The organism is Streptomyces sp. 15-116A (genome assembly GCF_025290915.1).
Classification (GTDB): domain Bacteria; phylum Actinomycetota; class Actinomycetes; order Streptomycetales; family Streptomycetaceae; genus Streptomyces.
This window is the reverse complement of sequence record NZ_JAOCQE010000021.1, coordinates 1-45,873: the sequence shown is the minus strand read 5'-3', so window position 1 is coordinate 45,873 and position 45,873 is coordinate 1. Positions and strand designations below refer to the sequence as shown.

34 protein-coding genes, 1 other RNA gene and 1 pseudogene are annotated in these 45,873 nt (G+C 69.4%); 18 read left to right on the top strand and 18 right to left on the bottom strand.

The genetic code is table 11. The features are described 5' to 3' along the window. Positions 1-410: pseudogene (locus tag N4P33_RS06750) on the bottom strand (hypothetical protein); the annotation flags it as partial. 198 nt (positions 411-608) lie between these two features. Here N4P33_RS06750 and N4P33_RS06745 point away from each other — a divergent pair. The 3 genes from N4P33_RS06745 to N4P33_RS06735 are packed head-to-tail and all read left to right on the top strand — an operon-like array spanning position 609 to position 3,588. Then, the gene (locus tag N4P33_RS06745) at positions 609-1,466 is read left to right on the top strand and encodes a Nif3-like dinuclear metal center hexameric protein (protein ID WP_260825355.1); all 858 of its coding nucleotides are present in this window, start codon (positions 609-611) and stop codon (positions 1,464-1,466) included. After that, the gene (locus N4P33_RS06740) at positions 1,463-2,206 is read left to right on the top strand and encodes a C4-type zinc ribbon domain-containing protein (protein WP_313904463.1); all 744 of its coding nucleotides are present in this window, start codon (positions 1,463-1,465) and stop codon (positions 2,204-2,206) included. Before N4P33_RS06745 ends, N4P33_RS06740 begins: the two co-directional genes overlap by 4 nt. A gap of 23 nt (positions 2,207-2,229) precedes the next feature. Further along, on the top strand, positions 2,230-3,588 hold the full coding sequence (locus N4P33_RS06735; RefSeq protein ID WP_260825353.1) for a bifunctional RNase H/acid phosphatase: 1,359 nt from the start codon (positions 2,230-2,232) through the stop codon (positions 3,586-3,588). Here N4P33_RS06735 and N4P33_RS06730 read toward each other — a convergent pair. From N4P33_RS06730 to N4P33_RS06710, 5 genes are all read right to left on the bottom strand, one after another. Next, positions 3,563-4,213, bottom strand: a complete 651-nt coding sequence (locus N4P33_RS06730; RefSeq protein WP_260825352.1) for a bifunctional 4-hydroxy-2-oxoglutarate aldolase/2-dehydro-3-deoxy-phosphogluconate aldolase — start codon at positions 4,211-4,213, stop codon at positions 3,563-3,565. The two genes, N4P33_RS06735 and N4P33_RS06730, sit on opposite strands and share 26 nt — an antisense overlap. Before the next feature lie 66 nt (positions 4,214-4,279). Continuing rightward, positions 4,280-5,062, bottom strand: coding sequence for a peroxide stress protein YaaA (gene yaaA, locus N4P33_RS06725; protein ID WP_260825351.1), 783 nt, complete (start codon positions 5,060-5,062; stop codon positions 4,280-4,282). Positions 5,063-5,119: 57 nt separating this feature from the next. Continuing rightward, on the bottom strand, positions 5,120-5,719 hold the full coding sequence (locus N4P33_RS06720; protein WP_260825350.1) for a hypothetical protein: 600 nt from the start codon (positions 5,717-5,719) through the stop codon (positions 5,120-5,122). Then, the gene (locus N4P33_RS06715) at positions 5,716-6,495 is read right to left on the bottom strand and encodes a MerR family transcriptional regulator (RefSeq protein ID WP_260825349.1); all 780 of its coding nucleotides are present in this window, start codon (positions 6,493-6,495) and stop codon (positions 5,716-5,718) included. Before N4P33_RS06715 ends, N4P33_RS06720 begins: the two co-directional genes overlap by 4 nt. 145 nt (positions 6,496-6,640) lie before the next feature. After that, on the bottom strand, positions 6,641-8,248 hold the full coding sequence (locus N4P33_RS06710; RefSeq protein WP_260825346.1) for a cation acetate symporter: 1,608 nt from the start codon (positions 8,246-8,248) through the stop codon (positions 6,641-6,643). A 167-nt stretch (positions 8,249-8,415) separates the two neighbouring features. Here N4P33_RS06710 and rnpB point away from each other — a divergent pair. From rnpB to N4P33_RS06675, 7 genes are all read left to right on the top strand, one after another. Continuing rightward, positions 8,416-8,817: RNase P RNA component class A (rnpB, locus tag N4P33_RS06705), an RNA gene on the top strand. A 29-nt stretch (positions 8,818-8,846) separates the two neighbouring features. Continuing rightward, positions 8,847-9,521, top strand: coding sequence for a DUF429 domain-containing protein (locus N4P33_RS06700; RefSeq protein WP_260825344.1), 675 nt, complete (start codon positions 8,847-8,849; stop codon positions 9,519-9,521). A gap of 149 nt (positions 9,522-9,670) precedes the next feature. After that, positions 9,671-11,344, top strand: coding sequence for a DUF262 domain-containing protein (locus N4P33_RS06695; protein ID WP_260825343.1), 1,674 nt, complete (start codon positions 9,671-9,673; stop codon positions 11,342-11,344). A gap of 221 nt (positions 11,345-11,565) precedes the next feature. Beyond that, positions 11,566-13,989 (top strand): AAA family ATPase, encoded by a 2,424-nt coding sequence (locus N4P33_RS06690; RefSeq protein WP_260825342.1) that lies wholly within the window; start codon positions 11,566-11,568, stop codon positions 13,987-13,989. Positions 13,990-14,084: 95 nt separating this feature from the next. Continuing rightward, the gene (locus tag N4P33_RS06685; RefSeq protein ID WP_260825340.1) at positions 14,085-14,429 is read left to right on the top strand and encodes a hypothetical protein; all 345 of its coding nucleotides are present in this window, start codon (positions 14,085-14,087) and stop codon (positions 14,427-14,429) included. Positions 14,430-14,542: 113 nt separating this feature from the next. After that, positions 14,543-14,872 carry a plasmid mobilization protein gene (locus N4P33_RS06680; RefSeq protein ID WP_260825339.1) on the top strand — a complete coding sequence of 110 codons (330 nt, stop codon included), beginning with the start codon at positions 14,543-14,545 and terminating at the stop codon, positions 14,870-14,872. Next, the gene (locus N4P33_RS06675) at positions 14,869-15,354 is read left to right on the top strand and encodes a hypothetical protein (RefSeq protein ID WP_260825338.1); all 486 of its coding nucleotides are present in this window, start codon (positions 14,869-14,871) and stop codon (positions 15,352-15,354) included. The genes N4P33_RS06680 and N4P33_RS06675 overlap by 4 nt, the downstream gene beginning before the upstream one ends. Positions 15,355-16,231: 877 nt before the next feature. Here N4P33_RS06675 and N4P33_RS06670 read toward each other — a convergent pair. The 3 genes from N4P33_RS06670 to N4P33_RS06660 all read right to left on the bottom strand — a co-directional run bounded on the left by N4P33_RS06670 (position 16,232) and on the right by N4P33_RS06660 (position 17,746). Further along, positions 16,232-16,378, bottom strand: coding sequence for a hypothetical protein (locus N4P33_RS06670; RefSeq protein ID WP_260825336.1), 147 nt, complete (start codon positions 16,376-16,378; stop codon positions 16,232-16,234). Then, positions 16,371-17,060 carry a hypothetical protein gene (locus N4P33_RS06665; RefSeq protein ID WP_260825334.1) on the bottom strand — a complete coding sequence of 230 codons (690 nt, stop codon included), beginning with the start codon at positions 17,058-17,060 and terminating at the stop codon, positions 16,371-16,373. Before N4P33_RS06665 ends, N4P33_RS06670 begins: the two co-directional genes overlap by 8 nt. A gap of 251 nt (positions 17,061-17,311) precedes the next feature. After that, positions 17,312-17,746 carry an ATP-binding protein gene (locus N4P33_RS06660; protein WP_260825333.1) on the bottom strand — a complete coding sequence of 145 codons (435 nt, stop codon included), beginning with the start codon at positions 17,744-17,746 and terminating at the stop codon, positions 17,312-17,314. A 167-nt stretch (positions 17,747-17,913) separates the two neighbouring features. Between N4P33_RS06660 and N4P33_RS06655 the strand changes: the two genes are divergently transcribed. Together N4P33_RS06655 and N4P33_RS06650 are read left to right on the top strand one after the other, a co-directional pair. Beyond that, positions 17,914-18,786, top strand: a complete 873-nt coding sequence (locus tag N4P33_RS06655; protein ID WP_260825331.1) for a helix-turn-helix transcriptional regulator — start codon at positions 17,914-17,916, stop codon at positions 18,784-18,786. After that, positions 18,783-18,971: a DUF397 domain-containing protein gene (locus N4P33_RS06650; RefSeq protein ID WP_260825329.1), complete on the top strand. Its 189-nt coding sequence runs from the start codon at positions 18,783-18,785 to the stop codon at positions 18,969-18,971. Before N4P33_RS06655 ends, N4P33_RS06650 begins: the two co-directional genes overlap by 4 nt. Positions 18,972-19,067: 96 nt before the next feature. Here N4P33_RS06650 and N4P33_RS06645 read toward each other — a convergent pair whose 3' ends face one another. The 7 genes from N4P33_RS06645 to N4P33_RS06615 all read right to left on the bottom strand — a co-directional run bounded on the left by N4P33_RS06645 (position 19,068) and on the right by N4P33_RS06615 (position 34,069). Beyond that, positions 19,068-22,481, bottom strand: coding sequence for a Swt1 family HEPN domain-containing protein (locus N4P33_RS06645; protein WP_260825327.1), 3,414 nt, complete (start codon positions 22,479-22,481; stop codon positions 19,068-19,070). Next, complete coding sequence (locus tag N4P33_RS06640; protein ID WP_260825326.1) at positions 22,481-25,381, bottom strand: DUF1156 domain-containing protein; 2,901 nt, start codon at positions 25,379-25,381, stop codon at positions 22,481-22,483. Before N4P33_RS06640 ends, N4P33_RS06645 begins: the two co-directional genes overlap by 1 nt. A gap of 81 nt (positions 25,382-25,462) precedes the next feature. Continuing rightward, positions 25,463-28,933, bottom strand: coding sequence for a helicase-related protein (locus N4P33_RS06635; RefSeq protein ID WP_260825325.1), 3,471 nt, complete (start codon positions 28,931-28,933; stop codon positions 25,463-25,465). Between the two features lie 190 nt (positions 28,934-29,123). Next, positions 29,124-30,488, bottom strand: a complete 1,365-nt coding sequence (locus tag N4P33_RS06630) for an AAA family ATPase (RefSeq protein WP_260825324.1) — start codon at positions 30,486-30,488, stop codon at positions 29,124-29,126. Next, complete coding sequence (locus tag N4P33_RS06625) at positions 30,485-31,996, bottom strand: hypothetical protein (RefSeq protein ID WP_260825322.1); 1,512 nt, start codon at positions 31,994-31,996, stop codon at positions 30,485-30,487. The genes N4P33_RS06630 and N4P33_RS06625 overlap by 4 nt, the downstream gene beginning before the upstream one ends. After that, positions 31,993-33,111: a hypothetical protein gene (locus tag N4P33_RS06620; protein WP_260825321.1), complete on the bottom strand. Its 1,119-nt coding sequence runs from the start codon at positions 33,109-33,111 to the stop codon at positions 31,993-31,995. Before N4P33_RS06620 ends, N4P33_RS06625 begins: the two co-directional genes overlap by 4 nt. Before the next feature lie 82 nt (positions 33,112-33,193). Beyond that, positions 33,194-34,069: a hypothetical protein gene (locus N4P33_RS06615; RefSeq protein ID WP_260825319.1), complete on the bottom strand. Its 876-nt coding sequence runs from the start codon at positions 34,067-34,069 to the stop codon at positions 33,194-33,196. 147 nt (positions 34,070-34,216) lie between these two features. Here N4P33_RS06615 and N4P33_RS06610 point away from each other — a divergent pair, with 147 nt between their 5' ends. The 6 genes from N4P33_RS06610 (at position 34,217) to N4P33_RS06585 (ending at position 44,791) form a co-directional block, all read left to right on the top strand. Beyond that, complete coding sequence (locus tag N4P33_RS06610; protein WP_260825318.1) at positions 34,217-35,842, top strand: PD-(D/E)XK nuclease family protein; 1,626 nt, start codon at positions 34,217-34,219, stop codon at positions 35,840-35,842. Beyond that, a complete protein-coding gene (locus N4P33_RS06605; RefSeq protein ID WP_260825317.1) occupies positions 35,839-37,017 on the top strand; it encodes a hypothetical protein in 1,179 nt (392 codons plus the stop codon). Before N4P33_RS06610 ends, N4P33_RS06605 begins: the two co-directional genes overlap by 4 nt. Continuing rightward, complete coding sequence (locus N4P33_RS06600) at positions 37,010-40,447, top strand: signal recognition particle (protein WP_260825316.1); 3,438 nt, start codon at positions 37,010-37,012, stop codon at positions 40,445-40,447. Before N4P33_RS06605 ends, N4P33_RS06600 begins: the two co-directional genes overlap by 8 nt. 60 nt (positions 40,448-40,507) lie before the next feature. Continuing rightward, positions 40,508-43,375 carry a pPIWI_RE module domain-containing protein gene (locus N4P33_RS06595; protein ID WP_260825315.1) on the top strand — a complete coding sequence of 956 codons (2,868 nt, stop codon included), beginning with the start codon at positions 40,508-40,510 and terminating at the stop codon, positions 43,373-43,375. 191 nt (positions 43,376-43,566) lie between these two features. Next, positions 43,567-43,839 carry a hypothetical protein gene (locus N4P33_RS06590; RefSeq protein WP_260825314.1) on the top strand — a complete coding sequence of 91 codons (273 nt, stop codon included), beginning with the start codon at positions 43,567-43,569 and terminating at the stop codon, positions 43,837-43,839. A 220-nt stretch (positions 43,840-44,059) separates the two neighbouring features. Beyond that, positions 44,060-44,791 carry a hypothetical protein gene (locus N4P33_RS06585; RefSeq protein ID WP_260825313.1) on the top strand — a complete coding sequence of 244 codons (732 nt, stop codon included), beginning with the start codon at positions 44,060-44,062 and terminating at the stop codon, positions 44,789-44,791. Positions 44,792-45,206: 415 nt separating this feature from the next. Here N4P33_RS06585 and N4P33_RS06580 read toward each other — a convergent pair whose 3' ends face one another. Together N4P33_RS06580 and N4P33_RS06575 are read right to left on the bottom strand one after the other, a co-directional pair. Beyond that, positions 45,207-45,542 carry a MazG-like family protein gene (locus N4P33_RS06580; RefSeq protein WP_260825312.1) on the bottom strand — a complete coding sequence of 112 codons (336 nt, stop codon included), beginning with the start codon at positions 45,540-45,542 and terminating at the stop codon, positions 45,207-45,209. A 60-nt stretch (positions 45,543-45,602) separates the two neighbouring features. After that, on the bottom strand, positions 45,603-45,873 hold a 271-nt coding region (locus N4P33_RS06575), incomplete at its 5' end, for a DoxX family protein (protein ID WP_399028805.1).

The following is a 45,873-nucleotide window of genomic DNA, read 5'->3' as shown; positions in this document are numbered from 1 at the left end:
GACCGCGCGCCCACGGCCACCGCGTACGCCCGCTGCCCGCACGGCGCGGGCGGCAGCAGCGACAGCCGGGTGCCGTCCTCGGGGCACTCGACGGCGCCGAGCGGCAGCTCCCCGGTGCCCGGGCCGGTCGGATACAGCAGGGAGAAGGCGTGCCGTCCGTCCACCAGCCGGTGCACCAGGACCCGGCCGTCGCCCATCGGCTGCACCTCGGTGCCGGGCTCCTCGGGCTGGTTGCCGGGCAGCGGCACCGCGTACGGCTCCGGACCGTCCAGGGTCCAGCGCTCGGGGTAGAGGGAGTCACCGGCGAGGGCGAGGCGTGCCGCGTAGGCGCCGTCCGCGGTGATGGCGCAGCCGGGTGGGGCCGCCCCGTCCTCGTGTCCCGTCGAAGGCTCGATCGCACAGGCCGTCATCGTTCGGTCACCTCCGGCGACGACCGTAGTTTTCGCACGCACAGACGGGGGATTCGCCGACCCCCGCTTCACACATAAGGGTGTTCCAGGAACGATTCGCCTGAGGAAAGGGAGGTGGATGTGCTGGCCGCGGACGGGTGCCGTGCGATGGGCCCGCGCCGGTACTCCGGCGGCAAACAGGCAGGTAGCCTTGCTCCCGTGCCCCGTCTGTCAGAAGTCATCGCCGCGCTGGAGAACCTGTGGCCCGCCGAGCGGGCCGAGTCCTGGGACGCGGTCGGCACCGTCGTGGGCGACCCCGACCAGGAGGTCACCCGGGTCCTGTTCGCCGTCGACCCGGTCCAGGAGATCGTCGACGAGGCGGTCAAGCTGGACGCGGACCTGCTGGTGACCCACCACCCGCTCTATCTGCGCGGCACGACCACCGTCGCGGCGTCCCACTTCAAGGGCCGCGTGGTGCACACGCTGATCAAGAACGACATCGCGCTGCACGTCGCCCACACCAACGCCGACACCGCCGACCCCGGCGTCAGCGACGCGCTGGCCGGCGCGCTCGACCTGCGCGTCATGCGCCCCCTGGTGCCCGACCCGAGCGACCCCGACGGCCGCCGGGGCCTGGGCAGGATCTGTGAACTGGACCACCCCCTCACCGTCCGCGAACTCGCCGCCCGCGCCGCCGAGCGACTGCCCGCCACCGCGCAGGGCATCCGCGTCGCCGGTGACCCGGAGGCGGTCGTCCGGACGGTCGCGGTGAGCGGCGGCTCCGGCGACAGCCTCTTCGACGCCGTACGCGCCGCCGGTGTGGACGCCTTCCTCACCGCGGATCTGCGCCACCACCCGGCCTCCGAGGCCGTGGCCCACAGTCCCCTCGCGCTGCTCGACGCGGCGCACTGGGCCACCGAGTGGCCCTGGTGCGAGCTGGCCGCAGCCCAGCTCGACGAGATCTCCGACCGCCGGGGGTGGGACCTGAGGGTCCACGTATCCCGCACGGTCACCGACCCCTGGACCGCCCACGCGGCGTCCGCCACCACCACTGACACATCTGGAGCCCCCAACTGAACGCCGCGCCCGCCGACCAGATCCGACTTCTCGACGTCCAGGACCTCGACGTCCGCCTCCAGCAGCTCGCCCACAAGCGCAGGTCGCTGCCCGAGCACGCCGAGATCGAGTCGCTGAACCGGGACCTCACCCAGCTGCGCGACCTGCTCGTCGCCGCGCAGACCGAGGAGAGCGACTGCGCCCGCGAGCAGACCAAGGCCGAACAGGACGTGGACCAGGTGCGCCAGCGCGCCGCCCGCGACCAGAAGCGCCTCGACTCCGGTGCCGTCTCCTCGCCCAAGGACCTGGAGAACCTCCAGCACGAGATCGCCTCCCTCGCCAAGCGGCAGGGCGACCTGGAGGACATCGTCCTGGAGGTGATGGAGCGCCGCGAGTCCGCGCAGGAGCGGGTCGCGGAACTGACCGAGCGGGTCGCCTCCGTCCAGTCGAAGATCGACGACGCGACCGCACGCCGGGACGCGGCGCTGGAGGAGATCGACGGCGAGGCCGCCTCGGTCGGCAAGGAGCGCGAGGTCGTCGCCGGCTCCGTCCCCGCGGACCTGCTCAAGCTGTACGAGAAGCTGCGCGAGCAGCAGGGCGGCGTCGGTGCCGCCAAGCTGTACGCCCGTACCTGCCAGGGCTGCCGCCAGGAGCTCGCCATCACCGAGCTGAACGAGATCCGCCAGGCGGCGCCGGACACGGTGGTGCGCTGCGAGAACTGCCGCCGCATCCTGGTGCGTACGGCCGAGTCGGGGCTGTAGTCGGCCTGTAGGAGCGTTCACCGGTGCGGGAGTTCATCGTCGAGGCGGACGGCGGGTCGCGGGGCAACCCCGGGCCCGCGGGCTACGGGGCGGTCGTCGTCGACGCGGCGACGGGGGAGACGCTCGTGGAGACCGCCGAGTACCTCGGCGTCGCCACGAACAACGTCGCCGAGTACCGGGGCCTGCTGGCCGGTCTGCGCGCCGCGCGGGCGCTGGACCCCGAGGCGGTCGTCCATGTCCGTATGGACTCCAAGCTGGTCATCGAGCAGATGTCGGGCCGCTGGAAGATCAAGCACCCCGACATGAAGCCGCTGGCGGCTGAGGCGAGGGGTGTCTTCCCGCCGGACCGGGTGAGCTGGGAGTGGATCCCGCGCGAGCAGAACAAGCGGGCGGACCGCTTGGCCAACGAGGCGATGGACGGGGCGGAACTGGGGACGGTGATCCACCGGGAGGTTGGTCCGTCTGCAGGGCCTGCTGCCGCTCCCTCTTCCTCCGCCGAGCCTCTTGCCGCTCGCTTTTCTCCCGCCGAGCGTCCTGCCGCCTCCTCTTCTTCCGCCGAGCCTTCTGCCGCCTCCTCTTCTTCTTCCGCCGAGCCTTCTGCCGCCCCTTCGTCCTCCGCTTCCTCTTCCTCCGGCTCTTCTTCAGTCCGCCGCGGAGCGGCGGAGGGCCTGGGCGGCGGAGCCGGTAAAGCCGACGCCGACGTCCGTGCCGCGCAGGCCGTCGCCTCGCCGACGGTCGGGTGGGGGCCCGCCGACATGGGGCCGCCGGCCACCTTCGTCCTGCTGCGGCACGGGGAGACGCCGCTCACCCCGCAGAAGCGGTTCTCGGGCAGCGGCGGCAGTGATCCCTCCCTCTCCGACATCGGCCGGGAGCAGGCCGAGAAGGTCGCCGCCGCACTCGCCCGCCGCGGCACCGTCCAGGCGATCGTCGCCTCACCCCTCGCCCGTACCCGCGAGACCGCCGCCATCGTCGCCGCCCGCCTCGGCCTGGACGTCACCGTCGACGAGGGCCTGCGCGAGACCGACTTCGGCGCCTGGGAGGGCCTCACCTTCGCCGAGGTCCGCGAGCGCTACCCCGACGACCTGAACGCCTGGCTGTCCTCCCCGGACGCCGAACCCACCGGCGGCGGCGAGAGCTTCGCGGCCACCGCCACCCGGATCGCCGCCACCCGGGACAAGCTGGTCGCGGCGTACGCGGGCCGTACCGTCCTGCTCGTCAGCCACGTCACGCCGATCAAGACCTTCGTCCGCCTCGCCCTGGGCGCCCCGCCCGAGGCCCTGTTCCGGATGGAACTCTCGGCGGCGTCCCTCTCGGCGGTCGCGTACTACGCCGACGGCAACGCCAGCGTGCGGCTGTTCAACGACACCTCGCACCTGCGCTGAGCCCCGCCGCCTCGCGCGCCAGCCGCTCGATCCGCGCCCAGTCCCGGCCGGCCACGGCATCCGCGGGCAGCATCCAACTCCCGCCGACACAACCGACGTTGGGCAGCGCCAGATACTCCGGCGCGGAGTCCGGCCCGATCCCGCCGGTCGGGCAGAAGCGCGCCTGCGGCAGCGGCCCGGCCAGCGACTTCAGATACGCCGTGCCGCCCGCCGCCTGCGCCGGGAAGAACTTCATCTCCCGCACCCCGCGCTCGAGCAGCGCCACGACTTCGGAGGTGGTGGACACCCCGGGCAGGAAGGGAACCCCCGAAGCCCGCATCGCCTCCAGCAGCAACTCCGTCCAGCCCGGGCTCACCAGGAACCGCGCCCCGGCGTCCACCGCCTCGGTCACCTGCCCCGGCGTGATCACCGTCCCTGCCCCGACCACCGCGTCCGGCACCTCACCGGCGATCGCCCCCACCGCGTCGAGCGCGGCCGGCGTCCGCAGCGTCACCTCGATCGCGGGCAGCCCACCGGCCACCAGCGCCCGCGCCAGCGGCACGGCATCGGCGGCGTCCTCGATCACGACGACGGGCACGACGGGGGCGAGATCCAGCACGGAGGCAGGCAGGGGCGTCGAGGTCATGGCGTCATCCTGCCCCCGCCGACGCATTCTGCGCAAAGAGCGTTGCGCTGCATGCAACGCTCGGGCTCAGTGAACCTCGTCCACCAGCACATCCAGCGTCCAGGCCGCCCCGGCCCGCCCCGGAGCCTCCGCCTCCACCACGTACCCGAGGTCCCGCAGCGCCGTCACCAGCTCCGCCGGCCCCTTCGGCGCGGCCCCGGCCGTGAGCAGGCTCCGTACGATCCGCCCCTTGGTCGCCTTGTTGAAATGGCTGACCACCTTCCGGGTCGGCGCGTGCAGCACCCGTACGGTCGCCGTCCTGGCCGCCACCTCGCCCTTCGGCTTCCACGCCGCCGCGTACGCGGACGACCGCAGATCCAGCACCAGACCGTTCCCGGCCGCCTCGGGCAGCACGGAGGCCATCGGCGTACGCCAGTGCGCGCCCAGCGCCCCGAGCCCCGGCAGCTTGACGCCCATCGAGCAGCGGTAGGAGGGAATCCGGTCGGTGACCCGGACGGCACCCCACAACCCGGAGAACACCAGCAGTTGCCGGCCCGCCCGCCGCTTCGCGGCCGCGTCGAGCGTGGCCAGGTCGAGGGCGTCGTACAGCACCCCGGTGTAGATCTCCCCGGCGGGCCGGGCGCCGGCGGTACGCAGCCCGGCGTTCTTCGCGACCTCGGCCCGCAGCCCCTCACTCAGTCCCAGCACGTCCCGCGCCTTGTCCTCGTCACCGGCGCACAGGTCCACCAGCTCGGTGAGGACGGCCTCCCGGGCGTCGTTCAGCCCCGGCAGCGACAGCGACTCGAGCTTCAGCGGGGCACCGCGGCCGGAAGCGGCCTTGCCTTCGGACGGCGGCAGCAGGACAAGCACACGTACTCCTTCGGATAGAGCTCCGGGACAGGGTACGGCGCCGGTACGGGCCCCGGCTCAGGCGGCGGCGCCGCGCTCCTGCTCCCGCGCGAGGGCGCGTACGAGGCCGGTGGCGTCGTCGGCGTGGAAGCGCAGGACGCGCACGGGCTGGCGACGGCCGAGGAAGGTGACGTGGGTGACGGGCTCGGTGAGCTCGACCGTGACGGAGGTCTGGGCGCCGATCGGCAGGTTCAGCTCGCCGTCGGCCTTCTCGTGCGTGGTCCGCAGCTCTCGGCGCACCGACGCGACGAGCTCCAGCGGCACCCGCACATCCACATGACCGGCGTTACGGATCCGCAGCGAGCCGTCGTCGTACAGCACATGCGGCCGGACCACGGACGCGGCATGCATCCCGACGACGATGACGACGCCGTACACATCCAGCACGAGCACCGCCCGCTCCACGACCGGCCAGTCCCGCAGCAGGACGGACATCGCGACCGTCTCGATCACGCACACGAACGCGAAGCCGAACATCATCGGGCCCTGCCCGCGCGCGTACCCGAAGGCCGTCCCGCCCGCGGTGCCGTGGGTCCGCCGCGCGGCCCAGAGCACGAGGCTGTGCAGCAACCGCACCTCGTGCCGCACGAGCAGCCACCCCACCCGCAGGGCCCTCATCCCCGCCCCTCCCGTTCCTGAACGATCCGCATGGTCCGCCGGATCGCCTCCGCCTGGGCGGGCGCGAAGTCGGCGTAGAAGGCCCGCAGAAAACCGCCGTGGTCGCCCTCGTGGACGTCCGTGTCCTCCGGCACCATGTCCGCGGGCACGCACGCGGCCAGCGCCCGCGCCGCCTCCTCGACCCGCGGGTCGTCCGGGTCGGCGTCGGCGAGATCGTCGAGCAGCGCGTACGCGGACGCCGCCCGCTCCAGGGCCCCCGGCGCACCCAGGGCATCGGTCAGCATCCCCAGCAGCCGCTCCCGCTCCTCCTCGGGCGCCGTGGCCTCGATGAACGCGAGCATCTCCCGGTCCTTGACGGCCATGGGCGAGTCGGCGAGGTCACCCATGCGGTCACCCATGCCCCGGAACAGCGCGGCGAGCTCGGCCGAGACGGGCCCCTCCGCACTCACCCCGCCCTCCGACTCCAGCAGCGCCCGCAGCCGCGCCCGCCGCTCCCGGATCGCCGCCTCCTGCCGGGCCAGATCCTCGTCCAGCTCCGTCAGCACCTCGACGAGATCCTTCCCGGCGTCGTCCGCGAGCACGTCCCGCACCTCGGCGAGCCCCAGCCCCAACTCGGTCAGCCGCCGAATCCGCGCGAGCACGACGGCATGCCGCAGGGAGTAATCCCGATACCCGTTCCCCTGCCGCTCCGGCTCGGGCAACAGCCCCAGATGGTGGTAATGCCGCACAGCCCGCGTGGTCACGCCCACAACGGAGGCGATCTCTCCGATCCGCATGCCCCCAGTAGAAACGTTGCCGCTGCGGCAGGGTCAAGCGCACTCGATCGAGCGAACGGCACCTGCACGTCACGGCAAGCAGGACATTGGTGCTCCAGCCTGACGAGCGACGACGAGCGACAGCGAGCGACTGCGAGAAGGACGACTACCGCCAGCTCTGCACGCGTCCGCTCGGCAAGCCGCTCGCGCTCCCGGAGCCGTTCGGGTTCGAGCTGGACACCGCCGGCTTCCTCTGAGCGCGGGAGCCCAGCCGGGCCAGCAGAAAGCCCAGGGGGACGGTGATCAGGGCGGGGGAGTTCATCGGGAACCAGTGGAAGTCCACGTCGGGGAAGAGGGCGATGGGGCTGCCGGAGGTGGCGGGGGAGTACGCGAGGAGCAGGGTGACGACCGGCAGGGTGCCGTACACCGCCCACCGCACCCCGTTCGCGGTGATGCCGCGGCCGTACACGGCGCCCAGCAGGACCGGCGGCAGCACGGACGCCGCCGCCGTGAACGAGAAGATCATCAGGGCCTGCGGATTGCGCCCGTACGCCTGCGTGGCCACGATCACCGCGAGGACCCCGACCGCACCCACCGCCCACCGGGCGAACCGCACCTCCCGCTTGGCGGACCGGCGGCTGCCGTCGCGCCGCCGCTCGGTGAAGTCACGCGCCAGCGACGACGCGGCGGCCAGGGTGATGCCGGCGACCGTCGACAGCGTCGTCACGAACACCGCGATCGCCACCATCGCGAAGAGCATGCTGTGCCGGGGCCCGCCCGGCTGCGGATCCAGCGCCGAGGTGATCACCAGCAGCGACGAGTTCCCCAGCGGATCTGAGGCGCGCAGCGCCGCGCCGCCCACCAGCGCCGCCGCGCCGAGCCCGATCACGACCACACAGCCGCAGACGATCGCCACCGGGCTCACGGCCCACGCCGTGGCCCGCCGCGCGGAGTCAGGACCCATGGGATGCAGCCGCATGGTGATGTGGGGCATGAACGCGGGCCCCAGCACGAGCGTGATCAGAAAGCCCACCAGACTCAGCCGCCCGGCGAGATCGTCGCCGAACTGCAGTCCCGGCACGGCGTACGCACCACCCTGCCCGCTGCCGTCGCGCGCCGCGGAGAACAACGACAAGGGCGAGAAGCCGAACCGGCTGAGCACCACGCCGGCGACCACCACGACCACACCCACCAGGATGACCGTCTTCAGGATCTGGATGTACCCGGTGCCTCGCATCCCGCCCAGCGCCGAGTAGCAGATCATCATGGCCCCGCACCCGATCGTGCAGGCGCTCAGCAGCTCCTCGGGCAGCCCGAACATCGAGACCATGATCTGCCCGGCGGCGGTCAGCTGGACGACGAGGAGCGGAACGAGAACCACCAGCGTGGCGACACCGAGGGCCCGCCGGACGGAGGGATCGGCCAGGCGTACGGTGAGAAAGTCGCCCAGTGTGTACACCCCCTTGTGCCGCAGCGGCCGGGCCAGCACCACCATCACCAGGGCCAGCGAGGCGACACTGGCGCAGGCGAACAGAATGCCGTCGGCACCGTTGAGCGCGACCGCGCCGGTGGTACTGATCAGGGTCGCCGCCGACACGTAGTCCCCGGCGATGGCGAGCCCGCCGCCGACCGGCCCGAGCGCCGCGCCGCCCGCGTAGAAGTGCTCGGGGTCGTCCTCGTCGGCCGCGGCGAGCCCGCACAGCAGCAACGAGACGGCCACGAACGCGAGAAAGACGACGGCGGCCAGCGCCTCCCCGTCGAAGAAGTCGCTCATCGTGCCCCCTTGGCGGGGCGGTCCGGTCCAGGCATAGCCCGTACGCCATCACCCGCCGCCCCCGCCGTACAGCCGCGGACCGCTCTCGTATGCGCACGCACAGTCGCGCACGCCGCGGATTGTGCAGCGGGCACACCGGTCTCACGTACCATGGTCGGCACGGCAGACGAGCCGGGCGGACGGCCGCGTGGAGGTTCTTGTGGATCTCCCCGAGGAACGTCCGGGCTCCACAGGGCAGGGTGGTGGCTAACGGCCACCCGGGGTGACCCGCGGGACAGTGCCACAGAAAACAGACCGCCGGGGACCTCGGTCCTCGGTAAGGGTGAAACGGTGGTGTAAGAGACCACCAGTGCCCAGGGTGACCTGGGCAGCTAGGTAAACCCCACCCGGAGCAAGGTCAAAAGGAAACACCCCGGTGTTTCTGCGCGGACGCTCGAGGGCTGCCCGCCCGAGTCCGCGGGTAGACCGCACGAGACCGACGGCAACGTCGGTCCTAGATGGATGGCCGTCGCCGGCGGGCCCGCGAGGACCCACCGGAACAGAACCCGGCGTACAGCCCGACTCGTCTGCCCTTCGCTTTGAGCGGCGGGGGACCGAGATGGACGTCCTGGGAATCGATGCCTGGAAGCTGGGATGGGCAGGCATCAGACTCGCCGACGGTGAGTACGCGGGCAGCATCGTCGATGCCCGGCTCGACACGTTGATCGAGCGCGCCCCAAGCGTGCAGGCGATCGCGGTGGACATGCCGCTGGGCCTCGTCGAGAAGGGCTGGCGGGCCGCGGATCTCGAAGCGAAGCTGCTTCTGCGGGCGAGGCGCAGCAGTGTCTTCCTCGTGGCACCCCGGCCTGCATGGCTGGAGACGGACTATGTGGCGGCCGGTGACCGTTGCCAGGAGCTCACCGGTCAGCGTCTGAGCTGGCAGGCGTGGGCACTGGCACCGAAGCTCATCGAGGCCCGGGCGTGCTGGCTCGCCGACGAACGGATCCACGAGGTGCACCCGGAAGTGTCGTTCTGGGCACTCGCCGGTGGGGTGCCGCTGGACCACGCCAAGAAGACCTGGCGGGGTCAGCACACCCGCCGTTCCCTGCTCGCCGCGGCCGGGATCGTGCTTCCGGACGAACTCGGCGAGGCGGACCGCGTGCCTGTGGACGACGTTCTCGACGCGTGCGCCGCCGCGTGGTCGGCACACCGGATCGCGCTGGGCGTCGCGGACCGGATTCCCGAGGCTCCCGAGGTGGACGCGGAGGGGCGCGTCATCGAGATCCGGTACTGACGGCTCGGCGCAAGGCGTCCCCGCAGGAGTGTCAGTGACGGTCCGCACGCTCGGCGGTTTGGAGGGGGACGAACTGTAACCACCGCTGAGCGACGGGAACTTGAGCCAGTTGGGCCGTAGAGCTCCAACTTTCCGCCATTATCGGGGACATGCAAAAGCTCGAGGCGCATGAGATGCCCCTGCACAAGGTGTTCAGCAGCGACTACGACTTCCAGATCCCCGACTACCAGCGCCCCTACGCCTGGCAGGAGGAGCAGGCATCCCAGCTGCTGATGGACCTTCAGGAGGCCCTGGATCGCGGAACGGACGAACCGTACTTCCTTGGTTCCATCGTGCTCGTCAAGGACAGCGCAGCCCCGAAGGCGGAGGTCATCGACGGCCAGCAGCGCCTCACCACCCTGACCATCCTCCTCTCGGTCCTGCGCGACCTCACCGAGGACGCGGACCTGCGCGGCGACCTCGACCGGCTGGTGATGGAGCCGGGTGCCAAGATCCGTGGGCTCGCCCCGAGGCCGCGGCTCACCCTGCGGAGCCGCGACGCGGACTTCTTCGAGAAGTACGTGCAGACGAAGGGCGCGGTGGACACCCTGCTCGCGCTCAAGGAGGACACCCTGCGGACGGACGCGCAGAAGGCCGTTCTCCGCAACGCGACAGCGCTGCACGGCAGCCTCACTGCGCTGCCCGAGGAGCGCCGGCTGGAGCTGGCCCAGATGCTCGCCGAGCGGACGTTCTTGGTCGTCGTCAGCACTCCCGACCTCGACAGTGCCCACCGGATCTTCAGCGTCATGAACTCCCGGGGCCTCGACCTGTCGCCCACCGACATCTTCAAGTCCCGGATCATCGGTGATCTCGGCCCAGAGGCCTCCGAGGCGTGCGCCATCACATGGGAGGATGCCGAGGAGATGCTGGGGCGTGACGACTTCGCGGAACTCTTTCTCCACCTGCGGATGATCTTCGCCAAGAAGCGGGCGGAACAGGAACTGCTCAAGGAGTTCCCGGAGCAGGTGCTCAGCCACTACGTCCCCGGCAGGGCCGAGGCCTTCGTCCACGACGTGGTGCGGCCGTATGCCGAGGCCTACGCCCAGATCCGCGAGGCGCGCTACGAATCCGCTTCGGGAGCGGAAGCGGTCAACTCCTGGTTCAGGCGACTCCAGCAGATCGACAACTACGACTGGCGGCCCGCCGCCCTCTGGGCGCTGCGCCACCACGAAAACGATCCGGCGTGGCTCGACTCGTTCATGCGGGCCTTGGAGCGGTTGTCGGCCAGCATGTTCATCCGCCGCGTCTACACGACTCCTCGCGTCACCCGCTATGCCGAGCTGCTGCGGCAACTCGACGAAGGGCAGGGCCTCGACTCCCCGGCTCTCGAGCTGAAGGACGACGAGAAGGCGGAGACCCGGGCCAGGCTCGACGGTGACCTCTACCTCGTCGGCAGGATCCGCAAGTACGTACTTCTCCGGCTCGACGAGCTGCTGGCCCGCGGGCAGGGGGTGACGTACGACCACCCGCTCATCACCGTCGAACACGTCCTGCCGCAGAACCCGAAGGCCGGCTCGCGGTGGGTGGAGCTCTTCGACGAGGACCAGCGTGCCCAGTGGACGCACCGCCTGGGAAACCTGGTGCTGCTGAACCGCGCCAAGAACTCGGCGGCCCAGAACTACGACTTCGCCGCCAAGAAGGCCAAGTACTTCACCGGCCGTGGGGGAGTGGTTCCCTTCGCGCTGACCAGCCAGGTGCTCCAGCACACGGAGTGGACTCCCGAGGTGCTGAAGGCCAGGCAGGAGGAGCTGCTGGGCGTGCTCTTCGAGGAGTGGCGTCTGTGAGGGTCGGGGCCGGGGGCACGCCCCGACCTTGAGCCCAAGGACCTCCATGAAGTTCCAAGAAGTTCCATTATTGGGTCTGTGTGGGCTATGGTCGTCCACAACTTACGGCTCACGGCCCGCGTTACCACGCTTGCTCCCGTGTGCCCCTTGTCGTTCAGTCGCCACCGGCCTGTCCGACCCCTCGCTCGCCTCGCAGTTGTCGCCTCCACGGGAGTCCCGTCATGCCCGTATCCGCCGATCCCGCCCCGGACCCGTCTCTCGCAGGGCCGCCCGCCCAGGAGCCGACCGCCGGCACCCTCGCCCATCTCATCGCCGAGCGACTCGCCGGCTCGGACCTCGACGAGGACACCCGAGCCCTCCTGCTCACCGCACTCCAGGACGACGGCGGCGCGCGCGGCCGGATGCCGGGCGCCTACCTGCAGTCAGTCACGGTCAGCGGCTTCCGCGGCATCGGCCGCACCGCACGCCTCCCCCTCACCCCCGGTCCGGGACTCACTCTGGTCACCGGCCGCAACGGCTCCGGCAAGTCGAGCTTCGCGGAAGCCGTCGAGATCGCGCTGACCGGCGACAACGCCCGGTGGCGCGGCCGCAGCGACATCTGGCGCAAGAGCTGGCGCAACCTCCACCACGGCCAGGAACCGCAGGTCGCCGTGGAGTTGCGCATCGACGGAGATCCAGAGCCCGCCACCGTGCTGCGGACCTGGCACGGGGACGACGTCGCCGACTCCACCGCCGAACTCGACCGGCCCGGCCACGCCCCCGTTCCCCTCCCGGACCTCGGCTGGCAGGAGGACCTGGCGACGTATCGCCCCTTCCTGTCCTACTCCGAACTCGGCCAGGTCATCGGCGGCAAGCCCAGCGAGATGTACGACGCCGTAGCCTCCATCCTCGGCCTGGAGCAACTCGCCGCCGCCGACAAGCGGTTGCGTGAGCTGGCTCGCGAGTACGAGGCACCCGCCAAGGCGGCCAAGGCCGAACTCCCCGCCCTGTTCGCTCTGCTGGACACCACCGACGACCCCCGCGCCCGGGCCGCTCACACCGCACTCAGCGGGCGGCGCCCGGACCTCGCGCGGGCTGCTGAACTGGCCGTCGGCACTGGCACGGCGGACGAGTCACTCCTGTTCGACCTGCGTCGCCGCTCCACCCTGACCGGCCCCGACACCGAGGCGGTGGCCGCGGCCGTGCTCCGGCTGCGCGAAGCCATCGCCTCCGCCGAGGACCTGCGGGGCACGTCCGCCGAGGACGCGCTGAGCCGCGCCGAACTCCTCGCCCGCGCGCTTCGCCACCACCGGGCCCACCCCGCCCTCGACACCTGCCCGGTGTGCGGCGGCACGGCCCGCCTCGACGAGGAGTGGGCACGGGACGCCGCCGAGCAGGAACGCCGACTGCGCGCCGAGGCCGAACAGGCCCTCACCGTCCGCAGGGAACTCGACGCGGCCGCGCAGGCCGTCCGCGACCTGGCCGCCCCGCCCCCCGACTGGCTGCCGCCGACGATCGCCGCCGCATGGGACGACTGGTTGCGGTGCCGCACCTTCTCCGATCCGGCCGTGCTGGCATCCAATGCCGAGAACGCCGCACGCACCGCGGCCGACGCCGCACGTGTCACCCGCCAGGAGGCCGCCAAACGCCTCGCCGACCAGGACGACACCTGGCGCGAGGCCGCGCGGGCGCTCGCCGCCTGGCTCGACAAGGCCCACGCCGCCGAGCGGGCGGCCCCGCGCCTGGCCCGCGTCAAGGCAGCACAGAAGTGGCTCAAGGCCACCCACGACGAAATCCGCGCCGAGCGGATGCGGCCCATCGCCGAGGACGCCCAGCGCATCTGGTCCCACCTGCGCCAGCAGAGCAACGTCGCCCTCGGTCCGGTCCGCCTGAGCGGCTCCGCAACCCAGCGCAAGGTCGCCCTCGACGTGACCGTCGACGACATCGACGCCCCCGCGCTCGGCGTGATGAGCCAGGGAGAACTGCACTCCCTCGCCCTGTCCCTCTTCCTCCCGCGCACCTTCCTGCCGGAGAACCCCTTCCGGTTCCTCGTCATCGACGACCCGGTGCAGTCCATGGACCCCGCCAAGGTGGACGGCCTCGCCCGCGTCCTCGCCCTCCTCGCCGAACACCGCCAGGTCGTCGTCTTCACGCACGACACCCGACTGCCGCAGGCCCTGAAGTACCTGCGGTTGCCCGCGACCGTCCTCACCGTCGACCGCCGTGAGCGCTCCGCCGTACGCGTCCGCTCCGGCGACGACCCCGTCAAGCAGGCCCTGCACGACGCGAAGGCGCTCGCGAAGACCCGCGACCTGCCCGGAGATGTCGTCGCGCGCGTCCTGCCCGGCCTCTGCCGCACGGCACTGGAGGCCGCCCTCCTCGAACCGGCACGACGCAGACTCCTCGGCGCGGGTCTGCCACACGCCGAGATCGAGCAGCGCGTGGCCAAGGCCCACAAGCTCACCGAACTGGCTTCCCTCGCCCTCTACGGCGAAGCGGACCGAGTGGGCGAGGCCATGACCGCCCTCTCTCGGGCCTACGGTTCCCAGGCCACCGACCACATCCGGTGGTGCAACAAGGGCGCCCATGAACCCGTGCCCGTCGACGACGTGGAGGAGATCATCCGCCGTACAGCGGATCTGGCGAAGGCGGTGCGGGCCCTGTGACCACGATCCGTCCGGCGGCACCCGTTCCGTCCCCGCGCCCGCACCGAAACGCCACGGCTCTTCAACCGCCCACCTCGACCCCGGAGGAACTGCTCGTGGGCGCGGACCGGTTGCTCGGCACGGCCACCGCCTCCACCACCGGCGTCTGGCCGCGCGCGGTGGCACTCCTGCTGCCCCACGCCCTCGAAGAGGCCCTGCGCCGCTACTGGCAGGCCCGCAAGCCGCAGCTGGCGCACTGCGCGCCGCACGCCCAGGCCCTGTGCCTGGAGTACTACGCCGACCCCGACACGGCCCGCCGCTGGTCGGTGACTTGGGCCGGTCTCAGCCGGGCCTGCCACTATCACGGATACGAACTGGCCCCGACGCAGGTGGAGTTGCGCGCGTGGCGGGACGACGTGGAGCGGGTGATCGGAGCATTGGTGGTGGCCCGGACGCAGTGACGGATCGCCGTCACACCTCAGGACTGCTGTGCGGGGCGGACGGCCGGCACTGATGGACGGGGGCGGAACGCCCTGCACTCGCTCTGCCGTCATACGCGTATTACGATGCCCTTGTGGCAAAGGCACGCATCACCATCAGCTTGGAGCAGGACCAGGCCGAACGCATCAGGCAGCATGCGGAACGGGCGGGCATGGACGTCTCGGCGTACCTGGTGCACGCCGCCACGCGCCAGATGGCCGAGAGCGATGCCATAGAGGACCAGTTCGCCGAGGTGGACGCGCTCATCGCCCGGGCGGAGCAGGCGGCGGACGCGCTGCCCGCCGAACCCGCCCCGGAACCTGCCGAGGCACTGACGGAGCAGGAACGCCGCGAGGTCGAGGAGGCTCTGGGTCTCGTCCACGGCCGGGACCGGCAAGGCCGACGTCCGGGACACGCCGCGTGAGCGCACGGGTGCCGGTCTACGACACGGGCATGCTCATCGCACTCGCCGACCGCAAGGCGAAGGCGGTGGCTCTCCACGAGGGACTGCGCACGGTCCCCCATCGCGCACTGGTCCTCGGCCCGGTTCTCGCCCAGGTGTGGCGCCCTCAACCGTCACTGGTGCATGCCCTGTCCGGTGTGCTGAGGGACTGCACGGTCCCACAGGCCCGTACGTCCGAGCCGCCCATGCGGGAGACGAGGGCGGGCCGTCCAGAGTGCCTGGCCTGCACGACGGGCCCGGACCTCGCCGACTGGCGGCGCATCGGCACCGCTCTGGGCCGGGCGGCCCTGCCGGCGAAGAAGAGGCCGGACGCGGTGGACGCCTGGGTGGCCCTGGCAGCGGCCCGGCACGGCAGCGCGGTGATCTTCACCTCCGACCCTGGGGACATCCATGCCTACCTGGCGGTCCTCGCGCCGACGGACGTGCACGTGGTCGCTGTCTGACGACCTGGAGTCACGTTCCGCCGCGTCCAGATGGCCGCGCAGGCGGTGACGAGCTGTCGGCAGGAGCGGGGCGCGGGCTCGGCCCTTCGCAGGCTTTTCCGCGAGAGAGCGCCGGGGCGATCAGCCGGCGACGGTCACGGCCATCCAGTGCCACGGCCTCCCTGCGCGTCGACCGCTGAACTGGCCGAGAGTCCTCCACCCGCTTCGCCATTTGCCACGGCCGTGGTTCTTGGCACGGCACGAGCAGGTGCACAGAAAGCCCTGCGCGTTCTGGCAGGACGAGTTGCACCTTTCGTGCGGATTGTACTCACGGCCGATGAGGACACTCGGGTGCCTGCGGAGCAGTTCCCGGCTTACGCGGGGAAAGTGGGCGCTGGCGATCGTCCAGCACTGCTCGCGGCCGTCCCATCGGAACGATCGATCGCTTCCGACCCAGCCGGAGAGCTTCCGCTCGTGCTCCCACATCGTGTGAGCCGGGAGCCACACACTGAACCACCCATGGGCGGGCAAGCCGATCGTCGGCAGGTGCTCACCCCGATAACTCGGTATCCACTGAGGCGGCTTGAGGTATTCGGCCTCCCTCCGCCGCTTACGCCTGTGTCCTTTGCCGCCCCCCGAAATCCGCCCGCTGTGTTGAGGTCCGGGCCCCCACTCGACCGACACGAGTGTGGCCAGCTGACCGGAGGCATGGCAGGGTAAACGACTCAGCGGCCTGTCATGGGCGACCACGCGGCCGTCCTGGTCGACCGTGATGAAGCGGCGGCACCTCAAGCACGTGCGGCTGAATCTTCCGTCGCCCACATACGCCCCCTTGGTTGTGCAGATGTCTCCCGTATCCCCTGCTGTGTCCTGCCGGTCTCGACCAGCAGCTCGTCGGCTACTCGAACGGGACGTTCTGTGGTGACTCGTCGTAGCTGCCGTAGCCGACTTCGGTGGCTGCGACGAGTTCCTCGACGCTCTTCAGTGCGCCCAAGGACAGCCACGCGAGGTCCCAGACGTCGGCAGCGTGCTGCGCGTCAGCCATGCCACGACGCCGGGGGTGGGCCAAACGCACGACGACCGGCCCTCACAGCCAGAGTGGCCATGGCAGCGTTGGCGCCACCACCGATCACAGCGCCGATACCGAACGGTGCCACTCGCCCGAAGACGATGATCCCCTGCTTGGTCCCGTACTTCGTGACGAAGTTCTTCCCCAAGATCTTGTTGATCTGACGCAACGTCTCGACCGGTACCTTGGCGACAACCTGACGTCCCCAGTGCTGCCCCGTCCGCTCGGCGACCTTGGTGATGGTGGTGGAGCCGGTCCCGCCGAGCATGATTCCCATCACGATCGTTCGGCGGCGCTCGATCTCGTCGATGGGGACACCGTGGACTTCGGCGAGCGAAAGCGCGAAGAGGGCACTCAGCTCAAGAGACGACAGAGCCTCGCCTGCCGACAGCGCCAGTGCGACTCCCGTACCGACGCCGGGCGCCGCTGCAGCTCCTCCCACCGCAGCACCCGTCCCGGTCAAGGCGCTGACGTACATCCGCTCCAGATTGCGGATCACCTCTGCGGGTGTCGCCTCCGGGTTCCGCTGGCGGGCCCGGGCGATGTTCTTGCGCACCAGCAGGCTCTGGCTGTCGATTGCCTTGTCCAGGAGGTCGAGGACTCGCTGCCCACGTACCTCTGCTTCCGGAACCGGTCCGTCATGGGCACCTATTGCCATGCCTTGAGCTCCTTAGGCCGTTAGGCCCCAAGTCTCCCACTCAGGCTGCCGGTTCTGGGATGTTTTCCCGGCAGTTCCTACCTGTCCAGGCTGGGAGCCGTTGCCACGACGTCGGCGGCTCACCCGGGCAGGGGCCTGAACACATCGGCGTTGGGGGAGGGTGGTGCTCAGCTGCCTGCCGCGCACCGGGTGAAGCGCGCGCCAGCCGTCGAGGTCAGATCCGCTCGCTGCACGTGTTCGGGTCGGGGGTCTCACAGGGCGCACTCGGCCCAGACCGTCTTGCCGCCGGGTGAATACGGCTCGACGCCCCAGCGGTCGGCCAGGGCGGCCACCAGGAGGAGGCCGCGGCCGGACTCGGCGTCCAGAGACGTTCCGCATTCCGCGGGCGGCGACGGGATGCGCTCGCCCCGGGCGTCGGTGACGGCGATACGGAGCAGGCCGGCCGTGGAGTCGAGGGTGAGGGTGAGCCGGAAGTCGCGGCTGTTGACGCGGCCGTGCAGGGCGGAGTTGGCGGCGAGTTCGGCCACGATCTGCTCGGCGTGCTCGGTGACGCCGCGTGACACCTGCCACGCGCGGAGCTGCTCGGCGGCGAGGAGGCGGCCGAGCCGAGCTCCGCGGCGGGTAGACGACAGGAGCTGGGTGAACGTATGTACGGCGGCGGGGAGTTGGGGTGCGGTTGCGCTCATGGGTCCACGGTGACGGGTCCGCGTGGGCGCGTTCCAGGGGCGCAGTCCGTACGCTGAGTCAGCGTACGAGCACATTCCGTGGACGGTACGACGGTTCATGCGTCACGCTGGGTGTCGTCGGATGCGGTACGGCGAACAGCGCGGGTAGGAACCGGAGGTGGCTGCGGATGACCGACGGCGTCGTGGTGGACGACGAGGATGTGCCGGGAGGCGAGGCGGACCGGGAGCCCGATCCCTCGGACAGTCTGCGGACCTTCGGGGCGGTCCTGCAGGCGCTGCGCGAGCACGCGGGGTACAGCAGAACCGAGTTCGCAGACCTGGTGCGCTTCTCCAAGCACACGGTGGAGTCCGTGGAGTTGGGGCGTCGTATGCCCGACCTGGCGCTGGTGGAGCGCTCCGAAGAGGCACTGGGCAACACGGGCGCACTGCGGAAGTCGTCCAAGTACGTGACACGGGGACGTGGGGATGTCGGACTCGCGGCGTGGTTCCGGCAGTGGGCTCGGCTGGAGCGGGTGGCGGTGAGCCTGTGCACGTACGAGTGCCGGCTGGTGCCGGGGTTGTTGCAGTCGGAGGGGTATGCGCGGGCGGTGTTCGAGGGAACCGTTCCAGTGGCGCCGGACAGCCTGCTGGAGGACTTCATGGCCCGGCGGATGGAGCGGCAGCGGATGCTGTTCGAGCGCCCGACGACGCCGTTCAGTTTCATCGTCGAAGAGCACGTCTTCCGACGCCGGTTCGGGGAGCCGGACCAGATGCGCGAGATGCTCGACCGTGTGCTGGAGCTGAGTGCACCGCGGAACGTGACGCTGCAAGTCGTGCCGTTGGAAGCCGGATTGCACGCCTGCCTGGATGGTCCCGTGCGGCTTCTGGAAACTCCCAGGGGACAGCGATACGCGTACTCCGAGGGACAGCAGAACGGTCGTCTGATCTCCGACGTGAAAGAGGTAAGCCTCCTCTGCCAGCGCTATGACACACTGCGCTCGCAGGCCCTGAACGCCAAGGACTCGCGGGGCCTGCTGAAGCGACTCCGAGGAGAGCTATGAGCACGAGGCCGGAACTGGCGTGGTTCAAGTCCAGCTACAGCGGCAGTCAGGGTGACGACTGCATTGAGGTCGCCGTGACCGAACAGGCCGTGTGCGTACGGGACTCCAAGGATGTGATGCGCCCCCACTTGGCCGTCGGGCGTGGGGAGTGGTCGCGATTCGTGGAGTTCGCGACCGAAGCGTGAGAGGTACGCGGTGATGACGTCGCCCCCGCACTTCACTCATTGAGGGGAAGCCCTGAGCCTCCCCTCAATGATGCATACGCCGATCGTCGGACTGACTCAGCTCTCTTCGAAACCCGTGTCCTCGAACTTCAGCTGGGCGGCGTTCTCGCGGACGGTACGCACCTGCTGTTCGGTGAACCCGTCGGGAGTGCTTGCGGTGATCTCGATACGGACTTCGAGCGTGACGCCATCGGCGGCTTCGAGGTGCGCCAGGACCTCCTGCTGGATATTGGCGAAGTCGGCAGCGGGGCGGTTGGGATTGAGGGTCTTGACACCCCAGAACCTGCGCGTGACCTTCTTTGCGGGCGGAGGCGAAGGCTGAGAGCCGGCGCCCGGGGTAGGCGTGACAGCACCGGGAGTGGGCGTTGGGCTGCCGCCTTCATCGCTCTTGCTGCCGTCCTCAGGGCTGACCGGTTCGATCGGCGGGGTGGCCACAACCCGTGCGCGCTGGGCGACGGCTCGGGCTGGCTGGACGAGGAGCGTGTCGTCGGTGACGAAGCTGGGATCAGGCTTGTCGCCGTGGATCCAGAGGTTCTGGTACTCGTCGGTGGTCGCGTCGTAGCCGTCGGCGAGGGCGAAGGCGTCCTGCTGCCAGAGCAGGACGTCGGCAGCACCGAGTACTGCCTGCTCGAGCACATGCCGGTTGGGCAGGCGCTTGAGGTAGGGGTATTGCGTGTACCAGGACCACAGGTCGCCGAACCTCACATGCCCCTTGGCCCAGGCGTTTGCCAGCGGGCCTTCCAGAGCCATGCGCACGAGCGTGGCCCCGAGCACCGGGGTGATCCAGCCCTTGGCCTTGAGCGCCGCGGTGACACGATCGGCGAGGGAACCACCGTCCTTGGCGACACGAGTGAAGGAGATGGTCGGCTTGTGGCCGGGCAACTCGGTCGGGATCAGCGCTGCGGTGAAGGCCGCGCGGACACGGTCGTCGACGGCAGCGTCCAACTGGCGTGCGCGGGTGACGGACTGCTTGCGCTGCTGGGCGCTCAGTTCGAGCTCTTCGGCCTCGTCCGCGATGGACTTCCAGGCCCGGTACTCCCGCACCACTCCGTCGAGTTCTGGGTAGGTGTCGCGATCGGCGGCGACCATGACCAGCATGTTGCGGCGCTGCCGCTGCCCAGCGCCTGCCTCCCGCAGGAGACGCTCGGCGAAAACCGTGGCGGCGGAGGCGTCCTTGCCCCAGGTGAACTTCGGGTGCAGGACGACGAGCTTGAGCACCTCGGAATCGGGGATGTCCCCGGTGTCCAGAGGCGCGGCATACACGTCACCGAAGGAAGCCTTGGATGCCTTCGCCGTGGCCTTGAGGCGCTCGACGATCGTGGCGTGCACGTCGGCCTCGCTGTAGCCGGCCGCACGGTCGGCGGCCACACGGGACACCGAAGCAGCCAGGTCGTACCAGGAGCGGTCGCCGTCCTCGTAGAAGTACGTGGCACGCTGACCCAGCAGGGCACGCGCGTCACCGATGTGGTTGATGACGTCGCCGGGAACCGCGGTGCCCAGGCGGAGTTGCTGGATGTCCACGCCCTTGTGTGCCGAGCGCAGTGTCGGGACGGTCGCGATGAACACCGACCGGGCGACACGCCTGGTAAGGGCTCGCTGCCCGAACGACGGGCGCTCGCGGTCAATCTGAATGGGGGTGGATCCCTCACCGTCGACGTCCTTGTCCACCACCGGCTTCCAGTTGTCATCCAGATACTTGGTGATCTCGCTGAATACCTGAGTGTCGTGGACGGGCACAGCGCCAGGGGTAATGAGCGGTGCGGTGTCATTGGCGGCCCACAGTGAGTTGATGACCACGCTCATCAGACGCAGCACGCCGCGCGTGCGCTGGAACTTCGGCAGCGTCGACCAGTCCTCGTAGAGTCGGTCGAACAGCTCGGGGTGGATCGGGTAGGCCGCTCGGATGCGCTGCTCGTACGCGCCGGTGGTCGTCTCGCGAGGGAAGAACCCAGTGTTCTCCTGGTAGTACTTCACGTACTGCTTGGCCACCGCGGCGATGTCTGCCAGGGCCACGGCGTCGGGTTCTTCGAACAGGCGCCGCCGCACGATCTCGAAGGACTCGATGTTGTTGGCCGGCCGCCAGTCATCGGCGTTCCGGCCGATGGTGTGTTGGAGGGTCTCAAGAGCGACGTGCCCGTTGGGACCGCCCACCTCCAGCGCCGAGCCGCCGCCTCCGTTGTCCAGGGAGTCGGAGGCGGGAATGGAGACCACGAGCATGACGCCGGGGATGGACTTGGCCATCTCGGTCAGGTGCTGAGCGAAGGTGTGCTGCGTTGCGAACGTTCCGCCAGGCAGGTCGTCGCGGCCAACGAGCTGGCGGGCGTAGGCCACCCACTCGTCGATCAGGATCAGCACGCTCTTGCCCCCGGCGACGACGTCGCGTACGACAGCGTCCAGCGCATCGCCTGGATCGGTGCCGGTCGCATCAGCCATCGCGACGCGGTCGAACGCCTCGCGATCTCCGAGCTGCCAGGCCAGCTCCCCCCAGAGGGTGCGCACCTGCGTGCCGTCGTCCTTGACGATCGGCTGGCTCGGGGAGAGCTTCGTGCCCACCAAGGTGACCCGCTTCACGTCCAGAGACTTCAGCGGATCGCCTTCGGCCGTGGGCAGGGAGGCATGTACGACGTCCTGGACAGCCTGAGGCAGCGCGTTTGTGGTCAGGCCGTTGGAGAACAGGTGGTACAGCGCCAGCATCGAGTGCGTCTTGCCGCCACCGAACTGGGTCTGGAGGTTTATCACCGGGCTTGCACCGGCGTCGCCGGAGAGGCGCTTGAGCGCACGAGTCAGCAGATCGGACAGGCCGCTGGTGAGGTAGGTACGGGAGAAGAACTCAGCCGGGTTCAGGTACTCCGGCGCCGCAGTGTGGCCATGGGCCACCGCGTACAGGTCAGCGGCGAACTCTGCGGCGGAGAACTGCCCGCGGATCACGTCGGCGTGCGGCCGGATGACCTCACGCCACGGCTTGATCGCAGTACCAGCCTGCATACCGGCCACCTTGACCGCCTGCGCTTCACGTGTCAGCCGGTTGCGAGTCTGCTTCTCGAACACCTCCCGCTGGTGCTCCATGCGCATCTTCGCCACCGCATCGGCTTCGTCGGCGGCACCGATCACCGTCAGCAGACGCTCGATCGTGTCCAGCGCGCGGTAGGTGTCGTCCGAGGAGAACTTCTGTCCGTGGTGCGCTGCGTTCGCCGTCTCCCGCAGCTCGGAGGCCAACGCGGACTGCGGGCGCGAGAGGTCCTTCTCGAAGACCTTCCACCTCTCGGTGACCACGCGCAGGAGGAACCGCACGTCGTCCCGCGAGTAGGTCTTCGCTGTACCGAACTTCGCCTCATCCTCTGCGGCGATCAGCTCGACCCAGTCCTTGCCGGATGGCGCCTGCGCGGACATACGCATGTCGACCCAGGGACGCATCCCCTCGAGTAGCTGGTCGAGTCCGCGCAGTACCTTCTCGTTGTTTGTCAGCGCCATCAGATCTCCTCCCCGAAGAGCGTCTCGGCCACAGCGGCCGGGCGGATCGTGGTCGATGTAGCGGAAACATCGGCCCACGCCCCTCCGAGCCCATTGAACAGGCCTGCTGTGGAGGCGTCCTGAGACTCCATCAACTCATACAGGCGGGTGGCCAGGCGGTTGACCTCGTCCAGGTCCACCTTCCCCTTCACTCCGGCCATGAGCCTGGCGGCCTCCTCGCGTCCCTGGGTAGCGTACGCGCGCGCCAAATGGCAGGTGACCTCCCAGAGGGACAGCCGGTCAACGTGGGCCGGGTCCCACCGGGGGGCCAAATCCAGCGGCTTGATGAGGGCGACCTTCCCGCCGCCCGAGGTCAGGATTCCGCCGCGGGCGATGCCGTCCACAGAGAGGCCCAGAGGCACAGCCAGCGACTCGGCGTCACCGTAGGGGCGGGTGTCCCAGCCGTAGGAACGGAACCAGTCCAGGCAGAAACGGGTGTCGGCGTCCAGTTCGGCGTCGTGCTCGTTCTGCAACGCGTCGAACGTCTGGTTGATCAGCGCCAGCGCGGTCTTCACGGACATCGTGGAACCGTCGTCCTCCAGCACGCGCGAGAAGCGAGAGAACACTGCCATTCCCGGGCCCAGGATTGTCTGGCGCAGGTCCGCCGGGGCGATCGCGCCCTCACGGATACGCGGCAGAGCCTCCTCCAGCTCGGTATGCAGCGTAGCCAGGAACCCAGTGCGGTCTGTCGCAGGGGCGCTTGCCTCGCGGGGGCGGAGAGCCAACACGATGGAAGAGGCGAGAGCGTTTGTACCCACAGAGATCATTCGGCCGCCACGCTCCGAGCGAACGGGCCATGTCGCAGTAATGGTCCAGCCATTGCGGACCATTCCCTCCAGGAAGGTGGACCAGCCTGTAGAAGCGATTCCTTCCTTCTCTAGCTCGGCCTGCTTGAAGGCGTAGAATACCGTGATTGGGTAAATTGATGAAGCCGTCTTCCGTGCGCGCGCAAAGACGTTTTCGAATCCATCTTCGAAAAACTTCTCCGCCTTTGTCTTGCTGCCGTGTCGGTATGGGTTTGCGACGAGCTCCTCCGATTTAGGGACGAGCATCGTGCTGAAGATCTCCGGGTAGATATCGCGCAGGGAACGGCGCAGCCACACGTAGAAGTAGTCGGAGAGATCCGAGTATCCAATATTGTCGTAGTATGGCGGGTCTGTCGCAATTAGAAGATTCGAATAATCGCGACTGGCGGCGTCGGCTTGATTCACATACCCTGCGCCGCGTGCGGGGAGTTCGTCAAGCACGCGAGCAATGCCGCGGAGCATGAATCCAAGATTGCCTGAAGACTCGCTAAACGGGTTCACCTCGGCAAAGTCCCACGTCATTGGGATAGCTTGGCGGGCGAAAGTGTTTCGGATTCCTTCGTTCTTCGGATCAGGCATCCAGGTGGCGGTCGTTCCGCTGTAGTCCGACAAGCGGCTCGCAGCCATTCCGAGGTATGTCGCTACGGCGTCTGCGTATGCCTCGGCATCCTTTCCGTGAGTAGCCAAGGTATCACCGTGAGTGAGGTTGCCCCTCGCGATGGCGTCATGGAGTACCTTTTCGCGCGCTTCGGAGATTAGGTCGCTGAGCGTCGTGAGCGCGACTAGTTGACGGTCTGTGAAGTAGTCGGAGAAGGTGAAAAATCCCCACCGGCGGCCTTGGGCGTTACCGCCGAAGGTGCCTCGCGATTGCGCATTGAGTCCCGTATCACTCTGCCGGATAGCGGTGGCATTTGCTTGTGCTTCCCTTGTAGCGGCGGTGTGGATCTTCGATGGCGGCAGATAGATGCGTCGATTATTTGCCGCAGTAGCGACGGCGATGAGGACGGGTGCAGGCTTCTGAACATTTGGCACATCATGCTGGCGATGCGCCTCACCAGCGCTGATGTACGTCTGGCAGGCAATGCACGTTCCACCCTTTTGGCCGGACATCGTGCCATCGTTTGCCTTCGTCGGGGCCCGGTTCGGGTCATGACCGATCGAGAATTCGACGCGCCGACCACCGGCCGCTGCCGCATCGGCTACTACCGTTGGGACAACGTACGCTTCCTTGCCCTTCTTCTTACCCAGCCACCAAGAACGCACCAGGGGCATTTGGATACCGCACGCTGGGTTCGGGCAGATCACCGTTCGGGCCCAGATCCAAGCGATGACGGTGGCTTCAGTGGTCCGCCCCGTGGGCTCGCCATCAGGTCCCAGCACAGGCACCTGCGCCTTGGGATAAAGGTGCCCGATTCGCTCCTGCGCCCGTTCGCGCATCCACGCGCCGTAGCGGCGCACGTCCTCCGCCAGACCTGTGGCACGCGGCCAAGGCCCCAAACGACTCTCCGCAGCTCCCGGGAAGACGGGCGGCTGTCCCGCGAACTTCGGCGGGATCTCGATTAGGGCCTTGTTGATCAGCACGGGCACCGGGTTGAGGTCGCTGGCGTGGGCTTCCAGGCCCAGGCGCTGTGCTTCCAACGGGATCGTTCCTCCGCCAGCGAACGGGTCAAGGATTGCTGGCGGGTTCCCTTCTGTGCTTTTGAGGATCTCCTCGCGGGCTTCCCGGTACAGACCCTCGTCGTTGACGTTCTCCCAGACCACCAGCCGCCGGATGATCCCGTGCAGGCGTTCGCGCTCCGCCTTCTGTTCCTCCTCCGTGGGGAACAACTCGGGATGCGAAGAAGGGTCATCAACGAGCTGGGCGAACAGCACCGCCCGTGCCGCCGCCAGCGGCCGGCGAGCCCACCATAGGTGCAGCGTGGAGGGGTGCCCATAGCGGATCGACTTCTCGCGAGCGGACTCGGCGTTGATGTCCTCCAGCGGGAGGGAGACCTCGATGAGTTTGCGTCGGGGGACAGAGCCTGACGGTGTTCCGGGCTGCACTGCGATGTTCACCTGCTCAATCTAGATACCGCAGCGCTCGAACCGTGCCTCGGGTGGCGTTCGAGCGGATGAAAGCGTGTGGATCTTTGTGCGTCAGAGTGGCTCTACACCGCGGCCCCACTCGGCCTTCCACTTGCGGCGAAGGTCGTCGACGTATTTGTCCAGGACTAAGTCGGCGAAGGGATTGAGCACATAGCGGACCTGGTCGTTCGACCCGTCGGGGGTGTCGGGGTCGACCGCGACGAGGGCGAGCCGATAGTCGGGCTCGGCGTTCTTGGCGTAGCCGACCTCGCTGGTGGTGACGGTGAAGTTGTCAGCGCCCAACACGCGCCCCTTGACCTCGATGAAGATCAGGTGACCGTCGGGCTTGTGGGAACGAATGTCGAAACCCTTGTTGGAGTGAGCCATCTCCTCAGGCACCCTGCCGAGCCGACGCTCGGCGGCCAGTACGGCATCTACGGCACGACGTTCGGTGACGGTGGTGTCCAGGGCGAAGCTGCCACGCGTCGGCTGTTCGCCGGCGACGCCGGGGACCACCGCGGCGGGCAAGACGAGCGCAGCACTGATGACCTTCGGCGGGCGTACGGTGATTTGGGTCTCGAGGTCGAGCTCGCTTTGGCGGCGCGCGAGTCGGGCCTCCAAGGAACGGGCGCGATCACGTGCGGTGGCCGGTGAGAGACGGATCTTCTTGCCTGCTGCCTGTGCTTCGGCCAGCTTGATCGACTCACCGTCCCAGTAGTTCATCTGAGCCAGCAGCCGCTGACGTACCAGCCTGCGCGTCCGCTCGACAGCAGGGACGACGCGAGCGACGACGTCGGCCCGGAGCTCGGGCAGACCATGCTGGATTGCCCAATTCTGAGCAATCTTTTCAACCCCGTCGGCAAGCCAGGGTGAGGACAGCTCGGAGTTGACGGCAAGGGTCAGTGCGGTGTGCTGTTCCAGGTTCAGGTCTGCGGGCAGGGACAGGTCGAGGTACGGGGCGGCGCCTGCAGGCTGTGCGGTTCCGTCCGGCAGCACGGAGACGTACTCGAACCTCTTGCTGATTGCGGTGCCGCGCCCGTCCGAGAGCTCTTCCAGCAGGGCGAACACAAGACGGGGAGTGGTGGCGTTTTGGTCCAGGAACGTTGATCCCCGGGTAAGGGTGTCACCGTACCTGTTCAGGATCTCGGTGATGATCGCGTCCATCAGCGGATGACCGGGTGCTATGAGCTCGGCATCCGGGCGTCCGGGGATCACCACGGCTGAGGGCTCGAAGGTGATGCGCCCATAGCGCGGGCTGATGGTACGCCGACCTTCGCGCAGGACGGCCGGGACCTGGTTCAGCTCGAACCGGTCTTTCTCCCGCTTGGAGGCCCGGCCACCCAAGGCACGCAGGGACTCCATGACGAAGGCCTGCACGAAATGGGGCTGCATGCGCCGGGCGCGGGCCTCGTCCATCTGCCGACGCAGCTCGGCCAGCTCCTGCAGCCCGATCTCCGGGGTAGCCAGGGCGCGTTCCTTGATCAGCTCTTGGAGGCCGTCGGATACGGACTTGTCGATGACCTGATCCAGGTAAGCGCGGACCTCCGGCTGTTCGCCGTAGCGGATGGCTCGCACGAGCAGGTCACGGAGCGGCTCGTCTGCGAAGGCGTTCTCGCCCAGGACGTCAAAAACCTTGCCGCCGTAGGCGCGGCGCTGCTGCTCGATCTTGGTCAGCAGTCGCTGAAAGACCTGGCCCTCCCTGGTCTCGGAGGCCACGAGGTTCCACAGGCGGCAGACCTCGCGCTGGCCGATGCGGTGGATGCGTCCGAAGCGCTGCTCGATTCGGTTGGGGTTCCAGGGGAGGTCATAGTTGACCATCAGGTGCGCGGCCTGAAGGTTCAGTCCTTCGCCAGCGGCGTCGGTGGCGATCAGTACGTGGCAGCGAGGGTCGTTGGTGAACTTGGTGCGGATCTCCCGACGAGCCTGTCGCGCTGTGCCACCGTGAATGGTGCACACGGCATCCTCATCGCCGCCCAGCAGGGTGGTGATCCGGCCTGCGAGGTAGTCGAGGGTGTCGCGGTGCTCGGTGAAGATGATGATCTTGTGCGGGGCTTGGCGATCACTGCTCAGACCCTCTTCGCGAGCCTTGAGGACAAGGGAACGCAACTCCTGCCACTTGCGATCCTCACCCGAGGTACGGACCTGCTGGGCGATCTCTTCAAGACGTGCAAGGACCGCGAGCTCGGCGTCCAGCTCGGCTGCCGTGCGCGCGGCGGTGGCGGCGTCCAGGATTTCGCTCTCCAGCTGCTCCAGCTCGTCAGCACCCAGCTCGTCGGAGTCGAAGTCGTCCGGGTCGAACGACAGCGCCTCTGGTGGGGGAACGGACGGGCCAGCCAGGATCTGCTCACGGTGGGTGCGCAGGCGGGCGGCACGGCGGCGGATCGACTGGTAGATCGCCTCGGGACTCGACGCAAGGCGCCGTTGCAAGACCGTGAGCGCGAAACCGACGGTACGCCGCTTGCCGTCGGCTTGCTCGGCCCGGTTCATCTCCGTACGTACGTACTCGGTCACCTCTTCGTACAGGTGCATCTCCAGTGGGGAGAGCCGGTACTCGACGGTCTCGGCTACCCGCTCGGGGAATAGCGGCTTGCCGTCGAAGGTAAGCAGGTCCTCCTTGATCATCCGGCGCATCAGCCCGGTGGTGTCGGTGGAGTGCACGCCCTGGCGGTACTGCCCGGCGAACCTGTCAGGGTCCAGTAGCGCGAGGAACGTCTGGAAGTTGGCTTCCGACCCCGAGTGTGGAGTCGCGGTCATCAGCAGGAAGTGCCGGGTGATCCTGCCGAGCAGCTGGCCGAGCTCGTAGCGGCGAGTCCGCTTGAGTTCGTTGCCGAACCAGGAGGCGCTCATGCGGTGGGCCTCGTCCACGACGATGAGGTCCCATTCCGACTCCGCGAGGATGGTCTGCCACTCTTCGTTGCGGGCCAGCTGGTCCATGCGTGCGATCAGCATCGGGTTCCGTCGGAACGGGTCGCCGTCGCGGTCGGCCTCCGCCAGGTCGCGTGTCAAGATCGCCATCTCGATCCCGAACTTTTCCGCGAGTTCGGTCTGCCACTGCTCGACCAGCCCACCGGGTGCGACGATCAGGCAACGCTGCACGTCTCCGCGCAGCAGCAACTCTTTGAGATAAAGACCCGCCATGATCGTCTTTCCTGCGCCAGGATCATCTGCCAGCAGGAAGCGCAGGGAGCCGGCCTGAGCCAGCAAGGTGCCGTAGACGGCGCGGATCTGGTGGGGCAGCGGGTCGATGTCGCTGGTCTCCACTGCCAGCATCGGATCCGACAGACCCGCGTGCCGCATGCGCAGCGCCTCAGCCGCAAGACGGAACTGTTCAGGGGCAGCGTCGAACGACCACCGTGACCTTGGTGCTTCACGCCGCAGTCCAGGGAGGTCTTCCGGGAAGAGCACCTGGTCGAACAAGTGACCGGAATCGTCGCGGACCGTAATCTGAAGTGCGTCACCAACCGGAGTGGCGGCCACGACGGTGACTGCCCCCGAGGCCAATCCGGTGAGGCGAACCCCAGGCTCGACATCATTGGCGTGCATAAGACCCTTCCCCCCCCCACAACCAGGCGCCGAGAAACTGGGCGCCGACCGCCTTGGACGTCACTGCTTCATCGAGCGTAGTTACGCGTACCCGACGTCGCTGACGATGCCAAGGCGCAGCACATGTAGCATTCAACCACTTTCTCCACGAATGTTTCACATCTTGGTGATGATTGGATTTCAGGGGTTCTCAAGCCGCCCGCACCCGATACTCCCCCCGCTCCAGATGCCCCATAACCACCTGATGCGCCCGCCACCCATCAGGAAACTTGGGCGGCACATCCAGATACACCGGACTGCTCCGCGGATGCCGGTCCAGCAGATCCCGGATGCCGGCCCGAGCCACCACGATGCACGCGAAGCGGTGCCGGGAGAGCAGGACGCACAGGCGGCCCGTCTCCAGGTGGAAGGCGGAGGCGTCGTGGCGGCCGGAGAGCGGGTGCCAGACCAGGGTGACGTCGAACTCCCGGCCCTGGAGGCGGTTGGCGGTGTCCACGGTGATGTCGGTCAGGCCGCGGTCGGCGAGGCGGGAGCGGACCGCGTCCGCCTGTACGGTGCGTGCCGCGCCGATGGCGATGCGCGCCTCGGTCAGTGGCTCCCCGTTGACCAACGCGCCACGCTCCAGCAGCCGGGCCGCCGTCGCCGCGAGGGCGTCCGCCACCTCCGGGTCCTGGTCGAGGGTGTGGCGGGCGGGGAGTTCCAGGTAGCCCCAGCCCGTGTCGGCGGCCCGGGTGAGGACGTCGTCCAGCGGGCCGGGGCCGTGCGGCAGGCTGGCGTACGAGAGGACGCGCTCCGGTGCAGTCGTACCGGGGACGAACCGGTAGAAGGGGTAGAAGGCCTCCTCGACCAGGGGCGCTGCCGTCTCCGGGAGTCGCCAGGAGACGGGGAGCTGGTGGCGGACGAGGTCCGGGTTGTGGGCGAGCGTGACGTCGACCGCGTTGCGCAGCGGGTCCCACGTCAGACCGTGCCAGCGGTCGGTCTCCACGGTGGCGAAGGGGTCGAGCTGGCCGGGGTCGCCGACGAAGAGGACCTGTGAGTCGTCCCGGGCGAACAGCGGGGCAGTCGCCAGAAGCCCGTCCGAGCGCATCTGGTACGCCTCGTCGACGATGGCCCACCGCCACGGCGCGCACTTGTCCGGGGTGACGAACGACCACTTCTTCGCGGTGGACACCACGACCGGCAGGTCGCGCAGGTCCGTCACCTCGCTGCTCCCGGTGACACTGGGGTGCCGGGTGACGCGGGGCGGGAGGGTGTGGCCACGGGCGTGGAGGCGGCCGAGCGCCAGGCCGGGGTGTTCTCGGGCGATGCGGTCCACCAGGTCGTCGACCTGCTCGTTGGTCTGCGCGACGATCATGAGCTGGTGGCCCGCGGACGTCAGGTGTCCGGTGGCCCGCACCACCAGCGTGGACTTTCCAGCCCCGGGAGGTGAGTCGACGACGACGCCCCGGCCGGACGCGGTGTCGAGGCTGGTCAGGATCCCCGCGACCGCCCGGTCCGCACGTTCGCCGGGGGTGAGGGCTTCGGGCTCCCCGGTGTCGGGAAGGAGGGCGGTCACTCCCAGGTCTCCTCTGCGTCCTCGTCGGTGGGCTCGTACGGCTGCGGCGGACCGCCGTGGGTCCAGGGGGTGTTCTCCTCGTCTGGCAGGGCGGACGGCATGGCGGTGGGGTTGAGCGTGGTGTACGTCAGCTCCTCGCCGGTCTCCGCGAGGGTGCCGGCCGGTGCCGGGGGCTTGCGCTTGTTCGCGAAGCCGCCCTTGAGCTGGAGCATCACGGTGTGGCCGCCGTCGTCCTCCTGCCGGACATCGAGGATCCGGGCTCCTTGGCCGGGCCGGGCGGGGGACTTCACCTCCGTGCCGACCGCGAGGCTGACGCGGGTGTCGGTGCGGAGCGTGATCGTCGGGCGCCACACCTGGGAACCGGGGCGGTCGCCGGGGACGAAGCGGTCCTCGTCCCTGGCCGTCACCGTTCCCGTGAACGCCTCGCCGGTCAGCTCGTACTCCGCCATCACCAGCGGATCGTCGTACGCGCGCTCCGCCTCGTAGCGGGCGACCGCGTCCTCCAGCCGCGCCAGACGGCGGGCGGCTCTGACGGCCTGATCACGGCGGGCCTGCGGGCGGCCGTCGGCGTCCAGGTACTCGGCGTACTCGGAGAACCAACGCCGGTCGAGGGCCCAGCGGCCGGGGACGTGGGCGCCCTCCGGCAGCTCGCGGAGCAGCTCCACGCCCCGCCACATCAGGCGCCACGTCGGCAGCATCTGGCCGCTCAGCTCATGGTCGATCTGGCGTCCGATCGCCTCGCGTCCACGGTCGTCGGAGGCCTCGTCGTAGCGCGTCATCAGCTCGTGGAGCGTCCGGTCGAAGACCGGGTCCGTGGACGGACCGGCCGGCGGCCACACGGCGGGGTCCTCCGCCTCACGCGCCGCCCGCGCGCCGTCGCTGCCCTCCGGCGGATCGATCCAGGCGAGCAGGGACGCGAGGTGGGAGTCCTCGGAAGGGCTCTGGCCCGTGGCCCAGTGCGCGGCGAGCTGCCGGGTCATCGCGAGGAGCACGCTGGAGCCGGGGAACTCGGCCAGGTCCGCGAACCAGGTCAGCCATTTGCCGAGGGCCGGCACGGACGGGTCGACCGCGTACGGCCCCTCGGTGGCGCGGAGTCTGGTCAGGCGGCCGAGCAGACGGACGTACGCGATGCCTTCGCCGTTCGGCACGAGGAGCTGTGGGGCGCGCAGGAAGCGGCTGCGTTCCTCCTTCTCCCTGCCGCGGCCGACGGTGTACGGCTCCGTCTCCGTCCGGCACCCGTCGATGTATTCGAGCAGGAGGGCGGCGAGGCGCTCGGCGAACCTGAAGCGCTCGGCGCGATTCCTGGGCTGACGGACCGTCAGCAGCGTTGGTCGGCCCGGGTCTGTACCCGCGAGCGCGGCCAGGGGCGCACACGCCTCCCCGGCGAGCGTGAGCGGCACCAGGACGAACGGCTTCTCGTCCACGTGCTGGTGGCGGACGGTCGTCAGCGGCTCGGCGCGCCCGGTCCGGGACGCCGTGAGCGCGGCGACGGTGGACAGGACGCTCATGCGACCCCCCGGCGGAGTCGGCGCAGCCGGGCGGCGGCGCGCAGCAGGTCGGCGGCTTCCGCCTCGGCCTCTCCCGGGGCGGCGATGCCGTCCAGGTAGTCGAGCGCGGTGCGGGTGGAGTCGATGCCGGGCAGGTCGTTGCGCACACCGCTGCCCAGCCGTGCCGGTGCGGCACACTCGTCGGCTTCGTCGCGGCAGTAGCGTGCCATCTCGCAGAAGGAGAGGCAGGCGGGCGTGTACGAGGCGTCCAACGCCTCTATGGACGAGGAGAGTTCGTCTCCATCCCGATCGGTGTCAAGGGTGGCCGTGGCCGGGAGCTGCGCCGCGAGGTCCTCGGCGCGGCGCAGCCGGGACAACTGGAACTGGAGGGCGTCGAGTTCCTGACGGAGGTCGATCAGGCGGCCGTAGGGCCGGTTGGAGAAGTCCTTGGGGCAGACAAGCAGGAACTCGTGGGCGATCTGCTCGGTGGGCAGGCCGGCGCTTTCGAAAGCGCGGCGCAGCGCGAGGACGTACACGGCGGCCTGCTTGGCCGCCTCGGCGACGGCCGTCGGGTTGGCCTGGCCGTCGATGGCGGCGAACGAGCGGATCACGACGACGTAGAACTTTCCGCCGATGCGATGGGTGAGTGCGTCCGGCTCCAAATACGCTGTCCGGCCCGCGACTTCGAGGGTGAGCACGGGGCGGTCGAGGATCAGCCGTACGTCCTTGCCGGAGGCCACGTGTGCGATCAGGCCTCGGGTCTCCCGCTCTCGTACCTGCAGGGAGGTGTTGCCCCCTACCTCGTTGAGATCGGCTACATGGGCCTCCGCCACGGGGACGGACAGCTGTTCGCGCAGCAGCCGGATGAGCTCGGCGTACCCGCCCCACTTCACGAGGCTGTGGAACGCCTGCTCGCGCGCGAGGGCGAAGGGGGACTGACCGAACCGCGGCTCGTACCCGACTCGCTGCGCGAGCAGCGCCTTGTCCACCCCGGCCGCGTCGAGGACGGCGCGGCGGGAGCAGGCGGGGTTGGCGGTCAGGGCAGTGATCTTGCGGGCGGTGTACGGCTGAGGGGGCCGCGGTCCGCGCAGCCGCGCGAGGCGGTCGTCGGGAGGGTCGGACTGCTGCGAGGGCATCGTCTCTGCTTCAGGTACGTCTGGTGCGTCTTGGGGTAGGTGGCGGCGCTCCGGGCGGCCGCCGCCATTGCGCCGGGAAAGGTCAGGGCATAGCTCCGCCCGCGTCGCGCAGGGCATCGCGCAGCGGAGGGGCACCGAACAGTTGCTGGAGGTCGGTGAGTTGGGAACGGGCACGCTGCGCGGCGGCTCGCCGCTGCTGGTCGTCCTCCTGCTGGTGGACGGCCGCTTCGGCGTGAGCGGCGGCGATCACGCGGGCGGGGTCGGGTTCCGAGGTCGAGTCGTCGTAGGCGCCCGGGATCGTGAGGGCGAAGCGGCGCAGCAGGCGCCAGGCCGCGTCCGGTGCTGGATGTCCCGCGGTGGTGAGTCGTTGGATCTGCTGGGCGGTTCCGACGGCGTGGTTGAGGAAGTCGGCGCGGGGGCTGAGCGGGCCGATGATCCGTCGTTCTACGGGCCACGTGGAAAGGGCCAGGAGCCCACGTGCCGGCACCAAACGGTCGTGGGTGAGCGCCGCGCAGATGTAGTACGGGCGTGCGTACCCCTGCGCCGTGAAGGAGCGCTCCTCGTCCCGGCGGAGTGACGCGAGCTTGGTGGCGACCAGCGGCTCGGTGAAGAACGCCTCGTAGGTGGACGAGATGAGTTTCGGGGAGGCGGGGGCACCGAGCAGCGTGAGCGCCTGGTGGACCTGTTCGCGGATCGGGATGGAGCCGTGCGCCGGCCGCTCCTTGCGGCGTGGCTCGCTCTTGTTCGTCGACGGCGGCGGGGTCAGGGATCCGGCCAGGAGTTCCTCGCCGTCCGGCCCCGCCTCGGACTCAAGGGCGTGCTCCCACGCCGCCTCCGCCTCGCGCAGGGCGCGACGGATGCGCGTGGTCTCGGCCTTGTCCCGGGCGCGTACCGCGCCGCGCAGCTCGGTGCGCAGGTGGGACAGGCGCTGCTCCAGCTCCTCCAGTGTTGCCGCCATGCGGGGCAGCTTAGCGCAGCAACCAACCTATGCCAAGAACTTCCAAAGAGTTCCAAGATTGTGTGCTACGGTCGAATGCGGCGGCACACCCGGCTCGCCTCAGGGGTGCCGTCTGCCACGAGTAGGGGGAGGGAATTGAGTCACGACATGGCATGGCGCAGGCCGCACTGGCTGACCGGAGACGACGGCCTCATTCGCGTCGGTCCCGGTACGGGCGGTGACGAGGAGCACACCTGTCCCTCGCACGCTGCCGCCAAGGCCCGGCCCGCGCTGTCGCCCGCCCAGCGCTTACGGCTGCCGAAGCCGGAGATCGAAACCTTCACTCTCGGGCCGGTCATGGACGCCATCGACCGGGTCGAGTTCCACGAGGAGACGCCCGACCAGGCCCTGGAGACGCTGCGCTCCAGGACACCTGCCCTGCACCCCGGCCATCTCACCTACGCCGAGCACGCCCTGCGGTCGTACAGCCAGGCGTTCGCCGGGGGCGGAGACAAAGAACTGCGTCCCGTCCGTCCCTACTGGGTGGTGCAGCGGGAGAACGGCAAGTTCTGGGAGATGTACGCCTGGTGGCGCAGGTACGAGTCCGCCGACGGACGGCTGCGCGAGTACCGGAGGCTGCGGCACGGCCAGGCCAAGGGTTCCGAGCCCGGCGAGATCGCGATCGCCGTGTACGTGGCGGTCCACGGGCGGCCGGCGGCCTGGCCCCGCAAGTGGTCTCGGGCCTTCCAGCCGCACGGGCCCGCCGTCCGGCCCGAGCGCGTGCGCGTCGTCGAGGTGGGACTGGCCGACGGCCGGCCGCGCGTGCAGTTCGACGGCACGGCCGAGGACGCCGAGGCGTACTACGCCGAACACGGGCACGCGCACGTCGCCCGGGTCGTGGCGGGCGGGGCGCCGACGCCCGGCTCCTCCTGCATCGACTGCAAGCAGTTCACGGGGTGCGAGGCCGTGTCGCGCAGGCCCGGCGTCCTCGGGATTTCCTCGCGCGTCGCACCGCTGCGGAAGGTGTCCGTCAGTGATCTCCGCTACCACGCGGCCTGCCCCGCGCAGGGTTTCCTGCGCGCGCTACACCTGCCCAAGTCCGACGAGTACGGCAGCGCCGCGAAGCTCGGCCAGGCGGTGCACGGCTGGATCGAGACCCTGCACCGGCGCGACGGGTGGCCGCCCTGCACGGTCGCGGACATGCCCGCAGAGGGTGAGAACTGGACGGAAGGCCGGTGGCGAGTCTCGGACGAGGACGCCGCGACCGGCCGGGACATGCTGCTGCACCATGTCGAGGCCTGCCCCTTCCAAGACTCGGGACTCATCCAGCGGGTCGAGCCCGAAGCGCTCCGAGTCGTCCACGACACCGCCGCGCAGGCCGTGGTCATCGCCAAGCCCGACCTGCTCTACCAGGAGGACGGCTCCTGGGTGTGGCGAGAGCTCAAGACGACGAGGAAACGGCGCCGGAATCAGGAGGATCTCTTTCAGACTTATCCCCAACTCGCGCTGGCCGTCACGCTGCTGGCCCAGGGAGCGCTGGGCGGCGACCCGACCGGATCGCGCGTCGAGGTGGAAATCCTCCGGCCCGACGGCTCCGATCCGCATGTGATCGATCCGACGGATCCCGGACAGCAGGCCAGGGCGCGATCCGTGCTCCAGCGGTACGCCGGTCCCTGGCGGGAGGACGAGGTCTGGGAAGCCCGGCCCGGACCGCATTGTCAGTCCTGTCCGGTATCCCAGTGGTGTCCGAGTGCCGCGCCCGGCTTGGCCGTGGCGGGGGAGGGAGAGGTATGACGACCACGGACCAGCTGCTCGCGGTTCCCGAAGGTGCCGGGGCCGCGGACGAGACGCTGCTGCGCCTGATCGCCAGCGCCCTCGCCTGCCTGTCCCGGCAACGGACCGTTCCCAACCCGGTCTACCCGGCCAAGGTGCAGAACGCCTACAACTGCCTCGTGCTGCACTGCCTGCGGCGCGGTGAGGAACCGCCGGGCAGCGTGCCGGAGATGGTGCGCTGGGCATGCGAACGACCGCTGGGGGAGTGGCCGTTGTCGCTGCCCGACGAGGCCCGTTCGGGTGCGGCCCTGCTCGTCGACCCCGAGACCAGGCTGCCGCACCAGCTGTGCCTGGAGTGGGAGGTGAGCGCGGCTGACCCCGCCGCCGAACTGTTCGAGAACGACCGCATTCTGGAAGCTCTCGCAGTCTGCCGCGCGGCCAAGTCGCCCAGGGCCTACACCGCGTTCCGCGCCCTTCTCACCTCCCGGCCCGTGCTCACGGGTGCCGAACTGGCGCTGCTCGGCGGCGATCCGGAGTGCGGGATGCTGCTGCACAGCGTCATCAAGCGGTGCTACGAGCCCGTTCCCGCGTCCTACCTGCGTGAGGGTGCCTATCGTCAGTGCGGGCGGTGCCGCTGCCTCATGGTGCCGCTGCTCGGCGGCGGTCACCGCTGCGAACTTGACCGGTGCCGTCGTGACGGGACGCAGGACGCAGGCACCGCGCTGCGCCCCGACAAGGGTGGCGTCTTCCAACTCGGCCGCCCCTTGCGGATGTTCGTGACCAGCCCCGGACTCGCCGAGACGGATCTGCAAGCCGCCCTGAAGAAGAAGTTCGGCATCACGGCCGAGATGTGGCCGAACTACGACGCGTATGACCTCCGAGTCCCTCTGCCCGGACGGAAGTACTGGGCCGTGGACGTCAAGGACCGCGTGAACCCCGCCCTCCTGGCCCGCACGGTCACCCCCTTCCGGGGTGACCCGCCGTACGACCGGGCCTTCCTCGTCGTACCCCGCTACCGCTTCCGCGAGAACGAGGCGTACGGGCGGCAGTTCCGCCGCAACCTGCCCGACGACATGGCCGGGCGGGTCACCCTCCTGGACGACCAGGCCTTTCTACGGCTCGTGGGCCATGAACTCCCCGCCCGGGCCGAGCAGGACACAGAACCGCCGCACACGGAAGGAGACCGCCATGCGTGACCGCAGCGGCTGGCACCGGCGCTGCTCGCCCCAGCAGCTCACCGAAGTGTGGCCGACGAACCTCGGCAGCTTCCGTTCCGGCGACCTTCTCGACGTCGAACTGGGCTTGTATCTGCTTCAGGACGTCACGCCGACCCGCACCGCCGCCGACGTCTGGCCGCTGCTGGGTGGCTACCCGTACAGCGAAGCCTTCGGGGACGTCCGTACGGACGAACAGCGACTGCGCGTCCTACGGGCCCGCCACTATCTGTGGGACCTGCGCCGGCGCCACGCGTGGCGTGAGGCACTGTCCGACTATCTGGCAGTCCCCCAGCAGCTACGGGGCTACGACCTGGACGGACCCGACGACGTGCCGCGCCGCCGCGAGCCCTCGCGAGCCGCGCAGCGCTTCAAGGTGTTCGAGGATCTGCTCAGCACCGCGCCCGCATTCTCGACACGCTCCATTCCGCTCGCCGAGGCAGGAGAGCACACCTTCCGTGTGCAGGACCGCACCCACTCTGTTGTCTTCGAGGAGGAACTGCTCTCGGACCTCCTGCCCCGCGCTCACGCGCTCGACGCGCCGCCAGCAGGACGTGGGGAGCCTGTCGACGTCACCTGGGAGGAACTCGAAAAGGCCGCCGACGCCATGGACGCCGTGGAAGCGGCGGCACCGGATGGTCCCCGCAACGCCTGGGCCGGGCGTCTTCAGCGCGTCAAACTGCTCGTGCGCGACGAGTCGTCCGCAAGGTTCGCGCAGAAGGGGCGGCTGACGGTCGACCGGCTGCTGCACCTGGTCGGCATGGTCGGCGCCGGCAAGTCCACGATCCGCGACATCCTGACGTACCACGCCGTGACGCAGACGTCCCGTCGGGTGACCATCGTCGTCGGGGATGTGGCGGAAACGCTCGCCGTCGTGGAGCAGTTCGGCCGGCTGGGCGTGCGGGCCGCGCCGATCCTCGGGCACTCCACACGCGAACGCAACATCAACCGGCTGCACCGCCGCACCGCCACGGCCGGTACCGTCACCATGCTGGGGCACGATCACGCGGGCTTCGCCTACCTGAGCAGCGCCTGCCCGGTCGACGTCCTGCGCGGCCTGGAGGCCCGGCGCCCGCTCGGCATCCGTGAGGCCCCGTGCCTGACTCTCTTCACCGTCCCCGAGGCCGAGGCGGCCGAGGGTGATCCGCTGCTCGATGACGAGAGCCCGGCGGTGCGCGACTCCCGGCGGCCGAAGCCACAGCGACGGCTGTGTCCGCTGTGGAACCGCTGTCCCCGGCACCGCGGGGCCCGCGACCTGGTCGATGCCCAGGTGTGGGTCGCCACCCCGGCCGGCCTGGTGCACAGCTCCGTGCCGCAGCACCAGCACGACGAACAGCTGCGGTACCTCGAACTCGCGTGCCGGGTAAGCGATCTGATCATCGTGGACGAGGCGGACCGGGTGCAGATGCAGCTCGACACGGCCTTCGCGCCCGCCAGCACCCTCGTGGGCAAGGCCCCGAACTCATGGTTCGACGAGGTCGCCGTGCACAAGTTCCAGCAGATGGCCCGCGACGGACGGCTCCAGCTGTCCGCCCGTGACGTCGACGACTGGACCAACGCCGTCAACACGGTCAGCGCCGCCACCGACCGCCTCTACGCGCTCCTTGTCAAGGACGACGGGCTCAGGCGGTGGATCAGCGTGGACTACTTCAGCGCCTTCACCCTCCACAACCTGCTGCTCGACAGCTGGTTCCCCGGGCGCAAGGAAGGCGAGCGTCCGCCCGCGGCGGCCGGGACCCTGGACGCCGCGCTCGGACGGTTCAGGGACGATCCCCTGCACGAGCAGCACAGCGACGCGGATGACGACGAGGTGACACGCCTGGTGAACACCTTCGTCCACCTCACACTGGAGCTTCTGCATGCGCCCCAGGGCGCCCGGACCCGCGGACGGCTGCGCGAGACCCTCACCACCATCGTCTCGGGCGACACCGGCGTACTCGCCGACATGGAACTACAGGCCAGGCGCTTCGAGTTCACCCTCATCCTGTCCGCCCTGCACAGCCGCCTCGACTTCATGACCACGCTGTGGCCGCGCGTCGAGGCCGCCCTCAACCTGGAGAGCGCCTCCAATGTGCTCTCCCGCAGGCCCCCGAAGGACTACGAGGCGGTCATCCCCGAGTCGCCCATGGGCAATGTCCTGGGCTTCCAGTTCCGCCACGACGACCAGGAGCGCGACGGCGACCGCAGCGGTGAGCTCCGCTTCTTCCACTGCAACGGTGTCGGCCGCGAACTGCTCATGCGCCTAGGCGACCTGTGTGCCGTGGACGGCCGCCCCGGCCCCCACGTCCTGCTGATGTCCGCCACGAGCTGGGCGGGCACGTCCAGCAGGTATCACGTGCACGCCGAGGTGGGCGCCGTACTGCGGCCCCGCGACGAGGAGGTCGAGGCCGTACTCGGCACGGAGTTCCGCAAGGAGTTCCTGTACTGGCCTGGGGGCGACCAGCCCAAACCCCTGCGTCTGTCGGGCTGCGACCCCGAGGAGCGGCCGCAGGCCCTGCTGCACATGCTGCACCAGCTCGCTGTGCCCGACCGCAGCCTGCCCGGCTCGATGAGCATGCTGGACGCCGAGCTGGACGAGATCGACGACCCGGAGCGACGCCGCATCCTGCTCCTCGTCGGCAGCTACGACGAGGCACGCAGGGCCGCCGAGTACCTCAACCAGATCCCCGAGTGGAACGGGCGGGTCACCCAGCTCGTGTCCGACGACGCGGACGCCGACACCGCCTGGACCCGGCTGCCGGAGGACACCGCCGCACGCACCCTGCCCCGCGGGGATGTAAAGACGTTCCCTTCCGTCGGCGGTGACCTCCTCGTCGCCCCGCTGCTCGCGGTAGAGCGCGGGCACAACATCGTGCTGCGCGGAGGGAAAGCCGCCATCGGCACCGTGTACTTCCTGGCCCGTCCCCACCCGCGGCCCGACGACATCTCGCTCGCCATCCAGTCCATCAACGACTGGGCCGTACGCCAACTCCGCGACACCGACGGCTCGTTCGCGCAGGGAGCACTCGCGGCGGCCACACCCGACCGGGCCGCTGTGGCGTTCCGCAGCCGCGCCCGCGGCCAGTGGAACCGTTTCCTGACCCGCAAGCTTGCCTGGTCGAGCCTGCGCGACGACGAGAAGGTGGCGTTCACCTGGGACCAACTCGTCGTCATGTGGCAGGTCATCGGCCGCCTCGTGCGCGGCGGTGTGCCGGCCAGGGTCGTCTTCGTCGACGCGGCCTTCTCACCCCGGGAAGCCGGCTTCCAGGCCGCGGACACACCCGACACCAGTCTCCTGGCGAGCATGCGCGAGGTGCTCGCCCCCTACTTCGAGGACGACGGCACGCCCGGCCGGGAGCCTGCCCCCATCGACAAGTCGCTCGTCCGCGAGCTGTACGAACCGCTCTACCGCGCTCTGGCGGACATGGGCTGACGGCACGCCGGCACATCTCACGTTCGCACGCCCTCTTCACCTCCAAAGGAGAACCAGCCCGTGGAATACCAGTACCTCCGGGCCGCCGCCTACGTACCCGCCCCGGCCCAGGGGCCGTTCGCCGTCCCGATGTACACGCTCGCCCTCCCCGCCCACTGGGAGGAACCCGTCCTGCGCCTGTATCACGACGGGCTGAGCCAGCGGCAGGCCGAGCGGCGTCACCGCGTCCCGACGAAGCACATCAACCAACTGCTGCGCGCCACCGCCCCGGACATCGTCACGGTCGACTCCACGGCACGATTCGGCACGGCGAACCCCTGGCTGTACTGCACGGACCCGTATCCGATGCCGGTGACCAACCTCTATGTCGCCACCTGGCTCAAGAGCCTCCAGCGGAACCCGGACGACCCTGAAACCGTCGGCCTGCTGATGGACTGCTTCCGGGATCTGGACACGTCTGCCCTCAGCTGGCAGCCGGGCACAGTCGATCTCCTCGCACTGCAGGACACGCCACGAAAGACCGCGGTCCCGGCTCCGCACGTCTACCGCCTTCTCCCCGACGTCCTCGCAGCCAGGATCACGCGCCTGGCGCCGTACGAGCACAAGGGGAAGCGGCTGGCCTTCCGCCAGGTGGCGGGCCTCGGCGGCTCCCGCGGCGCGGGCAGTGGAGGCGCCGAGCTGATGTCCGACCTCATCGAGTACGTGCCCACACGCCGTGGCGGGGGAGAGGGCAAACCGGCGTACTACGCCGCGACCCTCCGGGTCACCGTGCGCACCGTGCCGTTCTCGCCCGTTCCGCGGGTACACCTGAGCGCCGGTGTCCGCCGGTTCGTGAGCGGCAAGGTGTTCATGCCGTACGGCAAAGGTGTCTCCGCCTACCTGCTGCCGGACGCCGCACTCGTGCACGACGGGCCGGTCCCGCAGCGCTTCGCCGTCGCCATGCTGGACTGGAAGAACGGCACCACCGACTGGCGACAGGGCGGGCCGGAGGGAATGCTCACCCAGGTCACCGCCCTCGACGCGCTGCCGTCCCCGGACCGGCTGGTCAAGGAGGCCGACCACTGGATCCACGGCCGTGACGGCATCCAGATCGCCGTCGGGCACCACGCCGCCATGGGCAAGCACACCATCGGCACGGGACTGATGCCCAGCGAGCGACGGCGGCTGATCGAATGGGCGGAACAGGCGCTGGCCCCGGAATTCGCGCCCATCCCGAAACTCACGCGTAGCTCGTACGCGCGACCGCCCAGGAAGCAGTTGAAGAAGCTGCCGTCCATCCCCACCAAGAAGGAGAAGACGCCGGAGGAGCTCGCGGCGATCCATGACAAGCGGGACCGGTACTCGGCGTACAACGCCCAGGTGCTGCGCGAACGCCTGGCAGAGGCGCTGGAGGGAGAGGACCTGACGGCGCTTGTTCTCTACCAGTCGGACATCATGCGCGATCGGATCATCGCCGCCGCAGAGGCCCAACTGGGCCTTGCCGGGCTCCGACGGGAGGAGGCGCCCGACACGTGGATCTGGGAATCGGAGGAACTGACGCTTCGGCTCCATGCCCGGCGTCTTGGCGCTCTGGGCGGTCCGCTCGGCGGTGATCGGGTGCCTCGCAGGGGCAAGGAGCACGACGAGGCCATCGCGGACCGTCGTACTCAGGTGGCGAACGCCATGACCGGTCTGCGTGCTGCTGTCCCCGGCATCCGGCTGGCCCTCGTGGAACTCGACGGCCAGGAGGCCTTCCGCCAGGGCAAGCGGCGCAGCGACCCCAAGTACGCGATCCGTCTGGGCTGCGCCGACGCGGGTCTGGTGACCCAGTTCATCCGTCCGCTGGATGCGACCATCGAGAAGCCGGAGAAGGCCATGGAGGACGCGCGGATGCGCGCCACCTCGGCCTGGTCGGACGCCGTGCGCCAGACCGGCGTGCGCCTGCTGCCGCAGCACACGCTCGGCGACCTCATCCCCGCCGGCCTGAGCCAGGTCGCCTTCCATCTCGTGGAGCGCCGCCACGACGGGCCCACGGGCAAGCAGCAGTTCACGCCCATTGCGATCCTCATCCGGCCTGGGGCGAAGTGCGTCCTCGGCAGGTCCGCGGACATGCACGAATGGGTTCCCTACCCCGAACTCCTCAAGGCGCTGACCGGACGCGTCGAGGCGAAGCGGACCAGCGCCGACCAGGCGGCGCTCATGGCGGCCTTCATCAAGCAGACGCTGTCGAGCTTGCGCAGCACCCCGACACTCGTCCTGGCACACGCCCAGGACGTGCGGAAACGGTGGACGTGGCTGAAGAACGACGGATTGGAGCAGGACAGGCTCGGCCTCGACGGGGGCCCGGCACAGCGGATCGGGCTCTACGGCAAGCAGCTCCGGGTCGTCCGGGTCGCCGACGGTACCAGGGACGAGACGGCGCAGTGCTGGGCGGAGCGCGAAGAACTCAACCCCGAGCTGGAGGGGCAGCAGCGAGGAGGCATCGCGATGGGGCTGTGGAGGTCCGCGGTACGGGGTGATTCCGGCCGCGTGTTCTACAGCACCGTTGGCAAGTCCGGTACCCAGAGCAAGCTCACCAACGACGACGCCAAGCTGACGCCGCACACCAACCCGTCGGGCAACAGTGCACACCGCCCGACGGCGAACGCCTGGAACCCGGATCTCCTGGAATTCACGGTGGCGTGTCTCCAGCCAGGCGACGACGCCGAAGCCTGGGCCGCGTTCGTGCACCAGCAGCGCTTCAGTGAGGACTTCCGAGAGGCACGTGACGGTCTGGGCTTGCCCCTCGTTCTGCACCTCGCCCGGTTGGCGGACGACTACGCCCTGCCGCACGAGATCGAAGACGCCGTGGATCCGACGCAGCCCCAGCCGGCAGCTTCCCCAGACGAAGATCCCTCGGGACAGCTGGCTTTCGATTTCGACCTCGACGATGCAGAAGACGACGAGTGACCCATACGGTTCTGCGCCGACCACATGTCAGGACTTTCGTCGTCCTCTTCCCTGCGGCCTTTGAACATGAACGGAGGACCTGGCACACCCACTGCCACCCCGACTCCGCGAGGATGGGGAAATGGCGTGGACAGGCTGCCGCACAGGTGGGCTTCCCTCAGCGTGGGAATTCATCACCGTACCCGTACCAGATGTCGGGCCTCAAGGACGGCACCGGTGCCGGCTCGGGGGAGCCCGGGGGCTGCACAGGCACCGCTGACGCGACGATGCATGCCCTGGCGACGTACTCGCCGTACGGCTGCGGGCTGTTCTGGGATGAGGGCGGGTGGAAGAACGGGTCCGGGTCTGGGTTCGGGCTGGAGCAGTCGGACGGGGGCTGCGTGTCGTACGAGGGCTGCGTGGCGTACGGGCTCGGTGGGTGGGCCTCCGGTGCCGTGCCGTCGAGGTACTCCGTCGCCGCGTAGCCCGCCGCGCTGAGTGTCAGGGCCGCGATGAGGAACAGGCGGGTGGCACGGGGTAACCGAGCACGTGCTGAGGGGACTTCGGGCTCAGCGGCGTCGTTCATGTGTTCCAGTCTTGCAGTCCCGTCGATCCTCCGCGCGGTGACCTCCCGCGATGAAAAGCAGGTGCGCCGGTGCCGAACCCCCGGATAAGTTCCCCCTGTTCGAAAAAAGGGGGGCCCACGTGGCGAAACTCAATCAGATCATCGCCGTCGAGAAGGGCGTCAAGAGCAAGGCGCTTCAGGACATCACCGCGGCGCACGGCAAGGTGCAGAAGCCCGCGCTGCTGGCCGGGATCTCGCGGACGTACCAGCCGAAGGACGAGGAGGGCGAGCAGCTGCCGCCCGAGTCGACGCGGGTGCAGGTGCAGGCGGAGGACGTGCTGCGGGAGATGTCCGCCTCGCTGACCCGGCTGTTCGACGTGACGGCGACGAAGGACTGGGCCAACTGCAGCGCCCGCGCCGATGTCACCGTCGACGGGCGGACGATCCTCGCCGACGTGCCCGTCAGCTACCTGCTCTTCCTGGAGAAGCAGCTCACCGATCTGCACGCCTTCGTCAAGAAGCTCCCCACCCTCGACGCCGCCGAGTCCTGGTCCCTCGACCCCTCCACCGACTGGTGGAAGACGGACCCCGTGCGCACCATCCGCACGAAGAAGGTGCCGCGCAACCACGTCAAGGCCGAGGCGACCGAGAAGCACCCGGCGCAGGTTGAGGTGTACTACGAGGACGTGCCCATCGGATACTGGACGACCGTGAAGTTCTCCGGTGCCCTTCCGGCGCGGCGTGTGAACGAGCTGCTGGAGCGGGTGGAGAAGCTCCAGCAGGCCGTGAAGTTCGCCCGCGAGGAGGCCAACGGCACCGAGGTCACCGATCAGCGGGTCGGAGACGCGGTGTTCGGTTACCTGTTCGGCTGAGGCACCCCGGCCGCCCCTGGATGAGGGCGGCCCCATGATCGCCCCCGCGTGCGAGCGCGGGGGTGCGCGACCAGCGCGGGCCGGATTGAGGACCGGTTCGCGTGCGGAGCGCAAGCTGACACTGAAGTTCAGCCTGAAGACACGGCCACGACAAGGGCCGTGATCAATCTCAGACTCTCGCTCCAGTCTCAGCATCGCCGCCGATCGCCGGACCGACCGAGGACGGACGAACGCCGCCGGATGCGAGTTCGACTCTCGCCTGCACCTCTGCCCGGTGCGGTAGTTCAAAGGAAGAACACGACGGCCTCATGACTGATCCGTCCTCTTAAACGCCGCCGGCGTGCGCAAGTGGGTGGCATCCCCAGGGGCCCGGGAGCTGGATACGACTCCCGGGCTCCGCCACGTCCCCGCCCTCTCAGCCGACGCTGTGTCCGAGCGACCGCTCCTTCACCTTTTCCAGATGCCGGGCGAACACCTCCCCGGCGTCCGGCGTCAGCGTGCGCAGCGCGACCAGCGCCGTAACGGCGACATCGCACAGCTCCGACTGCACGTCGTCCCAAGTGTGGCTCGTGCCCTTGCGGGGGTTCTGGCCGGTCGCTCCGACCACCGCCTGGGCCACCTCGCCGACCTCCTCCGACAGTTTCAGGATGCGCAGCAGCAGGCCCTCCCGGCCCTCCGCCGGGCGATGCGTGTCCAGCCAGGCGTGCAGATCGTCGATGGAGTCCCAGAGCCCGGGCGTGTGATCGGTCATGGAAAGGAAGCGTGGCAGACGCCACTGACAATGCCCTCAGCGTCCTCGCCGATCCCGCCCCTACTCCTCGAACAGCGCCTCCTGCTCGCCCTCCTTCGCCTTCCTCAGCCGCTTGTTCCGCGCCCCCACCACCAGCGCCGTGGCCGCCGCCGTCACTCCGAACGCCGCCGGGAGCATCCAGCTGCGGTCCAGGACGTGGCCGAGGGCGTGGTCCAGGGAGAGGCGGCCCGCGCCGGTGATCGCCAGGCCCGCCGCGGTCAGGCCCAGGGTCGCGGCGTACTCGTAGCCGCCCTCCTGGGCGAAGAAGCCGTTCGGTGTGTGCACGGCCGCC

Excerpts from the sequence above, each read along its gene's own strand:
- N4P33_RS06625 (WP_260825322.1), bottom strand. The coding sequence starts at position 31,996 with ATGAGCGTCCTGTCCACCGTCGCCGCGCTCACGGCGTCCCGGACCGGG.
- N4P33_RS06660 (WP_260825333.1), bottom strand. The coding sequence starts at position 17,746 with ATGAGCGCAACCGCACCCCAACTCCCCGCCGCCGTACATACGTTCACC.
- N4P33_RS06720 (WP_260825350.1), bottom strand. The coding sequence starts at position 5,719 with ATGAGGGCCCTGCGGGTGGGGTGGCTGCTCGTGCGGCACGAGGTGCGG.
- N4P33_RS06580 (WP_260825312.1), bottom strand. The coding sequence starts at position 45,542 with ATGACCGATCACACGCCCGGGCTCTGGGACTCCATCGACGATCTGCAC.
- N4P33_RS06670 (WP_260825336.1), bottom strand. The coding sequence starts at position 16,378 with ATGGCTGACGCGCAGCACGCTGCCGACGTCTGGGACCTCGCGTGGCTG.
- N4P33_RS06665 (WP_260825334.1), bottom strand. The coding sequence starts at position 17,060 with ATGGCAATAGGTGCCCATGACGGACCGGTTCCGGAAGCAGAGGTACGT.
- N4P33_RS06590 (WP_260825314.1), top strand. The coding sequence starts at position 43,567 with ATGTCGGGCCTCAAGGACGGCACCGGTGCCGGCTCGGGGGAGCCCGGG.
- N4P33_RS06710 (WP_260825346.1), bottom strand. The coding sequence starts at position 8,248 with ATGAGCGACTTCTTCGACGGGGAGGCGCTGGCCGCCGTCGTCTTTCTC.
- N4P33_RS06690 (WP_260825342.1), top strand. The coding sequence starts at position 11,566 with ATGCCCGTATCCGCCGATCCCGCCCCGGACCCGTCTCTCGCAGGGCCG.
- N4P33_RS06635 (WP_260825325.1), bottom strand. The coding sequence starts at position 28,933 with ATGCACGCCAATGATGTCGAGCCTGGGGTTCGCCTCACCGGATTGGCC.
- N4P33_RS06695 (WP_260825343.1), top strand. The coding sequence starts at position 9,671 with ATGCAAAAGCTCGAGGCGCATGAGATGCCCCTGCACAAGGTGTTCAGC.
- N4P33_RS06610 (WP_260825318.1), top strand. The coding sequence starts at position 34,217 with ATGGCATGGCGCAGGCCGCACTGGCTGACCGGAGACGACGGCCTCATT.
- N4P33_RS06715 (WP_260825349.1), bottom strand. The coding sequence starts at position 6,495 with ATGCGGATCGGAGAGATCGCCTCCGTTGTGGGCGTGACCACGCGGGCT.
- N4P33_RS06615 (WP_260825319.1), bottom strand. The coding sequence starts at position 34,069 with ATGGCGGCAACACTGGAGGAGCTGGAGCAGCGCCTGTCCCACCTGCGC.
- N4P33_RS06650 (WP_260825329.1), top strand. The coding sequence starts at position 18,783 with ATGAGCACGAGGCCGGAACTGGCGTGGTTCAAGTCCAGCTACAGCGGC.
- N4P33_RS06645 (WP_260825327.1), bottom strand. The coding sequence starts at position 22,481 with ATGGCGCTGACAAACAACGAGAAGGTACTGCGCGGACTCGACCAGCTA.
- N4P33_RS06620 (WP_260825321.1), bottom strand. The coding sequence starts at position 33,111 with ATGCCCTCGCAGCAGTCCGACCCTCCCGACGACCGCCTCGCGCGGCTG.
- N4P33_RS06605 (WP_260825317.1), top strand. The coding sequence starts at position 35,839 with ATGACGACCACGGACCAGCTGCTCGCGGTTCCCGAAGGTGCCGGGGCC.
- N4P33_RS06700 (WP_260825344.1), top strand. The coding sequence starts at position 8,847 with ATGGACGTCCTGGGAATCGATGCCTGGAAGCTGGGATGGGCAGGCATC.
- N4P33_RS06730 (WP_260825352.1), bottom strand. The coding sequence starts at position 4,213 with ATGACCTCGACGCCCCTGCCTGCCTCCGTGCTGGATCTCGCCCCCGTC.
- N4P33_RS06655 (WP_260825331.1), top strand. The coding sequence starts at position 17,914 with ATGACCGACGGCGTCGTGGTGGACGACGAGGATGTGCCGGGAGGCGAG.
- N4P33_RS06600 (WP_260825316.1), top strand. The coding sequence starts at position 37,010 with ATGCGTGACCGCAGCGGCTGGCACCGGCGCTGCTCGCCCCAGCAGCTC.